The sequence below is a fragment of the Salinispirillum marinum genome (assembly GCF_042650105.1).
Taxonomy (GTDB): Bacteria; Pseudomonadota; Gammaproteobacteria; order Pseudomonadales; family Natronospirillaceae; genus Salinispirillum; species Salinispirillum marinum.
Genome location: NZ_JBHSAL010000001.1, coordinates 451,455 through 509,125, shown reverse-complemented (window position 1 = coordinate 509,125; position 57,671 = coordinate 451,455). Strand labels below are relative to the sequence as shown.

Here is a 57,671-nt window from a genome sequence, read left to right as displayed (position 1 = left end):
ATGCCCACCCGGTCAGTGACCAGGCTAAACCCAACATGACGCCAATGATCATCGGGTTCCGTGCCAGTTGATTGACCAGCATCAGCGGTGACATCTTTGCTTGCCCGGCTTGTAACACAACAATGGCGGTCAGATTGTAAATCAAAGTGATGAACGCCAAATACAGCGAGGCCAAGGGGATTACCGAGGTACCAAACGCATTGACCACCATCGCCAACCCGATGATACCCATATTGCCCCGATAAGCTCCTTGCACAAACACGCCGCGCCGAGAACGATCCGGGGTGAACATGGGCGTAATCCACCACAACAGTACCACCGTAAGTAGCGTAAAAATGGCGGCGAAGCCGATCAGCCCGCCCTGCCAACTGTCGACCACCGAAGAGCGTGCTGTGTTAAGGAACAATAAGGTCGGCAAACACCAAGTAAACACCAAACGGTTGGCATCCTGAATGAAGGCGTCACTCAATCGGTTCGTGCGTTTGAGCGCATTGCCGCCCGCGAGCCAAAGTAAAATAGGCAGGGTAGTCGAGAGCGAAAACAAGAGATTGTCGAGCAAAGACACTACAAACTTCTCCACGCAGAGGGACGTTTCAGGGCGGGTATGCAAACGGCGCAGATTCTAGCACAGACAATGAGATTTGGATCGTTCCACCGTTGGGAAACTGGACGGTGGCAGTTCCAGTTTGCGGTTCGTCTATGCTGGCAGAATGGTCAAGGTTATGGCATTGTCGGCAAGACAGAGAAACAGGAGCTAACATGGCAGTGATCAAAGTTATCGGTCGACCCGCGTCGCTTGGTGGAGCACCGTTGGCGCGTGTACTTCCGCACCGTTCGTGCCGTGCCGTAGGGCCTTTCGTTTTCTTGGATCACTTCGGCCCGGCCGAGCAACAGGATATGCAGGTTGCGCCGCATCCGCATATTGGTTTACACACGCTGACTTGGTTGTTCAGCGGTGAAATTTTGCATCGTGACAGCTTGGGTACAGAAGCCGCCATTCGAACCGGTGAGGTCAACTGGATGACCGCAGGCGCTGGCATTACCCACTCTGAACGTACTCCGAACGGACAGCCACAGGACCTCCATGGGCTGCAATGCTGGGTCGCACAAAGTCGCGCTGATGAACAAGGCGAACCAGGGTTTCAGCATGTGGGTGCTGATGATTTGCCTCGGTTTTCCCGCGACGGCGTGCGCTGGACGGTGGTGGTCGGGCATTGGTTGGAAGAGCATTCGCCGGTGCGGATCAATTGGCCGACCTTCTTTGTTGAAGGTCGAACCGAAGCCAGTGACACCTGGGAGTGGCCGTACCCCGCCATTTGGACCATGGGAATTTACGTCGTCTCAGGTTCATTGACCGTCAGTTATGACGGTAACACGCATCGTGTGGTGGCGGGCGAATTGTTGGTCATTCCACCGCAAGAACAAGGCGTGCCGCAGCCGCATGTGGAAGCCCTGGCGGGCGTGCAATTTGTGTGTTTTGGTGGCGAACCGTTGCCCGAACAGCGTTTTTTTGATTGGAATTTTGTCGCCTCGGATCCAGCGCTGTTGGCCAGCGCCCGTGCCGACTGGATGGCACAGCGGCGCTTTGCCCCGGTGCCGGGAGACCCAGAGCGCATCCCCCATCCCGCCGAGCAGGATCAAGATGCGCCCGGTGTCGCTGAAGGGTGAATCGGCAGCTCGACCTTGGGCGCACGTTGACTCAAAAGAACGCCAGCAAACACCAATGCAATGGCGAACCATTGTTGCAGGTTCATGGTGTCCTGCAGCAAAACCATACCGAAGAACAAAGTAAACACCGGCAGTAAATTGGTGTATCCCGCTGTGACGGTCGCGCTGATATGACTCAAGGCATAGTTATATAAACCGTACGCGCCCAAGGTCACCACAACGCCCAGATAGCCCAAAATAATCCAGGTGCTCAGTGCAACCGTGTCAGGCCAGGGCTGTGTCATGGCCAATGGGAAGAAAAAGGCCGTACCGACAAAGGCTTGCATGGCGGTTAAAAACAACGGGCTGTAACCGCGCGTGAGCTTCTTGACCAACAAGGTGTAGCCCACGGCACTGGCCATGGCAAGAAATTCGAGAAAGTTACCCAGCGCCGGGTTGGGCGCACTGGCACTGATGTCGCTGTTCCATGACATCCAGACCACGCCAATCACCGCAATACCAAAGCCACTCCATTGATAGCGGCTGATCTGCTCGCGCAAGAAATACCACGCTCCGGCTGCGACCATTAGGGGTAGCATGCTGGTGATCATGCCCGCTTGACTGGCGGTGGTGTATTGCAAAGCCATGGCTTCAAAAATGAAATACAAGCAAGGCTCGAAGGCCGCCATGCCCAGCAGCCACTTCCAGTCACCCGCTTGATAACGAACCCCGCTCGCCCACAATTTATAGAGCAACAAAAAGGTGATTGCGCCTATCGCCATCCGAACGAAAATGACCTGCATCGGGTGCATCACGCCCACGGCAATCTTTAACGCAATAAAGGAACTGCCCCAGATGGACATCGCCAATAGAAGTGCCAAATGTGCACGTAACGTCGAGGACATGCTGAACTCTCGGAGAAAATTAGGCGGCGTATTGTCGCAGAAAAATTGAATCTGACCAGCCGCTGAGAAAAATGACCGGATGACGCCTGTCAATTGGCAAGGACATTACCTATTCACGGCATCGTGTCGGCAAGATACGCCTCGATGGCGGCGATGGTTGGCGGGTCCAAAATGCCCAGTTGGGGAGCATCGTAGTAACCCAGTCGATGCAAGTAGGTTTGGGCTTGCCGCAAGGCCATGCGCATACTGGTGCGCCCCAAGTTCTCGGTTACCTGACCGTTCGCATAACCCAGAGTGTCTAATGCCCGGTTGAGCCGCTGCTGCACGTCGTCTTCTGCTAACGTTGCAAGCGCCGATTCAACGGGCTGTGGACGCAAATCATCACACCCGGTTAACAGCAACAGTAAGGTGAGAACGCCAAGCCAAATCATCGGTTGTCGCAGGGCCATATTGACCACCCAAAAAGGCATAGAGATACCCGAAACAGGGTAACAAAAAAGCCGCCCGAAGGCGGCTCAAAGCAGCGCTAGGCGCTTATTATTTAACGCGTTTGATTTCGCCGCTTTCAATTTTCGCCCAGTATTTGTTCACTTCACGTTTCACCACTGGCATCAACAGGTATAGCCCGATGATGTTAGGAATCGCCATGGCGAACAACATGGAATCCGAGAAGTCGATGACGGGACCCAAGCTCATGCTGGCACCAATGACGATGAAGAACAGGAAGATGATGTTATAAACGATCTCCTTGTTTCTACCTTCGCCAAACAGGTAGGTCCAGCTCTTCAAGCCATAATAGGACCAGGCAAACATGGTGGATAACGCAAACAGCACGACCGCAATGGCCAGTACGACAGGAAACCATGGCAACACCGTCGCATAGGCTGCGGAGGTCAATTCCACCCCGGTTAAATCCGTCATCAAGGCACCACTGATAATGATCACCAGTGCGGTCATGGTGCAGATCACGACGGTATCAATGAAGGGCTCCAGCAAAGCCACAAAGCCTTCCGATACGGGTTCGCTGGTTTGTGCAGCCGAGTGAGCAATGGCTGCCGAACCGATACCGGCCTCATTCGAGAACGCGGCTCGACGGAAACCTTGAATCAGCGCACCCAATACGCCGCCTACAACGCCTTCTCCGGTGAAGGCACCGCTGAAGATTTGTCCGATCGCCCAGCCCACCATATCTATGTTGGCTAAAATAATGATCATCCCGGCACCAAAATACAGGGCAGCCATAAACGGGATCAGCTTTTCCGTAACGCGGCCAATGGCTTTAATACCACCAATGATTACGCTACCGACAATCGCCGCCATGATCAGGCCGAAAAGCCAGCCCTTGTCGGCAAAGAAACTCTCAGCCCCGCCGGTAACATTAACAATTTGCGAAAAGGCTTGGTTGGCTTGAAACATATTGCCGCCACCCATAGCACCGCCAATACAGCAAATAGCAAAGGCAACGGCGAAAACCTTGCCCAAACCACCCATGCCGCGTTCTTCGCGTAAGCCTTTTTCCAGGTAGTACATCGGCCCGCCAGATACCCGGCCATCCGGCAGGTGGTTACGGTATTTAACGCCCAGAATACACTCGGTGAACTTTGACGCCATGCCCAGCAGACCTGCCAGAATCATCCAGAAGGTTGCCCCCGCACCACCGATGGACACCGCGACCGCTACCCCGGCAATGTTGCCCAAACCCACGGTGCCCGACAGCGCGGTGGTTAAGGCTTGGAAGTGCGACACTTCACCGGCGTCCGTAGGCTTTGAATAGCGGCCACGCACCAAGTCGATGGCGTGCTTGAAGCCGCGAAACTGAATAAAGCGGAAAAAGAACGTGGCAACCAGACCGCAAATAACCAACCAGCCGACGATGAGAGGAAATTGTACGCCCCCAATGGGTACGGAGTAGAAGATGACATTGACGATGGGTGTTGCGATGGGTTCGAAGACACGGCTTATTGCAGCATCTAAACCCGTTTGTTGGGCGAAACTGCTGACCGACAAAAGCGACAATGTCGTCAGGGCGAGTATTTTTTGAATGAATTTTGGCATGTGAGAATGCTCCAATCTAGAAATGAAAAATCGCTGATCGGCTCTTAGACGTTGCCCCTATGGGACTACGGTCACAGGAACCGGTGAACTTTGCACTAAAGACAACCCCAAGCTGCCCACGAGCACATTCTTCAATTTTGAAGCGCCCTTACGGCCAACAAATATTTGCGCGTTGTCTTGCGTCTTCGCGATTTCACACATCAACTCGGTTGGATTGCCATAACGTACTTCACTGGTCACGGACAAACCGGATTGGCGCAGCTCGGCACAGGTCGGCTCAATGAATTTTTCGGCCGCTGCCACTTCTTCCACTTTGCGAGCATGGCGCTCACGCAGCTCCTCTTTGGACAAAAAGGTGTAAGGGGACCACTCGAGAATGTGCACCAAATGAATGGCGCCGCCCTGGGCATTGGCGCATTTTACCGCGAAATCCAAGGCTCTCTTGCACGAATCTGTGCCGTCGAAGCCGACGATAAAGGTACTTGCCATGATGTTTTCTCCATTTTTGTTGTTATAAACAGCCATAGCACCACTGTGTTACTTCCAAGCAGTGATACACAATTGCAATTAGACCCTAGTCGCAAGTAAAGGCGCTGTAAAGCAAAAAACCGACAGCGCAGCGGAAAAGCTGTTCGATTTGTCAAAAAATCCTGACATTGTGCCGGTCCTCTGGAGCAGCGCAAGCCGTAAGCGCGTTACCGAGCAAAAGGCAGGCGCGTCACGGTGCTGAATCAGGCGGTATTTTATCGGCAAAGATCGTGCAAAAGTGCATCTGAACGACTATGTTAGCCCGTATTGAGCGCTGCTTTCAGGAAACCTTAGGTACATGGTAAGCATGTACGGAGACGCATCACCGAATGAATACAAAACCCCTCTTGGCCATCATTGTGTTTTTAATCTCCGGCGTATCGGGTTCATGGTGGATGGCGCAGTGGTTAAAAGACTCCGAAACCAGGGTGATTGAAGCCTCGTTTGAAAATGATGTGGCGCGGCACACCGCGGCATTGGAACGTGAAATTCTGTTAAATCTCGAGATATTGTTTTCGATCAAAGGCGCGCTGGATGTGCTGCCGGTGCTTACCGAAGAAAGCTTCGACGTGCTGACCCGTGATGTACTGGCGCGTACCTCGGCCATTCAGGCGTTTGCTTGGGCGCCGCGCGTTGTGCATGAGGCGCGTGCGCAGTTTGAACTCGAGCGTCAATCGGATATCCCCGGCTTTGCCATCACCGCGCGGTCGCCGACCGATGCCGTGGTGCCCGCCCCGGTAGCGCCCGAATACTACCCGGTGTATTACATTGAGCCCTTGCGTGACAATCAAGCCGCATTAGGCTTCGATCTGTCCACCGAAGCACGGCGTCGAGCGGCCTTATTGGCGGCCCGTGATCAAGGCGAAATGGTGGCCACGGCAGGCATTCGCCTCGTCCAGGAAACCAGTGATCAGGTTGGATTCTTGGTGTTTACCCCCGTTTATTCCGGGCGGCCTACGGATTTGGCGTCACGGCGGCGTGAACTGATCGGCTTCTTCAACGGCGTTTTCCGTCTGGGCGATATGTTTGCCAGCGCCATTGAAACGACCGATCTGGATACCATGTACCTGCGGTTGGTGGATCGCACCAATGGGCAGAATGAAGTGTTGTTGGAGTCCGGCTCGCTGGACGACGGGCAATATTCTATGACCAATGCCTATCGTCATACCCTCAGCCCGATCGCCGGGCGGCAATGGGAGATCCAGGCAGTGCCCAACAACGCTTATGTGTCCAGCCAACGCAGTTGGGTGCCACAAATGACCTTGGGTGGAGGCCTGATTATCACGCTATTGTTGAGCAGTTACGGGTTGATGGTACTGCGTAAAAACAGCCAATTAAAACGGGCAAAGGATGAACTGGAGCAAATATCACTGACCGACGGCTTAACCGGTGTAGCGAATCGCCGCCATTTTGATCAGCATTTGGACGAGCAATGGCAGTTGTCGGTCCGCGAGCTTGGCGCCATAAGTTTGTTGATCATCGACATTGATCATTTTAAGAATTTTAACGACCAGTTTGGGCATCAGGCGGGCGATGAGTGCTTGATGAAGGTTGCGCGGGCTTTAAACACGGTCATCAAGCGACCCACAGACTTGGTGGCCCGTTACGGTGGCGAGGAATTCGCAGTGATTTTGCCGAACACCACCCGGGCCGATGAACTGGCGGAAGCTTGCCGGGAGCGTGTCGAGGCGTTACGTATTGAAAATCCACGCCATGGTGTGAAGTCGGTGCTGACCGTCAGCGTGGGCGTGTCAACGATGGAGCCTCATCGCGGCAGCGAATTTACGGATCTGATTGCCTCGGCCGATCGCGCACTCTATCGGGCTAAGTCGTCAGGCCGCAATCGCGTCGAGGTGGCCTAAACACCCTCAATATTGTGCGGTTCTGGCCTTGAGAATGTGCGCGAGTTCTTCGTCCGTCAACACCAAGGGATTCGTCTTCATACTGCCACCGCGCGCATTGCTGATCACCCGCCCGGCATCGTCGGCGCGATAACCGAATGAGTCTAAGGTTGGCATGCCTAGGCGGGCTGTCCAGTCGCTGAGTATCTCCACCAAGCTTTCTTGTGCGGCCTTGTCGTCCAAAGTCATATTGCCCGCCAACAAACGACCGACATGCGCGTATTTGGTCAGGGCGGGGCTGTCGGGGTGGCGTTCGTGCAGAGCCGAAATATTCACCCGCGTAGCTTCTGCCACCAGAGTCCCGCAGACTACGCCGTGCGGTATGGGAAAGAAGGCACCTAATGGCGAGGCCAAACCGTGCACGGAGCCCAAACCAACTTGGGCTAACGTGATGCCCGATTGCAACGCAGCATAGGCGAGGTCGGTAAAGCCAGAGTCGGGCTGACCAAGTTCGGTTTCATAGGCCGACCAAAATCCCCGCACGAAGGCTTCCAGTCCAGACCATGCTAAGGCATCGGTGAAGGGGTTAGCCTTAATCGAAACGTAAGATTCCAAGAGTTGCGTAAACGCATCCATGCCATTGGCCGCCAAGAGAAATTTGGGGCAGGCGTGCAGCAGGTCAGGATCGACAATGGCGATCTGGGCAACCAAAGCGTCCGCCCGGAAGGATTTTTTAAAACCCTCGGTACCTTGCACGCTTAACACGGCGTTTTTGGTTGCTTCGCTGCCGGTGCCTGCCGTGGTTGGCACAGCAATAAAGGGCAGCTCTGGGCCGTCATAGGTAAGACCTTGGCCGACGCCTTCCAAGTAGTCCATCACGGAATGGCCGCTGGGTAGCAGACCCGCCACGGCTTTTGCCGCATCCAGTGGACTGCCGCCGCCAATCCCTACTACGGCTTTGACGTTTTGGTTGTGCAGTTCTCGTACCGTCTCATCAACCCAATGCGGAGTAGGTTCACCCTGTACCGAGCGCCATGTCCAGGTGATGCCCACGGTGTTCAATTCTGCCTGCAGAGTGGGCCACGCCGGAGTGTCGATGAATGAGCGCTGGCCGGTAATGATCAGGATGTGTGGCCCGAACGAACGCAATCGTGATGCAAGTTGCCGGATGCTGCCGGAGCCAAAGATGATTTCGGGCAACCGGGAGACCGTGAACGGAGATATAGTCATAGAAACACTCATGGTTGGCGGTGTGTTGGGTGTACAAAGCGCTGTTAATTTATCGCGGCATTATATATAAACAAAGACCTACTTAAGAGCGCTTCAACAGGACGTTTATATGCTGATCAGTAACCTAGAATATATCCCCGGACGCACCGTCACCACCCATTTGGGTCTGGTGCAGGGCAGTACCGTGCGGGCGAAGCACGTTGGGCGTGATATTGCGGCGACGTTAAAGAACATTTTTGGCGGAGAATTGCGCGGTTATACCGAATTGTTGAATGACGCCCGTCAGGAAGCGTTGGCGCGCATGGAAGCACAAGCGCAAGCCTTAGGCGCCAACGCTATTCTGAATGTGCGTTTTTCGACCAGTTCAGTGGCGCAAGGGGCTGCCGAGCTGTATGCCTATGGCACGGCCGTGGTCGTGGAGTCAGTCTGATGCTTTCTTGGTCATTACTGCCCTTATTGGGTCCGCTTGTTTTATTGCTGCTCGGCTTTGTGGTTGGGCGGCGTTTGGAACGTCGGCACTTTATCGACTTGGCGGCGCGCGAACAGGCGTCCGATCTGCCGATGATTATTTTAGCGAAGCGCGGCGCGGAGCGTTGTCAACATGGTGCCTTGGTCACCGGGTCCGTAGTGATTTCGCACGACTATTTCAAGCGCTTTATGGCCGCCCTTCGGATGCTGTTCGGTGGTCGGTTGCACAGCTATGAAACGCTGCTGGAGCGGGCTCGGCGAGAAGCCTTGTTACGTTTGCGCGAAACGGCAGGGCAGTTGGGGGCGACCCATGTTTATAACGTGAAGGTGGAAACGGCCGCCATCAGCGGTCGTGGCGGGCAGAACCGCATAGGTTCATTGGAAGTATTGGTATACGGTACGGCAGTGATCGCTCCATAATTCCATTTGCCGAGCGCGGCTCGGCCTTTTAAACTGACAAGTCAATAATTCTTGTTCGCTGCGGCAGCGGCGAACGCTCACCCTTCAGGATGGATGTATGGCAGCGTTTGGTACCGTTTTTATGCCGGAAATGGCGTTGGCTCGCTTTGATGGTCAAGGCTGGAGTAACCCGGAGATTGTCTCGTCAGATAGCCTGACACTGCACCCCGGCGCGCATGTTTTGCACTACTCAAGCACGTGTTTTGAGGGCTTGAAAGCCTTCCGTCACGCCGATGGCTCGGTCAATATTTTCCGGATTGATCGCAACATCGCACGCTTGGCGCAAAGCAGCGAATTGTTAGCGTTGCCGTCGGTTGATACGGCCATGCTGCAACAGATGATCATTGATGTCGTACGCCGTTTTGCGTCAGACGTACCTGAGCCTCCGGGTTCCATGTACATTCGGCCGACCCACATTGGAACCGAGGCCGCCATCGGCAAGGCGGCAGCGCCCACGGTGGAATCGTTGTTGTATGTGCTGTTGTCGCCTGTTGGTGACTATTTTGCCGGAGGCGATAAAACCCTGCGTTTGCTGCTCGAAGAGAATGGCGCGCGCTGTGCCGCGCATATGGGCATGGTCAAGAGTGGCGGTAATTACGCCAGTGCCTTGCAGCCGATTATGAAAGCACGGGCTTCCGTGCAAGCCGATCAAGTGCTGTTTTGCCCTGGCGGTGATGTTCAGGAGACAGGTGCAGCCAATTTCCTGCTGATCGATGGGAATGAAATCATCACCAAAGCGCTGGACACATCCTTCTTGCATGGCGTAACACGAGATTCCATTCTGACCTTAGCGCGTGACATGGGTATGACGGTATCCGAGCGGGAACTGACGGTGAGTGAACTGCTCGAACGTTCTGCTCGCTCTGGGGCAGAGGCGGCATTGTCAGGCACGGCGGCGGTATTGGCGCCAGTAGGCACCTTGATTCACAACGGACAAGAACATCAAGTAGGCGATGGAAAAGTTGGGCCGAAAACGTTGCAACTGCGCCAAGCCTTAAATGACATTCAATGGGGTAGAGCGGCTGATACACATGGCTGGTTAACCCGCGTTTAAGCACCTTTGTGCTGGGGTAAACCGTGACACCTTTTACGTTTGCCAATCGTTACGCCCAATTGCCGAGTGCTTTTTTTGCTCGGCAATTACCCATCCCGGTGGCCGCCCCCACCCTGATTACGTTCAATTCAGCCTTAGCCGAAGAATTGGGCTATCAAGGCAGTGTGGAAGCTGAACAGCTAGCCCGCTGGTTTTCCGGCAATGAAGTCATACCTGGGGCTGATCCATTGGCGCAAGCCTACGCCGGGCACCAGTTCGGGCATTTTGTCCCGCAACTGGGTGATGGTCGGGCCATTTTATTGGGTGATGTGCTGGACGTCAGAGGGCAAGTGCGGGACCTCCAATTGAAGGGTGCCGGGCGGACGCCCTTTTCGCGTGGTGGTGACGGCCGCGCGCCCATTGGCCCGGTGTTGCGTGAATATCTGCTCAGTGAAGCCATGCATGCCCTGGGTGTGCCCACCACACGAGCTTTAGCCGCCGTGACCACCGGTGAGCGTATTTTTCGTGATGTCTCCGTGCCGGGTGCCATTCTGACCCGCGTAGCGGCGAGTCATATTCGCATCGGCACCTTTCAATTTTTTGCCGCACGAGGCAATAAAACGGCACTGCATGCCTTAACGGAGCATAGCTTAGCCCGTCATTACCCCGATCGTCTTCAAGACCCTGTTCCTACCATGGCGTTATTGGAGGAAGTGGTAAAACGACAGGCGGCACTGGTCGCCCACTGGATGGGTCTCGGGTTTATTCATGGCGTAATGAATACCGACAACATGACCATTTCCGGTGAAACCATCGATTACGGCCCCTGTGCCTTCATGGAAAACTATGCGCCCGACCGTGTATTCAGTTCCATTGACCGTGACGGGCGCTACGCCTACGACCAACAGCCCGGCATTGCGCAATGGAATCTTGCCCGCTTGGCGGAGGCACTCCTAAACGCCGATGAAGATCCCAATACGCACCTAGCCGAAGCCGAACGCATCATCGGGTCATTCAAAACGCACTATGATGCTGCATGGCTGGCGGTGTTTGGTGCGAAACTGGGTTTGACCCATGTCGAGTCGGACGACCGTGTGTTGATCGAACGCTATTTGGCGGAACTGCATCAGTCCGATCAAGATTTTACCCGCGGATTTGCCAGCCTGTTGTCCACGCTTAAACAACTGCCGACGGACGTTTGGGTGTCCGAGGACTGGCTGGCGGATTGGCAGGCACGGTTGGCGCGCGACGGCACAACGCCGGAACAGCAATTTGCCCTGTTGCAGCGCAGTAATCCCGTGGTGATTCCGCGCAACCATTGGGTTGCCACGGTTATCCAGGCGGCCGAAGACCATGCAGATTTCACTCCGTTTAAAGCACTGTTGGCCGCCGTGACCCGACCCTTTGAGCACCCGGACAATTCGGCCTATGAACAACCGGCGCCACCGGAAGAACGCGTTTTTAGAACCTTTTGTGGGACTTGATTAAGCGAGCTTTCCTATATGGAGGTAAGATGAAAAGGATAGTAGGACTTTGTTTGGCTATAGCCTTACTGGGCATGGGTTATTGGGTCACCGGGCTTGGCTATGAGCGGCTAACCCAGTTTCGTCAAATAGAGCGATTGCCCAGCGTGCCGGTGCATGCGGTATTGCCCGGTGAAGTCAACCTGCAAGGGCAGGCGGAACCCATCACCCCCGACCAAGTGCTGGTTACACCAGACACGGAGCGCGAGGTCGTGTACTACCGCTACCACATCGAGCGTGAAGTGGTTGATTCGGACGGCGACCGCCGTTGGCAGACCGTTTCGGACACCATTGAATACACGCCATTTCTCTTACGCGATGCCACCGGTGCGGTGCTGATTGAACCGGATGTTCGTGCCTCCTTGCCACAAACTCATCGCCGGCATGAAGGTGACCGGCGATACACCGAATACAGCATCTTTCCCGGTGCTGACCTCTTTGTGCTCGGTTATGCGGTGCCGCTCAGCGGTCAAGATTCCCTGCAAGTGAGTTTTACCGAGCCCGGCAGTTACACGCCTTTGTTGTCGGCTTACGGCGAGTCGCGCGAGCGCAGCACCATGGCTGCCACGTCGGTTGCTTTTATCCTGCTAGGGGTGGCCGCATTGGCGGCGGGTGTGTTTGCTTTGGTCTGGGTGTTGCAATGGCACAAGACCCTGATGTTCGTGTTCCTGATGGCCTTGGTGGTGTTTGTGACGCTGTTCAGTCGCGGGATGCAAATGGCAAAAGCCGATGTTGAGGATGCGTTGTCACGTTTGCAGGCGCATGAACAACAAGTGCTGCAGCTCCTGCGCGATCAACTGCCCGCCATCGACGCTCGTTTGGATTGGACGCAGTTAGCGCGGCAAGTATCGGACGCGAACGTGCCGGTCGATCGTGCGGATCGCCTAGCAGCGGTGGTTGACCATGTATTATTGCGGCAGGCAAGGGTCGCCGACCTCATTCAATTATGGCCGGAGCGTCGATTTGTGCCCGCAGATATGAGCGCCCCGGAGGTCTCGCCACAGCCGCCAGAGGTATTCCGGCCGACGCGATTGAGCGTTTGGCATACCCTGATGTTTATATTGGGTGGGCTGCTGACGGCAGGGCTTGCATTACCGTTCAGTCTGCGCCGAATCAAACTGAAACGTCTGATGGAGAATTTGCCCACCACCCATGTGGCCGGGGTGGTGTTCGGGCTGAATGAAATACAAGGTCGTGCTGTATTGCCCGACGGCATGACGGCACTCACCGGCCCACTGAGCGGCGAACCCTGTTTGAGTTATCGTTTTACCATAGAAGAACAGCGCAAAAGCGGCAAGAGCACAAAATGGGTCGAAATTTACCGGGACCACACCGAGCAACCGTTCGAGCTTGCGCCCGATGAAGCAGACCCTAAGCAAGGCCGTTTGCGGGTATATCCGAGCCAGGCTGAATTTGTGGTGCAGGACCGTGTGGTCAAGAAACAGGGGAAGCAACGGCATACCGAAATTCGCATTCGACCGGACACGCCGTTGTATGTCCTCGGGCCTGTTGATGTGTCGGAAGAAGGGTCTGCACTCGAGGTCCGCCATGGCGACCAGGATCAACCCTTCATTGTGACCGACTTATCCGAAGGCGAATTGATGGTGCGTAAGGCAGCGCAGGCGTTTGCCGGTTTCTGTGTTGCGCTCATCGGTGGGGTGGCTGTGGCCTTGGGGTTAGCTGGGCAATCAGGGCAGTTTGGCGTCTTGCCCTACCTGTGGTGCGCTGCTGTTCCACTCGTCTATTGGGGCGTTTTGGTGCTGATATTGATGTATAACGATTTGGTCTTCTTGCGCCAACGCATTCAGCTCACCGATGCAAACGTCAACGTCGCACTTAAAAAACGCGCCAACTTGTTGCCCATGCTGGAATCGGTCACGCAAATGTACCTGGCGCACGAAAAGGAACTTCAAGCGCGTATTGTGGCCCTGCGCCAGCAATGGCAGCCGGACGCTTGGACGGCGCAAGCGCGGGCCGAGCTCATTGCCCAAGAACACCAACTGCACGACACCCTGTTAGTGCGTTTTGAAGCCTATCCCGAACTCAAAGCAGACGCGAGTGTTCGCGCGTTAATGCACCAGTTGGCTCGTTTGGAAGACGATATCGCACACATGCGCATCGGCTACACTCAGGCCATCGAACAATACAACACCCGGCGCGGTCAATTACCGGACATTTTGGTGGCGTCCTTGACCGGATTCGCGCCGGCCGATCCGATCAAATTTTAATCATTGGGTGCTGGCTAACGGCCCCCGAGCTGGTTAAACTGTAACCAGCTCAGTGAGGTTCATTGCATGGCCATTAATTTCAGCTCCGCCCCGTCCGTCAGCACCAACTCCGTCTATCCCGGTTTGGTACAGCAAGCTTCTAGCGGCGTGCGCATCAATCAGGCCGCCGACGATGCGGCCGGTGCAGCGATCGTTCAAGGGCTGTCCTCTCAGGTCAATGGGCAGTCGGTGGCGATGCGCAACATTGGCGACGGCCAAAGTTTATTGCAAACCCGTGGCGGTATGGTCAGCCAATTTACGGAGCAGGTTCAGCGTATGCGGGAATTGGCCGTACAAGCCAATAATGGCATTAACAGCCCGGATGAGCGCAACCTGATCAATCGTGAGTTTGAGACACTGCGTGATGGCATCAATGAACAAATAGCCGGTGCTGAATTTAACGGCCGCAAACTCTTTTCGGCCGATCCGTTGTCGTTACAAACCGGGGCCAACCCCAGCGACACCACGGTAGTATCGGGTACAAACCTGACGGACACTCTCGCAGCGCTGGATTTTGGATCGTTGCAGTTGGGCGGTGATGGTGACTTGTCTGCAGTTTTGGACCGGCTGGACGACAGTTTGGCGGCCTTGACCGACACCCAAGTGCAGGATGGTGCTGCCAGCAACCGGCTTGATCAACAAGCCAATCAATTGGTGCAAAGCCGCATAGATAACAGCACGGCGCGCAGCGGGATACAAGATACGGACATTGCGGAACTGGCCAGTCAATTAGCGCAAGATGACGTGCAAAATCGTGCCCAGTTGTTGTTGCAAGGGCAAGCCAACGCCAACAGCAGTAACGTACTACGCTTGCTGAACGCCTAAATCCCGGGGGGTTGGTCGTCTGATCAGGCGTTTGTGCTGCCTCGTTCCTGTTCAATCAAATCGTGGTACAGGTGGTCTACGGACGCTTTCAATGCCGTAGCGTCAGCCAGTGATAAGCTGGAAAGACACCACAGTTGTTGTGGTATTTGCTGTGCTTCAGTATGCATTTTGCGTCCGTCGGTACTGAGCTGAATTAACCACTGACGCTCATCGTGCTCGTCTTTGCGCCGGGCAATCAAGCTCTTCTGTTCCAAGCGTTTCAAAATGGGCGTTAAGGTCCCGGAATCCAGCCGTGTTTCTTCTACCAAGTGCTTGATAGGCACCCCATCCCGCTCCCACAGCGACAACATCACCAGATACTGTGGATAGGTCAAATCCAGTGGTTCCAAGAGCGGACGATAGGCGCGAATCAGGGCGTTGGTGGCACTGTACAGTGCATGGCAAATTTGGTTACGCAGCAACAGCGGCTCCGCAGCGGAAGAAGACATGGCTCGAATGTTTGCTCGATGGTTAATGAGGTATTTATTTTGCGCGCAAGGTATTGACGAGTCAAGTTCAAGCGTCTATTGTTTTGCGCACAAGATAAATCAATGAGGAATATCTAAGATGTGGTTCGTACTGTTAATTTTGGCGCTGGTCGCCGTCGCGTTTATCGCCATCTATACCCAAAATGCCCGCGTGCCGGAATTGGGGCATGAGAATGGTCGTCTGAAACCGCTCAGTAAAGACCCTAACGGCGTCTCAACCCAGACCGATGATCCGGCGAAGCAAGTGCAACCTTGGGCATTCAAAGCCGATCAAAAGTCTACCCTGCAGGCGATCCTGCAAGCCGTTGAACTTTATGGGAAAGCGGAGGTCATAACCCAGCGTGATGACTATCTTTATGTCGTATTCGTCACGCCCTTGATGCGCTACAGAGATGATGCCGAGTTCTACCTGGATGCACAGACACAGCGTGTGCACTTCCGGTCGAAAAGTCGGGCCGGAAAGTCGGATTTAGGGCTCAACCAAAAACGCTTTGCGCGGCTCACAGAACTCTACAATCAGGTTGCAGACACGGCCGCGCAGTGAGCCCGCACACAAGGAACCTTTGGACTATGAAAAACTACGATCTCATTGTAATCGGGTCAGGTGCGGGTGGTTTAACCGCCACCTTCACGGCGCTGGGTTTTGGTAAAAGCGTTTTAGTGATCGAAAAAGATCGACCCGGTGGCGAATGTACGTGGTCAGGTTGTATTCCCAGCAAATCGCTGATTAACCAAGCGAAAGCGGTGCATACGGCACGGAAATTTGCCGATATTCAGGTTGATGGCGCGTCGATTATGGCCAATGTGCGCGCCGTGAGTGAACGCATCTATGAACACGAAACACCGGAAGTGCTGCAGAAAGCCGGTGCTGACTATCTCAATGGCGAGGCGGTTTTTGTCGATGCACACACGCTCGCCGTGGGTGATCAGCGTGTTCGGGGCAAGAAAATTATCCTGGCAACCGGAAGTGCGCCCTTGTTACCGCCCATACCCGGTCTGAGCGAGGTTGCCCCACTGACCAATGAGAACATTTTCCAGCTCGAACAACTGCCCGAATCGTTACTGATCTTGGGTGGCGGTGTGATCAGCATGGAGCTGGCACAAGCCCTGAATCGGTTAGGGGTACGCTGTACCGTGGTTGAGATGTTGCCGGAAGTCTTGGGCCGGGAGGAGCCCGAGTTTGCGGCCCTGATGCGCGAAAAACTGGCGTCTGAAGGCGTGGTGTTCCAGCTCGACACCAAGGCCACGCGGGTAGAAAAAACCGCACAGGGTATCCGCTTGCACACGGTTCGTGGCACACAGGAAAGCACATTAGACGCGGAGCAAATTTTGGTCGCGTTAGGCCGCGCACCGAATATTAAGGGTATGGGCTTGGACACCGTGGGTATTCAGGTCGATAAGGGTGTGGTGGTGAATAAGCACTTGCAAACTTCCTTACCGCACGTATACGCCTGCGGCGATGTGGCAGGACCTTATTTGCTCAGTCACATGGCGAATTACCAAGGCAAAATAGCCGCCATGAACGCGGTGTTGCCGCTACCGGTCAAACGCTCGGTGAATTATCAACACGTCACCTGGGCAACGTTTACCGATCCTGAATTGGCGCGTGCGGGAATGACAGAAACCGAGGCTCGTGCACAGTACGGAGACCGGATACGGGTCTATCACTATGATTTTGCCAAACTCGATCGGGCGCAAACCAAGGCCGGAGATATGGGGCGCATCAAATTGATAACCGACCACCGGGCCCGCGTTTTGGGTGCCCACATTATTGCCGAGCGGGCGGGCGACTTGATTGCCGAGGTGCAGGTGTTGAAAACCCTCGGCATTCCGTTCAGTAAGTTGCAGGGGGTTATCCATCCGTACCCAAGTTATGCCGACGCTTTGCGGCAATTGAGTCAGCAAGTGTTTTTGGACCGAATATTCCAGCATCCGGTGGTAAAGCTGTTTCGTTCCGGAAAATAGAAATTCTTGCGAGCGCCGGTTGGCAGGCATGTCGAAAGACTTGGCATGGGCGGGTCGGTAGTGGGTAATATGTGACCTCTCTGTACGCAAGAGGTGTTTGTGATGTCACGGTTACCCGCAATGAAGGTAGAGCGCGAAAACCCAGGTGGTGACGCAAAGGCCAAAGCCGCCAGTGCTGAACCGGTTGGGACGTTCATTTACGAACGCTGGATCAATCGCAGTGTACTCTTGCTCTTGGGCACCTATGCCGTATTTTTAGGAACCAATATTCTGGGGTTCTTTATGGGCAATTGGGTGCTGGAATCGTTTCTGCCCGATAGTCTGCGCAGTCATTTCTATGTGTATATTGATAGCCTGCAAGACGATGGATTGATGTTAGGCTTAAACATTGGGCCATTTCCTGTCATGGCCGTGCTGGTGTTTGTGTACTTTCTTCCGCTGTGGCGCTACCTGCACCACCCGGATGCCACGGAACTGCAAAAGATCCGGGCGCAACGGCGTATTCTTAATGCCACTTTTGCCATCACCACCTTAACGGTGGTGTCCTGGATTTTGGCGCTCTCCTTAGTGCAAGGTTACATGCAATTCACTTACCCGGAGTTTTCAACAGCGTATCGATTGCGCGCTGTTTTGGTGTTCGGCATGTGCGGCATGTTCTCCAGTTTGCTCAGTTTCAGTGCGTTTGACTATTTGTGCCGCCGTTATTTTATTCCGTGGTTTTTCTCACCGAAAGAATTGGTGCGTATCCGCCCATGGATCATACCGTCGCTCAGCAGACGGCAAGCCGTAGGTTGGCTCGGCGTTAGTCTGTTCCCCATTGTTTTGTTGTTGGTGTATATATCGGGCTTGTCCTCCTGGCCAGACAATGCTTTATTTGTCCTCGGTACCGGGGTGTTTCTGGCGGGCTTGAGTTTTTTGTTGGCTATGCTGTCCAGTAAGACGTTATCGCTGTCGCTGGATGAATTGGTGGGTGCGATCAAACAATTACAGCGGCAAAACTACGCGGTTTCAGTGCCTCTGCGCAGTCAAGATGAAGTCGGGATACTTGCCCAAGGGGTAAATCAGTTGGCACTTTCTATGGCCGCCGAAGCGCAACTGCAACACACCTTAGGGCAGGCGGTCGACCCGCAAGTTCGAGACCATTTGCTGGCGCACCCGGAGGACTGGGGGACACAATCCCTCAACATCGCGGTCCTCTTTTGTGATCTTCGCGGTTTTACGGCCTATTCTGCCGAACGCAGTCCAACCGAAGTGACACAGTTCTTGAACCGTTTTTTCGACATTGCCGGGCCCCTCGTGGCCAAGCAGGGCGGCCATATCAACAAGTATTTGGGTGATGCTTTTATGGCCGTATTTGGTGCGCCCACAGTACTAGAGGATCCGGGTAAACAGGCGTTGCAGGCGGCGCAAGCCATCTGGCATGCCACGCGTGATATGCCGGACGTGCAATTAGCCATGGGAATACATGCTGGGCCTGCCTTGGCTGGGCCGGTGGGCAGCTCGCAGCGCCGCGAGTATTCGGTGATTGGTGATACCGTCAATACCGCCAGTCGCTTGGAGGGCATGGCGAAATCCCATGATGCGGTATTGGTCGTATCTGACGTGGTGTTACCGGATGATTGTCGAGATTTGGCGGAGTGGTCTAACTTGGGCGATGTGACGTTGCGTGGCCGTACACAAGCACTGTCTGCGTGGGTGTGGCAGCCTCAGTAGGCTGGGTAACGGGCTCCTTGGGCAATACTGGCAACTGCTCCTGCGTTGCCAGCATATATGGCTAGGACGGCCGGTATGTAGAGAATGCAGGAGCAATTCTCTGCCCGCCCATCCTTGGGCAATACTGGCAACTGCTCCTGCGTTGCCAGCATACCGCCCATCCTTGGGCATAAAAAAGCGCAGCCCGAAGGCTACGCTTTGATTTGGGGTACCTAAGCAGAATCAGGCGATATCAAAGCGATCCGCATTCATCACCTTATTCCACGCCTTCACGAAGTCCTGAACGAACTTCTCTTTGGCGTCGCTCTGGGCGTATACCTCAGACAGCGCACGCAGTTGCGAATTTGAACCAAAGATCAGGTCAACCCGTGTTGCGGTCCACTTCACAGCGCCGGTTTTCCGGTCACGACCTTCATACGTGTTGTCTGACACAGGCTTCCACTCGGTGCTCATGTCCACAATGTTCAGGAAGAAATCGTTGGTCAATTTGCCTGGAGACTGGGTCAATACACCATGCTTGGCTTGTCCGTAGTTAGCGTCTAATGCCCGTAGGCCGCCGACCAATACGGTCATCTCTGGTGCGCTGAGTTGCAGTTGATGGGCTTTATCCAACAACATTTCCTCATCTGCTACCGTAAAGGCCGCCCGACGATAGTTGCGGAAACCATCGGCTTCCGGTTTCAGGAATTCAAAGGATTCCACATCCGTCTGCTCAGCCGTAGCGTCTGTACGCCCGGGAGTGAACGGTACCTCAACGCTATGGCCAGCATCTTTCGCTGCTTTTTCGATCGCTGCGTTACCACCCAGCACGATCAAGTCAGCAAGCGATACTTTTTTGCTGCCACTATTGAAAGCCGCTTGAATGCCTTCCAACGTTTTCAATACTTTCGCCAGTTGTGCCGGTTGGTTCACTTCCCAATCTTTCTGTGGTGCCAAGCGAATGCGTGCGCCGTTGGCACCACCGCGCATGTCGGAACCACGGAAGGTTGAAGCAGATGACCAAGCCGTGTAGACCAGTTCCTGTACGCTCAAACCAGAAGCCAGAATCTTAGCTTTCAGATCGGCAATGTCTTTCGCGTCTACCAGTGGATGATCCACTGCGGGCACAGGGTCCTGCCAGATCAAATCTTCCGCAGGCACTTCGGGGCCTAAATAGCGAGCTTTTGGACCCATGTCACGGTGCGTCAGTTTGAACCAAGCGCGCGCGAACGCATCGGCGAATTCTTCCGGATTTTTATGGAAGTGTTCGGAGATTTTCCGGTAATCCGGATCTTCGCGCATCGCCATATCGGCAGTGGTCATCATCAAACCAACGCGCTTGGCGGCATCGGCCGCATGTGGGGCATGGTCGTTGTCGGCCAGACCGACGGCTTTCCATTGGTTGGCTCCGGCAGGGCTCTTGGTCAGTTCCCATTCGTAGCCGAACAGAACATCGAAATAGCCCATGTCCCATTTGATGGGGTTGGAAGTCCAGGCGCCTTCAATACCACTGGTAATGGCGTCGCCGCCTTTACCGCTGCCATGGCTGCTCTTCCAGCCAAAGCCCATTTCTTCGATGGGAGCTGCTTCTGGTTCTGGTCCGACCAAGGCCGCATCGCCTGCACCGTGTGCCTTACCAAAGGTGTGACCACCGGCGGTCAGGGCAACGGTTTCATAATCGTTCATCGCCATACGGGCGAAGGTTTCACGAATGTCTTTGGCTGATGCCAGTGGGTCAGGGTGACCATCGGGGCCTTCAGGGTTTACATAGATCAAACCCATCTGCACGGCGGCCAACGGATTTTCTAAGTCCCGCTCACCTGAATAACGGCTGTTGGGTTTGTCGCTGGTTGCCAGCCATTCTTTTTCTGAGCCCCAGTAAATATCTTCTTCTGGCTGATAAATGTCGGCTCGACCACCAGCGAAGCCAAAGGTCTTGAAGCCCATGGTTTCCATGCCGACGTTACCGGCCAGAATCATCAAGTCGGCCCATGACAATTTGTTGCCGTACTTTTGCTTCACCGGCCACAAGAGGCGCCGTGCCTTATCAAGGTTGCCGTTATCCGGCCAACTGTTAACGGGTGCGAAGCGCTGATTGCCCGTACCGGCGCCACCGCGACCATCGGCCGTACGGTACGTACCTGCACTGTGCCAGGCCATACGCACAAACAGTGGTCCATAATGACCGTAGTCCGCTGGCCACCAGTCCTGTGAGTCGGTCATGATGGCGGCCAGATCTTTCTTTACGGCTGCGAGGTCAAGCGACTTGAACGCTTCCGCGTAGTCGAAGTCTTCACCCAGCGGGTTAGACTTAGGCGAATGTTGATGCAGAATGTTTAAATTCAGTTGATTAGGCCACCATTCGTGGTTGGCGGTGCCTACGCTGCCCATGGTAGTGCGAGAGCCATGCATCACGGGGCATTTGCCACCGCTGGCGTCATTTTTTATTGCACTCATGTTTCTCTCCTGTTGCTGCTTTCGTTACCGGCTAGGTGTCGTCACGAAACCGAAATGGACGACAGTAGCCCTCTGAAACCTTAGTGAATATTGGATTCACCATTGAGAGTGTCTTGTCGGTCTGAATACAACATAGCACAGGCTTTCATTGTTTCCAGTAACTAAAGGGTAATGGGTTGATAGATAATAACTATTAATTGACGGGGTATATGATAAAACCTTGATGTACAGGGGTTTCCACGGCAGAGTGTCTTAGTGAAACTCCACATTGAACGCACAATATTTACAGCGAGGTGGGTATGGCAGACAAACAATCTTACGATTTTGTCATCGTAGGGGGCGGTTCTGCGGGCACCGTGCTGGCGAACCGGCTCAGTGCTAACCCATCCCTTCGTGTGTGCTTGCTCGAAGCCGGGCCGACCGACCGAAACCCGCTGATTCGGATCCCGATTGGCATTATCGGGCTCATGCGCAGCCGTTCCGTTAATTGGCGCTTATGGACCGAGCCGCAAGCTCAATTGAATCATCGTCGGCTGTATTGGCCACGCGGTAAAACCTTGGGTGGCAGCAGTGCGATTAACGCGATGTGCTACACGCGAGGCCATCCCAGTGACTATGATCATTGGGCACAGTTGGGCAATGCCGGTTGGGGGTACGCTGAACTGCTGCCGTACTTCAAACGGGCGGAGCATTTCGAACACGGGGCTGATGCGTATCATGGGGTTGGGGGGCCGCTGCATGTGTCGAGTTTGCGACATCACAACCCGTTAAGCGCCGCCTTTATTAGTGCGGCAACAGCGGTGGGCGTACCGCTCAACAACGACTTCAACGGACCTCAACAGGAAGGCGTGGGGCTGTACCATGTCATGCAAAAAAATGGCGCGCGGTGCAGCAATGCGGAAGCCTACCTCCACCCGGTGCGTGACCGCCCCAACTTGCACGTTATGACGGGTGCACGGGTTCAGCGTCTGGTGTTTTCCGGCACGCGCGCCATCGGTGTCGACTGCCTCGTCCAGAGACAGCCCCAGCGGGTAATGGCCGAAGGTGAGGTGATACTGTGTGGAGGTGCCATTCATTCACCGCAATTATTGCAGCTATCAGGGGTTGGCCCGCGTGCGGTACTGGCCGAGCACAGTATCCCGGAAGTTTTGGCGTTGCCCGGCGTAGGCGAAAACTTACAGGACCACTTGGATATCTCAGTGATTCAGCGTGCCAGCACCCCCGTTGGCGTTTCACTTGGGCCTCGGTATTGGTGGCGAGGGTTGCTGGGTGGCGTGCAATACCTAAAACACCGACAAGGTGAGTGGACCAGCAACTTGGCGGAAGCCGGCGGCTTTGCCCGAACGCAACCCAGCCTCAGTCAGCCAGATGTGCAGTTTCATTTTCTACCGGCCATAGAAATTGACCATGGACTGGACTTGCGCCAAACCATTCGTCATTTCGGCTATACCCTGCGTGTCTGCGATTTGCGCCCGCAAAGCCGGGGACGCATTACCTTGCACAGTGCCGACCCCAATGCTGCCCCCTGTATTGATCCGAATTATTTAGCGACCGAGCACGATATGGAGCAAATGGTGCGGGCCGTTAAACTGGGCCGGGAGATTCTCGCGCAAGCTCCGTTCGATCCGCACCGCGGAAAGGCACTATACCCAGGCGCCAAGGTGCAAACCGATTCCCAGTTAAGAGTTTACGTGCGCGCGCATGCCGAGTCGATTTATCACCCCGTGGGCACCTGTAAAATGGGCCGGGACGATATGGCCGTGGTGGATGATCAATTGCGTGTACACGGACTGGAAGGCCTGCGTGTGGTGGACGCCTCCATCATGCCCACGCTCGTCGGAGGCAATACCAATGCCCCGACCACGGCCATTGCGGAGCGCGCAGCGGATTGTATTTTGGGTGCGTGTTAAAGGGGCACGCGCGATGATTTAACACGGCAGGACGGAAAAACTCAGCCCGCTGTTTACCCGCGACCGGATCAACAGCAGTGTGAATGAAACGATCAACACCGTATCCGGTTGGAAACATCGCGCCACCGAACTTGAGGTGCCGAAGTCGTTTATAGCGGAAGAGGTGTCTAATTTGAGGCTGGGTATCTAGTTGCTGCCTGGCCAAACCACTTACATCAGAGTTCCTATACCCAGTAACAGCAGGCCCACTGTGGCTGGTACGGCTTGGATAAAGAGAATCTTCTTGCTGGCCGTAGCAGCACCATAAATACCGGCTACCAATACACAGACCAAGAAGAAGACCTTAACCGACAAACCTGCCTCGCCCAGCATCAACCCCCAGAACAATCCCGCCGCCAGGAAGCCGTTGTACAGCCCTTGGTTAGCCGCCAATGTCTTCGTTTGGGTGGCGAAATCCTGCGATAAACCAAACGCCTTGCGACCTTGCGGCTTGTCCCACAAGAACATCTCCAGCACCAGGATGTAGACATGTAACGCGGCGATGAGCAAAACAACCGTGTTGCTGAGCAAAGTAATCATGGTGTTGGCATCCTTAGTGTTTGGTCTTCAGTAGAATAAAGTAAATATAGGGCAAGAAAAGAAAAATTTCGTGACATTGACCCGGTCCGCGATGCGATCAAACCATCTGGTAACGAACGAATAGCGCTAATCAGCTGCAATACGTTGAAGCTCCCCAAATAATTCAGGTTGCTTGATGTCGCTCTTGGGTTGCGTATTCATGTCGTGCTTCAACATTGGTGTGGCGAATGAGTGCAGATGTTGGTTTGCCAACGTTCTGTCCAACCAATGCGGTATCTCGTTATCCTCAATCATTAACGGCAGTGATTTCGGGTGAATGTGTGCCAGCTTCGGGTGGCCGGGCAGGGTCACGATAGATACACCAAGTTCATAGCCGCCTTCAGGCGTTGGGTAAGCCTTGGCCATGGCGCCGAACAGAATGGGCTCACCGTCTGCACGCTCTATGGCGTAAGGCACTTTCCCCAACCACTCGTAATATCCGCTGGCAGGTATCAACACCCGGAATGATTTCGGGCGGGTGTTGTGTAGGGTTCTTCCCGTCGCCATGACTTTGTCTATGCGGCTGTTAAACGTCGCGTACTCTTGATGCGGCGTAAGCGTACCCTCAACGTCGGATTTCATCAGTAACCACCAGCGCGCAGATTGCAGAATGTATTGTCCCGATTTGTTTTGTACGATCACCAGAACGCGATCCGTTGGTCTAAACACCGTGAATTCTGAACGTCCATCTAAGATGCGGCGCGGGTTAATAATCTCCCGCCCTACCCATTCACCGAGGTCACTCGGTGACTCAAGGCCAAAATAGGCGGCTAGCGTGGGGGACTGCCTGACATAAAAAGCACCGCACATGGAATCACCTGCGAGGGGTTGTATTTCAATGTTACCGATGGAACAAACAAACTATAGCGTAATGAGGGCAAGAATAATTAAGACATTATCGGAGGGGGGAATGGTGGGCCTTGCTGGACTTGAACCAGCGACCTGCCGATTATGAGTCGGATGCTCTAACCAACTGAGCTAAAGGCCCCTAACTTGTTTTCTAACTTGTCTTTTGGCGTTTCACTTGTGTGAGCGGCTTTGTTGCCATCTCGTTCAACTCGGTCATGTACAAATGTACAGTCCATCGTTTCACTCGCTGTCGCCGCGCCCTAGCGCCAAATCTGGTGTTAGGTTATTGCAGTATTGGCTATGCCGAAGAGTTCGCGCAGAGCGCTCCGCTCCTACGGTCATAACCTAGCTTTCGTAGAAGGGCTGCGCTCCAACGGAAGCTGGCACGCATTATAACGGCATGGATTTTCAAGTCTAGCTAATGCCTTGATTTGGCAATAAAAAACCCGGCAAAAGCCGGGTTTATGCCCATGGATGGGCGGTATGCTGGCAACGCAGGAGCAGTTGCCAGTACCAGCCGACTATTCGTCGATGAAGGTGCGCAGGTGATCAGAGCGGCTAGGGTGGCGCAATTTGCGCAACGCTTTGGCTTCAATCTGCCGGATACGTTCACGGGTGACGTCGAACTGTTTGCCCACTTCTTCCAGCGTGTGGTCGGTGTTCATGTCGATCCCGAAACGCATGCGCAATACCTTCGCTTCGCGGGCGGTAAGGCCACTAAGGACTTCACGGGTGGCCTCTTCCAAGCTCTTGTCGGTTGCCGAGTCGGAAGGCGATTCCATGGTGTTGTCTTCAATGAAGTCACCCAAGCTTGAATCTTCGTCATCACCAATGGGTGTTTCCAACGAAATCGGTTCTTTGGCAATTTTCAACACTTTGCGAATCTTGTCTTCTGGCATATCCATGCGTTCTGCCAGTTCTTCCGGTGTCGGTTCACGACCCATCTCTTGCAGCATCTGCCGAGAAATACGGTTCAGTTTGTTGATGGTTTCGATCATGTGCACCGGAATACGGATGGTGCGTGCCTGGTCGGCAATCGAGCGCGTAATGGCCTGCCGAATCCACCAAGTGGCATAGGTTGAAAACTTGTAGCCCCGACGGTATTCGAATTTGTCGACCGCTTTCATCAAGCCGATGTTGCCTTCCTGAATCAAGTCCAAGAATTGCAAGCCACGGTTGGTGTATTTCTTGGCGATGGAGATAACCAGACGTAGGTTAGCTTCGACCATTTCTTTTTTGGCACGACGCGCCCGCGCTTCACCGATGGAGATCCGGCGGTGAATGTCTTTGATTTCAGACAAGGTCAAGCCCGTACTTTTTTCCAAATTGCGGAGTTTGCGTTGCGCCCGTTTCAGTTCAATTTCATGCGCAAACAGTTTCTCGCCAAACTTAGGATGATCAAACAGCTCCTGCAGCCAAGCCTCGTTGACTTCGTTGCCTTGGAAGCCTTTGATGAAGTCACGGCGCGACATGCCAACGCTCGCACCGGTCATGATGTTCATGATGTTGCGTTCTTGTGTCCGTACAACGGTGATGGCGGTGTTCACTTTTTCCATCATGGCGTCGTGTTGACGATTCGCCAGCTTGAATGGCGAGAACACATCACCCAGCAATTTCAAGGCTTCTTGGCCTTCTTTGCTGGTACGGCCATGTTTGCCGATGACCGCTTGCGCGTGCTCGTAAGCCGCACGTAATTCATCAAAACGGGCCCGGGCCATTTCGGGGTCGATGCCGCCGTCACCTGGATCGTCTTCCGTTAAACTCTCGGTGTCGTCGTCATCATCCAGTGAGGTGTCGTCGTCATCGCTGCTGGCAGCGCTGCTGGTATCATCGGCGCTGTCACTGGCGGCGTCGAGCGAGGTGTCATCCGGGTCAAGAAAGCTGCTCAGGATATCGGTCAACCGACCTTCTTCAGTCTGGCTGGCGTCGTACGCTGCACACACCTGTTCAAGGTTGCCGGGAAAGTACGCTAAGGCGTGCATGACTTCACGCAAGCCTTCTTCAATGCGCTTGGCAATAACGATCTCGCCTTCACGCGTTAATAGCTCGACGGTGCCCATTTCACGCATGTACATGCGCACCGGGTCCGTGGTGCGGCCAGCGTCGGATTCTACGGCAACCAGAACGGCGGCGGCTTCTTCCGAAGCGTCGTCGTCGGTGGCGTCGTCGGACATGAAAATGTCGCCGTCATCGGGTGCCGTCTCGACGACGTTAATCCCGATGTCATTGATCATCCTGATGATGTCTTCAACCTGCTCAGGGCTGGCTATCTCTTCGGGCAAATGGTCATTAACCTCAGCGTATGTGAGGTAACCTTGTTCTTTGCCTTTGGCGATCAGTTTCTTGAGACGAGATTGCTGTTGCTGAGAATTTTCAGCCATCCAAATACCTGTAAAGTGTCAAGTGCTCGGGGATTATAAAAAATAGCGGCGCAGTATAGCGATTTACCAAACAGATTTCCACCGCCTATGGCGATTCAGTCCGTCTTTCGGGTTCTTTAATGGTGCCGTTTTTGCTGGATTTCAAGAGTTCGAGGTATCTTTCTTTTTGTTCGCGGGTCATCAGCCGGTGGTCACTGACCCAGAGGGTGCGAAGTTGCTGGTATTCTTCATGTTCTGAGGCTTGATGCGTAAGGTCAAGCATTAGAGCCTGCAAGATATCACGATGAAACGCTTGCGGCTGAGGGTATTGCGTTAATATAGCGAAATATTCGGTGCGAGACAGGGCCTGCAAGATGTCGTCGAACCCGTGTGGCGCGAGCAAATCATGCGCGGCATAGCGATTTTCGGCGCTATGTTGTTGCAATAGCGTCAGCATGCTCTCAACCCACGCGGTGTGATCACCGGCTTTGAAGCGCCGTGTGCCGAGGTCGATGTGCGTGACCAAGGTAGGCCAGCACAACATAAGCGCCATCGCTTTCTGCCATGGTGGCGGCTGCCGGGTTTGTTGTAAATCAACCGGTGTCGGGGCGCGATACTGGCGGCGGGAAAAGGTTTCCTGACCAAAATCGGGCGGTGTAATGTCATCACTCGGGCCGTAAGGCTCTGTCTGATTGGGTGCGGCGTGGTCCTGGAGCGGCGGTGGGCCGTCCCGCATCCAATCCGGCACGTCGTCCGGCGAGCTTTGTGGCTGCAAGGGCGCCATCACCGGTTGGCCGGGTTTGTTGTTCCGGTCAGGGTTTCTGGCGGTTTGCTGGCTGCCTGTTTTATTGCTGTGTTTGGCGGCTTGTAAGGCAGTGTAGTGGTCGAGCTGTTGTTGAATGACGTCATGCGGCAGCTCGGCAATGTCGGCCAAGCGGCGAATGATCATGGCGCGCAACGTGCCGTCCTCTGGCAGGCGATGCAGGTCGGGCAGGGCGATGTGCACGAGGCGCGCTTTGCCTTCCACGCTGGTCATATCGACTTGGTCTTGCCAGTGTTGCAGGATGAACTCGCCCAAACTGGGTGATTGGCTGAGGCGCTGCTCAAATTCTACGACGCCTTCCTTGCGAATCAGGGTGTCCGGGTCTTCGCCGTCGGGCAGAAACAAGAACCGCATGGTACGGCCGTCTTTGGCTTCGCTGAGGGCAACCTCCAAGGCGCGCACCGCGGCTTGTCGTCCGGCGTTGTCGCCGTCGAAGCAAAAAATCACTTCGTTGACCACTTTGAACATTTTATGCAGATGTTCTTCACTGGTGGCTGTGCCCAGTGTGGCGACACCATAGGGCACGCCAAACTGGTGCAGGCTGATGACGTCCATATAGCCTTCCACCACCAAAAAGCGTTCAGGCTTTTGTGGTGCGTGCAGTGCTTCGTACAGGCCGTACAGCTCTTTGCGCTTTTGATAGAGGTCGGTTTCAGGCGAATTGAGGTACTTCGGCTTTTCATCGGTCAGGACGCGACCACCGAAGCCGATGACTTGGCCCCGTTGATTGCGAATGGGAAACATAATGCGGTCACGAAAACGGTCGTATACCTTGCCGTCTTCTTTTTCAATCACCATGCCAGCATCAATCAGCCGCTTGAGCTGCGCGGGGTCTTGCGCACCCGCGGCGGTCATTAGGTTGTCCCAGCCTGGCGGGGCATAACCCAGGCCAAAGTGCTGCGCAATTTGCCCGCTAAGGCCGCGGCCTTTGAGATAACGCACGGCATGATCGCCGCGGGCATGGGCGCGTAATTGGGTGCGATAGAATTCGGCGGCAATGTCGAGCACGCCTTGTAGGGTTTTGCGTTGCTGCCGTTGTTGGTCGGCTTGCGGGTTGTGTTCGCGCGGTACTTCTACCCCGGCCAAACGTGCGAGTTCTTCAATGGCTTCGGGGAATTCCAAACGGTCATGTTCGAGCAAGAACTTCAACGAATTGCCTGCGGCACCACAACCAAAGCAATAGTAGAACTGCTTTTGCGGATTAACCGAAAATGAGGGGGATTTTTCGTTGTGAAACGGACACAGGGCAGAATAGTTTTTTCCGGTGCGCTTCAGCTTCACGCGATGAGAAATGACATCGACAATGTCTACGCGGTCGAGTAAGTCGTCAATGAATGACTGTGGTATACGTCCGGCCATGCTGGATACCCTAGGCTGGCAGAAAAAAGTCGCGCGGTGCTGTGTTCGGTGTAGCGTTGAGTTCAGTTTGGCATAAAGTGCTTCAACCCATGCACGCTTTCACCAGCTTGCTGACCACGGTCATATCGGCACGGCCCTGAACCTGAGGTTTCAGTATAGCCATTACTTTACCCATGTCAGCCATCGACTGTGCACCGGTTTCGGCAACTGCGGATTGAACCATAGCCTGCAACTCTGCTTCGGAAAGCGGTGCGGGCAGAAACTGAGAGATCACCTCCAGTTCGGCTTCTTCAATGTCGACAAGGTCTTGTCGACCTGCAGCACTGAACTGAGCGATGGAATCACGGCGTTGCTTTTGCATTTTATCCAGCAGTGCCAAGATTCGTTCATCGCTCACCTCAATACGCTCGTCCACTTCCACACGCTTAATTTCAGACAACATCAAGCGAACGGTGCCGAGGCGCGCTTTATCTTGCGCCCGCATGGCATCTTTCATCGCCTGTGTCAGTTCTGCTTTTAAGCTCATGTTGGTCTCCGGTGTTCGTGCGTACGCCGCAGCATAACGGAATCATCAGAAGCGTTGCGGCTTCTGAACATCATCCTGAGGCGGTCAAGGCCACAGGAATGGAATACAACAGGGTATGCGTGACGCGTGCTGTTTAATACAGACGGTTCAGACGCTTAGATTCACGCGATACTTTTTTCGCGTGGCGTTTTACTGCAGCAGCAGCTTTACGCTTACGAGCCCAAGTAGGCTTTTCATAGAACTCACGCTTGCGTACGTCTGCCAATACACCGGCTTTTTCGCAAGAACGTTTGAAACGACGTAAGGCTACGTCAAATGGCTCGTTATCTTTTACTTTAACTTGTGGCATGAAAGCTTTGACCTTTTCCGTTAATGGCTTGTTTTCCCGCTTGGCGCACTCAATTTAAAGAGTGTCAATGGTTTGCCAAGATTTGGGAGGCGCGATTTTACGCCGCTGTTGTCTTCTTGTCAAAGTCGGAATACTGGTATTACGACGATGCGGTCAGTATGATGCCTGCCACTGAATGTCTCGTGTAACGAGGTATAACATAACGCATGAATAAGCCGTGCCGTAAATGGCCTGTTAGCCGGAGATAACATGTTGGTGCTGGGTATTGAATCCTCCTGTGATGAAACCGGAGTGGCGCTGTACGATACTGAACTTGGGTTGTTGGGTCATCAGCTGTACAGCCAGGTAAAAATGCACGCGAAATACGGTGGTGTGGTGCCAGAATTGGCCTCGCGTGACCATGTGCGAAGGCTTGTGCCTCTCATTCAAGACGTGTTGCTACAGGCCGGGCGGCAGCGGGAAGATATTAACGGCGTGGCCTATACGGCAGGTCCTGGTTTGTTGGGTGCTCTCATGGTGGGTGCTATGGCGGCGCGCAGTATGGCCTATGCGTGGGGTGTACCCGCGTTGGCGGTGCATCACATGGAAGGGCATTTATTGGCGCCGATGTTGGAAGCGAATCCGCCCGCGTTCCCGTTTGTGGCCTTATTGGTGTCCGGTGGGCATACGCAACTTATTAAAGTTGAAGGCATCGGGCAGTATGAGTTGCTGGGTGAAAGCGTCGACGATGCTGCCGGTGAGGCGTTTGATAAAACCGCCAAGCTCTTGGATTTAGGCTATCCCGGTGGGCCCGTACTGGCTAAATTGGCGGAGCAGGGGGTTGGTGGCCGGTTCACGTTTCCATCCCCGATGGTCGATCGTCCCGGTATGGATTTCTCGTTTAGCGGCTTGAAGACCGCTGTGCGACAGGCCGTGAATGCCATGCCGGAGCCATTGACCGAACAGGATAAGGCCGATATTGCTTTAGCCTTTCAAACCGCCGTGGTGCGCACCTTGGTCATTAAATGTAAGCGGGCTTTGGATGCTACAGGCTATAAAACTTTGGTCATTGCCGGCGGTGTGAGTGCCAACCTGGCGTTACGCAGCGCGCTGGAAGACGCCACGCGCGCGCGTGGTGCGCGAGTGTATTATCCGGCATTATCCTTCTGTACCGATAACGGCGCGATGATTGCGTACGCTGGGGCGCAACGCTTGGTGCAGGGCGAGCATACGAAGCTGCCTGTTACTTTGCGCGCACGGTGGCCATTGACCGAGCTGCCGTCTCCGCCGGTGGTAGCGGATCGATCTCAATAAGTATTAAGGCGTCGAGGGTGCGGTGGGTGTATAGCGATCGTTTAGTCATCAGAAATTTGCAAGTACCAACCTTGATCGGTGTGTTCCCGTTCGAGCGTGAAGCCCTGCAAACTCTGCGTTTGGACATCACCTTGCATACGGACATTTCGCGTGCTGGTGCAACCGACGACTTGGTTCACACCTTAAATTATGCGGCCATCGCCGAGACGGTGGTGGCGTTTGGTGCGCAGGCTACGTTTCAGTTGTTGGAAGCGTTCGCCGAAGCACTGATTCAGTTACTGTTTGCCCGGTTTCCGGTACCCCGGATCGATTTAGTGATCTACAAAGACGGCTGCATTCCCGGTGCGCAAGGCGCTGAATTGCACATTACGCGGGAGCGTTCGCATGGCGAAGACTGAGGTATTGTTGAGCCTAGGATCGAATGTTGATCGAGAGTATCACTTAAAAGCCGCCCTTGATGCGCTTGGGGAGGCCTATGGCCCGTTGGATGTGTCGCCCGTTTATGAGAGTGCGGCGGTGGGGTTTTCGGGCGATGCCTTTTTCAATTTAGCGGTGGCGTTGCAGACCGACGAAAGTCTGAGGGACCTGAACGTGCACTTAAAGCAGATAGAAGATGCCTGTGGGCGAGACCGCAGTCAGCCTAAGTTTTCCGACCGTACGCTGGACATCGATGTTCTCACCTATGGTGATTTGGCCGGAGAAGTCGAAGGCATCAAACTGCCGCGTTATGAAGTGTATAAAAACGCCTATGTACTGAAGCCCCTAGCGGATTTGCGCCCCAACCAGCCGGTGCCGGGAAATCCCGAACAGACATGGCAACGTCTCTGGCTTGCCTTTCCGCACGAAAAGCAGCCCCTCACCGAAGTGAATTTGTAGGTCCGCCGGGCCTGTCGTGCCTCCTCTCGAGCTGTTTTCCTTTCGTTTACTTTTTCGTACCAGACCATGAGCGAGTTAGCGGCGTATACGCGTCGATTTTACAGTGGATCAATGAGGAAATTTTGCTTGTGGCGAATTTTCTTCACCCGCCAATAGCCATCCAGTCTGTCAAACCCTGCCGTAAACCCCCTCGCAGTTTTAATGATTCCACTTACTTTTGAAGAGAGAGACTTGCAATGAAAATGACATTAAAAGCGTTGGTATTCAGTGTGGTTGCTTTGGCGGGTAGTGCTTTCGCGGGTGGCCACAACCATTCAAAAGATATTGTAGATACTGCTGTCGAAGCCGGTGACTTTACAACATTGGTTGCTGCTGTGCAGGCCGCAGGGTTGGTTGAAACCTTGAAAGGCCCTGGCCCGTTCACTGTATTTGCACCTACGGATGATGCCTTTGCTGCGTTGCCTGCCGGTACGGTAGAAGGCTTGTTGCAAAACATTCCTCAGTTGCAGGCGGTTCTGACCTATCACGTGGTGCCCGGTAAAGTAATGGCCGCTGATGTGGTTGGCTTGTCCACCGCCACCACAGTACAAGGTAGCAATATTGATATTGAAGTGCGTAACGGCAATGTGTATGTCGATGGTGCGCAGGTTGTGATGACTGATATCGAAACATCTAACGGTGTGATCCATGTAATCGACGCGGTCATTTTGCCGAACTGATCCACAGCATTTTCCTCAAGCTCGACCTTGTGACCTTTTAGCGGCCCTCGTGGCCGCTTTTTTATGTCCAGGGAATGCCACGTCTCACACCTAGGTCATCCTGCCGGTCGCTGTTATACTGCTCGGCCAAGAAAACACGGTGAGGCGATAACGTGCTGGCGCGATGGTTTTTACACGGCGTTTCAATATTGGTTTTGGTGTTCATGACGGTCGTGGGGGTGCTGTGGTGGAATCATCAACAACCGACCACGATCAATCCCCTCAAGGCAGAGCAGCAAAGCATAACGCTGGCGAATGGACTGCGTTTACATCTGCTTGCGGACCCCGACGCGCCGCATGCGGAAATGGTCGTCGATTGGGCGGCGGGTTATGTATCTGAACCGACCGACCTACCCGGTGTGCATGACCTGTTGTTAGAGGCTTTGTTGCATATTGAATCTGCTGCAGGCCATCGTCACCTTGCCAACCATCTGGCACGTGATCCACTCGGTGACTTAACCGTTACACCCCAAGCCAGCCACACCCGCATTCGATTACAAGCCAGTCCCAGTGTGTTTTTGGCCGAAGTTCAGCGCATGGCGCGCCTGCTCCATAGCCCGGAATTGCCTTTCCCGGTCATCGTCAATGCGCGTCATCAATTGCCTGCCCAGTCACCCGCGTACGACTTTTTGCGCCCCACCGAGCAACGTCTGTTGGACGACTATGTGCTCGATCGGTTTTTAGCACCGGGGCCCGTTGCCCGGTCATTAGACGGTTGGGAAGGCATCAGCGATGAAGGCGTGGCCCGATTGGTTGCGCAACGGGCCAGTGAAAAACTCAGTGCGAACTTGTTTGACATTACATTGCGCGCCCCCCTTGCCATGGCGGATTTACGTGCTGCTCTACCAGAATTTGAAGAACTGCGCGCCGGAACCGCCTTGCCTGATGCTGAACAATATGCGTTCAGTCCGATGCAGGAGCAATTGCGTGAGCCGCAGATTGTACGTGCCCGAGAACTGGATTTAGCGCCCCAAATGCTATTGCTCTACCCGTGGCGACTGGCGACGGAACAGCGCGCAGAAGCCAATGAATTGGTGCGCTGGGCAGAGGCGCACTATGCGGGCGGGCTGGCGGAGCGATTGGTCAGCAACGGTTTGATCACGCACATAGAGGCGCACTACAACGATGAATATTTTGCGCTGCGCTTAACGCCTACGGCGGACGGGCGCGCGAATGAAGCCATTATTTATAGTACGGCATCCCGCTTCCTGGCACAGTTGCAAAATGGTCCAAATGCCAACGAACTGATCCGCCGCATGGCCGGTGACGGCCGGATTGCCGGTGAGCTGGCAATCACGGAATTAAATTTAGACCCCAGTCTGTTTGTTCTGTTGGAGTCTGGCCCCGGTGCCGGCAATTATAACTGGCGCGTAGAGCCGGTCATGCAAGGCTATGCGCAGCGCGCCTTGACACTTTCACTGCCGCAAGTTCGGCCCAGTTATCCCGTAGCCGACATCCCTTTTATACCGAATACTTTTGAGTTGCTGGGTTGGCAGCCGGAGTTGCTGCTGGACAGTGAGGCGTTGACGGTATGGCACTATGCCGACAATCAATTTGATACGGCGCTGGCCAATATGACGGTGCGCGTGCATTTGCCAATAGGGCATCATCCAGAAGTGCAGGCCCGGTGGCAACAATGGGCGGAACAGACGCCCGCTTGGTGGACGGCTACGACGCAGTGGTCCCAGCATGGACAACCGGACAGTGGCCAGGGATTGCGTGTTTCGGTGGATGAACAAGGTATTGTGTGGTCGTTTACGGACACGTGGTCAGTCGTTGAAGCTTGGGCAATTGAGTGGCGCAGTACGCTGGATCGCCTTGCCCCCGAGCTTACGGAGCCTGCAGAGTCTATGGTTGTCGCCCATCGACTCATGCAAGCACGAGCCGAATTAACACCTTTGCAGGTGCCGGAGAGCTTGTCCGAATACCCCTTAACCGTTCTGCTTTCTGGTCGTGTTGATCGCGCGCGTGCCAGCGGATTAGTAACGCCATGGCGGGAAACGGATGTTGTCGCTAGTCCCGCAGAGGTGGCGGCACCTGAACCATTGCCGACACGGCATCAAGTAGCGGAAGTAGAGGTGCCGGGTGATGCGTCGCGTGTCGTGCGAATACTGCAAATTCCACAGAATGATGTCCGCAGTACGGTATTGGCCGAGTGGGCATTGCCATGGTTGCAAGAAACCTTAGAAGGTATCGCCCGGCGTCAGCAGTTTACCGGAACGGTACAGGTGCAACTGGTTCGACCAACCGGAATTCCTGCATTGCAGGTGGAATTGGCAAGCTCGGAACAAGACCCCGCACTGTTGGGGCTGTATTTGAATACGATATGGGCGGAACTCAGGAATGCCGTAGCGCAATTCCCTGTGGCCGTTTTTCAGCAAAGTACGCAGCAGCGTGCGGCACTTTATCGGGCACCTGCTGAATCAATCACCTTGGCGAATCAGTATTTTTGGCAGGACATCAGCGAGCAACGAGCCCACTTTAATGGACGCTTGGAGCGCGCGTTGATCCTGGAAGGCACCAGCATCGAAGGGTGGCAGTATTTTATGCGGCAGTGGTTGTTGGAAGGCGTTGCCCGGCAGTTCACGGTGTACGAAATCGGTGCGCAGTGGCAGGAAGATTATGATCGCAACCGACGTTTACCTGCCGGTTCATCGCTCTGGTGATGCGCATGCGGCATTGGATGTGTCGAGGAGACGCGTCAATGCCGCCGAGCAGAGCTATGGATGAAGCGCGGCGGACGTATTAAATGCCCTCTGGGATCACCGTTGTTTCAGCGTTTAACGGAATGATCATAGACAAGGTAAGCCGTTGCTCAAGCTGGCTTTCAATGCTGACTTGGCCGCCTAAGGTCTCCGTATAACGGGCCACAATCATCATGCCAAGGCCGGGGCCCAAAAGTTCACCATTATTCCCGTAATGCAGTTGGAATTGAGTAAACCACGACTTGGCGTCCTCATCGGTGATACCTTGCCCATGCGCTGCTATGGTGATTTGAATACAATCACCTAAGTCGCCATGGATAAAACTGACCAGTCGACCATCCATGCGTTGTTGCGCCGCGAATGGTGCAAGGCCGATTAAAGCGCGCTGGATCAAGGATTCAAAAATTTTGCGTGACATCACGCCGCGCGCATCCTGATCATCGGTTTCCAGGATAAACTTTTCGCCCAAAACTCCGGAGACCTGAAGCGATCGAATCACACGGCGGCAAGCGTCCACGACGAGGAAGTCGTCCTTTTCGGCGTTGTTGTGCTCCAATTCCAGTTGCAACAATTCCATCAAGTCGGCGGAAATCTGGGTCAGATAATCCAGCTTGCTGGCCATCTGACGGTCCAAGTCCATGGTCGCGGCCGATATTTGCACTTCGGTGGTAATCACATTCAGCACATCGGCCACTTTCAGCATGGCGCGACTCTGATCGTCATGGCTGCGTTGCATATTACGGCGGATCTTCGCGCTGCGGCTCACTTCGTAAGTTAAGCGTTCCTGTTCTAAGTGTGCTTCCTGAATGCGCCGGTTGAGGTTGCCTTGATGTCGAAGCACATCACCAAACTGCATATTCATCGAGAGCAGGAATCCCGCACCCATGACCAGGGTCGCCACCGCCGTTATGGCCAAAATGATCATCAACCAGATGGGCAATAATTGGAGGCTGATGGTCCAGCCAACCACGGCTGCATTCACCAAGGCCACCAGAATAAAGAACATCGGTTGATACATTTTGTGTCGGCGAGACGACGCACTGGTCATAATGTTGCCCTATACCGCTTTAGATTTAATGATGTTGGCCCACTGTGCTGGCCCGGAAATATGCACCGACTCACCCTGCGCATCCACCGCCACCGTCACCGGCATTTCTTCGACCTCGAACTCGTAGATCGCTTCCATACCCAAGTCCTCGAACGCTAGGCATTTCGACGATTTGATGGCTTTCGACACCAGGTACGCTGCCCCGCCTACGGCCATTAGATAGACCGCCGAATGCTTTTTGATGGCATCGAGTCCGGCCGGGCCACGTTCCGCTTTGCCTATCATGCCCAGCAATCCGGTTTTATCCAAGACGGTTTCGGTAAATTTGTCCATTCGGGTCGCGGTTGTTGGACCTGCCGGGCCGACGACTTCGTCACCGATGGGGTCAACCGGGCCAACGTAGTATATGAAGCGATTGCGCAGATCAACCGGCAAAGACTCACCTTTGTTGATCATATCGACCATGCGCTTGTGCGCCGCGTCGCGGCCGGTCAGCATTTTGCCGGATAACAACAAGGTTTCGCCGGTTTTCCAGGTCTTCACCTCTTCTGGCGTAACGGTGTCCAGATTTACCCGACGCGCGTTCGGGCCCGCTTCCCAAGTAATTTCCGGCCAGTCGGACAGTTTTGGCGGTTCCAGTTCCGCCGGGCCGGAGCCATCCAAAACGAAATGCGTATGCCGCGTCGCCGCACAGTTGGGGATAATAGCAACCGGCTTATTGGCGGCGTGGGTTGGATAGTCTTTCACCTTGACATCCAGCACCGTGGTCAAGCCGCCCAAGCCTTGCGCGCCAATGCCCAATTGGTTGATTTTATCAAACAGCTCCAAACGCAGTGTTTCGCTGCGATTACTGGCACCGCGGGCCTGCAAGTCTTGAATATCAATGGGCTCCAACAGGGCTTCTTTGGCCAGCATCATCGCTTTCTCGGCCGTACCACCGATACCAATACCGATCATCCCTGGCGGGCACCAGCCAGCGCCCATTTTTGGAATTTGTTCCAGCACCCAATCCACGACTGAATCGGAGGGGTTGAGCATGGCGAACTTGGACTTAGCTTCACTGCCACCGCCTTTAGCGGCCACATGAACATCAACGGTATCACCGGGTACTAACCGGGTATGAATGATGGCGGGTGTGTTGTCCTTGGTATTACGACGGGCGCCGTCGGGGTCATCCAAAATGGATGCGCGGAGAATATTGTCCGGGTGCAGATAAGCCCGCCGTACCCCTTCGTTCACCATGTCTTCCACGCTCATGGTGGCGTCGGCCCACTGCACATTCATACCAATGTTTAAAAATACGGTGACGATACCGGTGTCCTGACAAATCGGGCGGTGACCTTGAGCACACATCCGGCTGTTGATCAGGATCTGTGCCATAGCGTCCTTAGCTGCGGGTGATTCTTCGCGCTCATACGCTTCGTTTACCGCCTTGATAAAATCTACCGGGTGATAGTACGAAATGAATTGCAGGGCATCGGCAACGCTGTCAATTAGGTCGGCCTGACGTATTGTGGTCATGCTAGGCTCCGAGTCGTTATAGTCTAGGTAGGGTTTTGTGCGGCACATTCTACACCATGAAGGGCCTAGAACCAGCCTTAAACGCCGCGAGTCAACGCGGTCAACCGGGCTTCCTGTTCGGTTAGAAAGTCATCCACAGCCTGCAATACGGCGTTTTCCGGGTGCTCGGATTGTAACGCGCGCACGCGTTGCCGAGCGCCTTCGATGTTTAAGGCACTGCCAACATCCGTTTGGGTCAGGGCTGCGCTGAGATACTGTTCCCAAGTCCTCTGCCAGTTGTCAGGTAACTTCGGTAAAACATCGCCCCGGTGTCGTGCTACGAAGCGTTGCACCAAGGCTTGCAAACGCTGGTCTTTGGGCATGGGCAAATGTGGCCATTCTGCGGCTGGTGTGCCGTATACGGCCCCAGCCATATCACGATCACGGTCGTTGATGAATCCGTCGTACAGGGCTTGTTCGGCATCCGCAGGTTGGTGTTCCCGGTGCATGGCGGTGTGTAGATTAGGCAATACGGTGGCGAGTGGTGGTAAATTCGCCAAGTGGCGCTCGAACACGCGTCGATCAATGCCGTGTCGAGCCGCAACCTCATCGGTGAACAAGCTGATGGGCCCTGCCATCGGACATTTGTTTACATGCACCGATTTAATCGCTAATCGTGGCGTTTCGCCCAGCTCGGCACTGGGGGTATAGAGTCGGTAACGCATTTCATCGGCTGAAAGTTCAGCCAGCTCGGCCGGGTCCGAGCGTAAGTCAAAGCACAGGATTTCATTTTTGTTGGTAGGGTGAAAGTCCAACGGCACCAGCACCGTTATGCAACCTTGGCTTGCCGGTATCATGCCTGAGACATGCACAAAGGGCTGATGCCGTAACACAGGAATTTGGCTTTTCACGAAGGTTTTATCCCGGCATTGGAGGGCCCAAGAAAAAAGCTTCGGTTGGGTGCGCTTAATTAACTGTGCCATACCAATGGTGGCGCGCACATCGGACAGGGCATCGTGGGCTTGCGTATGTTCCAGCCCATTCGCCTGACTAAGTTCTTCGAGGCGAAAGCTGGGGCTGCCGTCTTCCTTGCGGGGCCAGTTAATGCCGTCCGGGCGCAAAGCGTAGGTAAACCGCACGACATCCAGTAAGTCCCAGCGGCTGTTGCCTTGCCGCCACTCGCGGTCATAAACGGGTAATAAATTGCGATAAAATAGAAAGCGGCTCACTTCGTCGTCAAAGCGAATGGAGTTAAACCCGGCGCTGCAGGTATTGGGTTGACTCATGGCATGCAAAATACGTTGTGCAAATTCGGGTTCCGGCATGCCGTGTTCTTGGCAGTATTGTGGGGTGAGGCCCGTAATCAAGCACGCGTCCGGAGATGGGACCAAGTCCGGCAGCGGCTGACAAAGCCAGTTCATCGGCTCGCCGATGATGTTTAATTCCGCATCGGTACGTAACGCGGCAAATTGGCTGGGTTTGTCCTGCCGTGGGTGTTGACCGAAGGTTTCAAAGTCGTACCAAAGAAAGCTGGATGCAGACATAGTGTAGCGGTTCGTTACCGTTTAATGGCACACTAACCCGCCGATCGGTGGGTGTAAACATTAAGAGGGTTTTGTTGTGCTGAAAAAGCTGTTTAAGCGCCAGGAAGTCATGACGGTTGAGCAAGTCCGAGCGTTGTCGACGCACGCCGACCGTGCTCGACTGGAACAACTGGCACGCCAAGCTGACCCGGATGTGCGTGCCGCTGCATTGGCGCATTTGGGGGATGTCGATTTTGCACTGCAAGCCTTTGCGCACCCGAATCCGATCATTTCCGAGGCGGCTCGCGCCATTCTTATTGATGCCTTACTACACCACCGAATGGATGATGGAAAACTGGCCAGTCTCACGGTAGAGCAACGTTTTGGTTTGCTGTTTGAAAGCCAGCCAGAGCGAGCAACACAGTGGTTGACCGAGCAGCCCGAGGCCGTGGTGTTGCAGTTGGCGTTGCAGGCCGCGCGAGCCCCTGAACGTCATCTGGCCGCGGCCTTTTTGCAAGATGAAGAAGCCTTGCAGCAAGTGCAAAGAGCGGCAAAAGGGCACGACAACGGCCTGTATAAAATTGTGAAGGCCCGTTTGGCAGAAGCCCGCGCCGAGCGGCGCGCCCTCGAAGAACGGCAAGCCCAGTTGGCGCGCCTGCAAGAAAATTTGCAGCGCTTGGTGCACAGTCCCTATGACCCCTTGTTAGAGGGTAAGTTTCTACATCAGCAACAACAATTGGCGGAATTAGAGCCGAATACTGATGAACAGGCCATTTTTGACCCCATCATTCAGCAAGTTCAAACACGCATAGAAAACGAGCAAGCGGCTGAGGCGTTGGCACAGCAAGCGGCGGATGAACAGCAGAACGCTACGCAAGAGGCGCTGCGGGTATTGGCCGACACCACCACAATGATGCGTCGCCAGTTGGCCCTGTATTTAGAAGATGGCCGCTTATTGCCCGACGATTGGGCCACCAGCCAAACGTGGCTGGAAAAAGCACGACAAGCGCACCGGGCCGCTATAGAACGGCTGCAAGTAGCACCCGCGATGAATGCCGATGTGCAGAAAACCAGTCAATGGGTAGAACAAACGTTGCAGCGCTTACACGATATGACCGCCCGCTGGGGTGGCATGAGTGCAGCGCTGGCGTCCGCTGAAGATGATGATGCCGCGGCCCTAGCGGCATTGCGTGCACTGCTGGAGCCCCTGCAAAAACACCAGCAAGAGCCCGGCGAGTGGCCCGAAAGTGTCACCCAAGTGGCGGCGAAATTAGGTACGGTGGCTGCTTTGCAGGCCGAACATCACGAAGCGGAAGTGCAAGCGGTGCGCAAGGTGCGTGGGCTGTTGCGGCGTGGTCGCGGAGCCATTCGTGCGGGACATTTACGGCAAGCACGGGGCATTTGGCACAGCGTAGAAGAAGCCTTGATAGAGGTGCCGACGGGTCATGATGCCTTGCATCAAGAGGTGGCTGATTTCTTGGCGGAATTAGAGCAGCTCGGTGACTGGCAATCGTTTGCGGTATTGCCAAAGAAGCAGGCCCTGATTGAGCAAATGCAGGCCCTGATCGAGCGTTCCATGCACCCGAAGGATAAAGCGGATGCGGTGCAACAATTGCAAAATGAATGGCGCGCTTTGTCGCGCGGTGATGGTGGGCAACACCAAACCTTGTGGGAACAATTCCATGCGTTGGCGGATGAAGCCTTTGCCCCGTGCAAAGAATATTTCGCCGAACAAGACAAACTGATGGCACTCAACGCCAGCAAGCGTTGTGAGCTGATTGGTCAATTGACGCAGTACGCAGAAACCAATGACTGGCATAACCCGGATTGGGCCGAAGTAGAAAAAGTATTGCGTTTGGCAGGCCGGGACTGGCGTCACTACACACCGGTAAAACCACAGGATTTCAGAACAACCGAGCGCGATTACCGTGAAATAGTTGAGCGTATTCGTAAGCAGTTAGACCTCGAATTTGAGCGCAACAAGTCCGAGCGTGAGCAGATCATCGCCGCCGCTGAAGCCCTGCGCGAAGAACCCGATTTACGCCGTGCGACGGAAGAGCTAAAGCGCTTGCAGCAGGCATGGAAAAACGCCGGGCGGACTCATCGACAAGATGATCGTCGCCTTTGGCTGAGTTTTCGAAGTATTTGTGATGAGGTATTCGAGCGTCGGAATGTCCAGCAAAACGCTGCCTCAGCCCGTATGGAACACCATGTACGTGCCGCAGAAGAGCTGATTAAGCGGGTGGAACAAGCGGCGCAAGGGGATGAAAAAACGGTCGCCATCGCGCTTCAGCAGTTGTCAGAATGGGAAGCGGAATTTGCGAATTGTGCACCGCTACCCAAAGCGCAGGCACCCGGGCTGAAAGCTCAATTTACGCAAGCGGTGGATGCCTTGAAACATGCGCGGCAACGGCGTCGTCAAACGGCTGAAATTGCCCGTTGGGATGCCTTGTTCGAGCGTTTGGCCGAGTTGGCTGAGTCCGAGCATCACGCGTGGCAGGGTAAAGAGGTAACGGTCAACACCGAGCAGCGCACGGCATGGACCGACGTGGCCGACCTGCCTAAGGTTGCGGCACGGATATTGCCCCGTGTGCAAGCCTTACACACAAGTGACGCTGCGCATGCTAATGCAGAGAGCAACCTGCATCTGCATCATCGACACTGTGTATTGATGGAGATTTTAGTAGGTATCAGCAGCCCGGAAAGCGATACGGCTCTTAGGATGGAGATTCAGGTCGAGCGCCTAGCGGAGGGGATGGGTCAGCATAATACCGAACAGGCCATGCAAGATGCGTTGGAACAATGGTTGCTGTTACCCGGCTATTGCCCGCCCGACCATTATCAAGACTTTCATGAGCGCATTCGCCGCGCGGTGCTGCATTATTTTTTTAAATAAATCATAAATTTAGCGGATTCCTTGCGACGTGTTTCTGAACTAGGAGCAGGGTTTTCGTTGTTTGCATGCTTGGGATGACAAGGTTGAATTATTAATTCATTCAAAAGAAATTATTGACAAGCGAAGCCTGCTCCGTATGATCAAAACCTGTTGATGCCGGAATCGACTGAATCTTCTCAGCAGTTTGCTAGGAGTTCTTAGGCGACCAATCAGCTCACAATAATAAATACCTACAAATGAAGTAGTTAAAAATAAATACAATATCGCAACCGGAGGAAGACCATGACGAGGCTCAAAACAGGCGTCGCAACTCTAATCGCAGGTACCCTTTTTTCAGGGGCTGCTCTAGCCAATGACCACACCGCCAGTGCATGTCTAATCACTAAAACGGACACCAATCCATTCTTTGTAAAAATGCGCGAAGGGGCAGAAGCAAAAGCGCAAGAACTGGGTATGCAGCTCAGATCCTATGCTGGCCGCATCGATGGCGACCATGAAACTCAGGTGCAAGCGATTGAAACCTGCATTGCTGATGGCGCAGACGGTATCTTGCTGACGGCGTCTGACACTTCATCCATCGTCTCGGCAGTAGAGCAGGCACGTGATGCGGGGCTGCTGGTGATCGCCTTGGATACACCGCTGGATCCTGCCAATGCAGCCGATGCGACATTCGCAACTGACAACTTCCGGGCCGGTGAATTAATTGGTGCTTGGGCGGCCGCTCGGCTCGGCAATGACGCCCGGAACGCGCGCATCGGTCTGTTGAACATTAACGTCAGTCAGCCTTCTGTGGGCGTGCTGCGAAATCAAGGCTTCTTGACCGGTTTCGGTATTGATGTCGGCAATCCCAATCGCTGGGGCGATGAAACCGATTCGCGGATTGTGGGCCACGATGTGTCCGATGGTAACGAAGAAGGCGGCCGTCGCGCGATGGAAAACCTCTTGGCACAGGACCCAATGATCAACGTGGTATACACCATCAACGAGCCAGCCGCTGCGGGCGCCTATCAGGCTTTACGGGCCATTAACCGTGAAAATGACGTGTTGATTGTGTCGGTTGACGGCAGTTGCTCGGGCGTGGCTGACATTCAGGATGGCGTCATCGGGGCGACAGCACAACAGTATCCGTTGTCGATGGCCTCCTTGGGTATGGAAGCAATTAAGCGTTGGGCGGAAGATGGCGTGAAACCGGATCCAACACCGGGTAAAGACTTCTTCGATACCGGTGTTTCACTGGTTACCGATGATGCGGCTTCAGGGGTAGAGTCTATTTCTGTTCGTGAAGGTTTAAATCGCTGCTGGGGCTAACGCCACCGAACCTGCCAAGCCTGCTAGGCTTGGTAGGTCTGCACGGCCCGGCTTGCAATGACAAGGCGGGCTGTTTTAGACCCCCACAGTTGAACAGACGACGTTTTCCGCCTTGAGGATTACCATGACTGATAGAAACAATTCATTTGAGAAGATTGCACCCGAACCCACGGCGGATATTGCTTTGCCCGCTTTTGCGCCAGCATCTACCGGCTTCCTGTCTCGACTGCAACACCTGTTGCATTCTAACCCGTCCATGGTGCCGTTGATTGTCCTGCTAATGTCGGTCGGTGTGTTTGGTTTGGTCTTGGGCGAGCGGTTCTTTTCACCTTTTGCGCTGACATTGATTCTGCAGCAGGTTCAGATCGTCGGCATCATCGCTGCCGCGCAGAGCCTGATTATTTTGACGAAGGGCATTGACTTGTCGGTGGGGGCCATCATGGTACTGTCGTCGGTCGTTATGGGTCAGTTTACGTTCCGTTATGGGATACCGGTTCCTATCAGTATTATCTGCGGTCTGATCTGTGGTATGGCGTGTGGTGCGGTCAGTGGCCTGTTGGTGTCGCGCATGAAATTACCACCTTTTATTGTCACCTTAGGCATGTGGCAAATCGTGTTGGCCACCAACTTCCTGTATTCCGGCAATGAAACCATTCGTGCGCAAATCATTGAAACAGAAGCCCCCTTACTGCAATTCTTTGGTACCAAATTCAGTATCGGTGGAGCGGTTTTCACCTTTGGCGTCATATTCATGGTGCTCCTTATCGTTGGCTTGGCCTATGCACTAAAACACACGGCATGGGGGCGCCATGTCTATGCTGTGGGTGATGATATTGATGCGGCCGAGTTGTCGGGTGTTAAAACGGGGCGTGTGTTGCTGTCTGTTTACATGTTGTCCGGGCTGATTTGTGCGTTTGCCGGTTGGGCCTTGATTGGGCGTATTGGTTCGGTTTCGCCTACCGCCGGTCAGTTGTCCAATATCGAGTCCATTACGGCGGTAGTGATTGGCGGAATCTCGCTGTTCGGTGGTCGGGGATCCATTATGGGGGCGTTGTATGGCGCGTTGATTGTGGGTGTCTTTACCCTTGGACTGCGGTTATTGGGGGCCGATGCGCAGTGGACGTATCTTCTGATTGGCGTCTTGATCATCTGTGCGGTTGCGGTGGACCAATGGATTAGAAGGGTATCAGTATAATGAAAAACGTATCCCCTATTTTGGAAGCAAAGAATCTGGTCAAGTCTTTCGGTCGTGTGATGGCGTTGGATCATTGTGATTTTGACCTGTTGCCTGGCGAAATCTTAGCCGTTATTGGTGATAACGGGGCAGGGAAATCGACGCTAATTAAAACGTTATCCGGTGCCATCACACCGGATTCCGGTGAGCTGTTCTTAGCCGGGCAAAAAATACAGTTCGGCTCACCCATAGATGCCCGAAAACAGGGCATAGAGACCGTGTATCAACAACTCGCGATGTCACCGGCCTTGTCGATCGCCGACAATATGTTTATGGGGCGGGAGTTGCGGCGGCCGGGCTTTATGGGGCAGGTGTTGCGTCAGCTCGACCGGCCGGCGATGGAAAAATTTGCCCGGGAGAAATTAAACGAATTGGGTTTAATGACCATTCAAAATATTCGTCAGCCGGTGGAGACTTTGTCGGGTGGGCAGCGCCAAGGTGTTGCCGTGGCCCGTGCGGCGGCTTTTGGTTCGCGCGTTATTATTCTGGATGAACCGACGGCGGCCTTAGGTGTTAAGGAGAGCCGCCGGGTTCTGGAACTCATTGTCGAAGTCAAAGCGCGCGGTATTCCGATCGTACTGATCAGCCACAACATGCCCCATGTTTTTGAAGTAGCGGATCGAGTGCATATTCACCGCTTAGGTAAGCGGTTGTGCGTCATTGATCCCAAAGACTATACGATGAGCGATGCGGTGGCTTTGATGACGGGCGCAAAAGAACCTGATACAGAACGTTCGGCGGCGTGAACATGATGAGTGTTAATGCAAAAGTCGCCAAGGTCGTGCAGCTTGTTGAGTCGCGTCTGATACCGGGACAACGTCTTATGCTGGCGATAGCCGGGCCGCCGGGGTCCGGTAAATCAACTTTGGCCGACGTGGTTGTTCATCATTTGAATTCGCGGCAGGATCCAGCCTATGCCGCGGCGCTGCTGCCCATGGACGGGTTTCATTTGGACAATCACATACTGCGTGAGTACGGGTTGCTGAATCGCAAAGGTGCACCAAATACCTTTGATGCACCCGGTTTGTTGTCCCTGCTGAAGCAGGTGAGGCAGCAAACGGGAACACTGTATTATCCGTTGTTTGATCGTGAACAAGATCGCTCCTTGCCGAAAGCGGGGACGTTACGGAGGGATATTCCCATTGTCATTGTGGAAGGGAACTACCTTTTGTTGGATGCGCCGGTATGGCGAGAGATCAGCCAGTGCTTTGATGCCACCGTATTTTTGCATACTCCCCTTCCGGTATTAAAGGAGCGTTTATTGAATCGATGGATAGGGTTCGGTTTCTCGGCACAGGATGCGGAGCTTAAAGCTCAAGACAATGATTTACTTAACGCAGAATTGGTGATTCAAGACAGCATCCATGCTGACCTAACGCTGGACTAAACATGCCTACTAGGATTTAAAGATGGTCGATGGGGTTTCGCGCAGCAAGGTGTTTTGGTCGATCATGTATTCTGTGGAAATTTGATAGGCTGCGGCGCCTACCGCACGCGCCAGGCTGCCAAAGTTACCGGGCATTATTCCAGGGCGCACAACCCCTTGTTGATCCAATTGATCAAGGCGTTGATTGATTTCCTTCACGAGGCGTTTGCGGATGATATCTGGGAATGCGCCATCGAGGACCACCACCTCAAAATCAATCACCGCAAGCGCAGAAATGATGGCGTGCGCCAAGCTCCGGCCTGAACGCTGTATCCATTGCGTGAGTTCCGGCTCAAGCGCATCCCAATCGCAGTCTTCCGTATAGATGGTCATGGCAAGTTCCGGGTCGCGCGCGGCGACCATGTGTTCCAAAACGACCAGGGACGCATGATCTACCAAGCGATCGCCGCCTGGCTCGTCTGGAATTCTCAGCGGGCCAAAGCCCCCCGCACTGCCTCGTCGTCCCGGAAATACACTGCCGTTCAATACCAAGCCGCCGCCAATGAAGGTGCCCACAAAGAAGTAAACAAAGTCTTGGGAGTCGTGCGGTGGACCAAACACCAATTCACCGCGACAAGCCGCAGTGCCGTCATTTTCAATTTTAATGGGCCATGGATATTGACTCATCAATGTTTTCTTCACATCGAAAGAGCGCCACGCCGCCATGTCCTCCACTGGCGCACCGAAGTCGTCGGTCCAGCTCCAGAGTTCAAACGGCGTTGCGATGTTCAATGCAGCGATATCATTTTCGGTTTTACCGGCCGAGGCCAGCAACGGAGGCAGATTCTCGGCAAGAAACTTCAAGGTGTTATCAGGGGTTGGGTAAAGGTGCGCTTCGGTTTTGCTGACCAGAACCTTGCCGACGAAATTCACCACCACTAAATCGAACGAACGTCGCCCAATTTTAAACCCGATGTAGTGTCGAGCGTCGGGGTTCAGCATCATGGGCACCGAGGGTTGGCCAATGCGGCCTCTGTTTGGCGAGCCACGCAGCAAAAGACCTTCTTCTTCCAGTGCGCGAAAAATAACGGAAATGGCGTTGGCCGAGAGTCCGGTTATGCGCGTGGCTTCCGCTTTGGTCAGGCGCTCGTGAACGCGCAACAAGTGCAACACCAAGCGTTCGTTGATACCTCGGACAGTGGTTAAATTGGAGCCTTTTAACGGTTGGAAACGCATCAAATGCCTGCTATTGCAAATGGGGTGTAACGCCGAACATTTCAGCGTGGCTGTAACCGGGTGTCAAGTTTACCTTATGTTGGCGGGCATGAGGTGATTTCTGTTCAGGCTTCGGTTTAAAAGGATGGACCACAAAAGCGTGGATAGAATTATTTTCCAAATAAATTCAAAGGGTTATTGACAAGATGCAGAGTCGACATTAGTATACGCCCACATTGCAGCGCGGCACTGAGATTCAGAGCCAAGCACCCACCAGAAGGGGCAAAACAGTTTGATGCGGGATGGAGCAGTCTGGTAGCTCGTCGGGCTCATAACCCGAAGGTCGTTGGTTCAAATCCAGCTCCCGCTACCAATTAGAGAACCCGATATGCGAAAGCGTATCGGGTTTTTTGTTGCGTATGAGTATTGGCCGTAAGGAAGGTCGGGCTCGGCTCTTAATAACCGCAGGAAGGTCGTTGGTTTAGAAGCGAAGATAAAAATCTCGCAGTAGGGCTCGGTACTCCGCGCTGTACGCATGGGTGGCATCTTTGATGGTTAAGGTCGTAACGTCGGTGGCACAGGCCTGGCGCACTAAACTGACCATCCAACGATGCGCGGTTTTGTCTGGCGTTGATTGCACTGCACAGTGGCGTCGTACATGCCAACCTAAGGGTTCCGCTAAAGCAATGAGCTGTTGCGCACTCGAAACAGGCAAGATAAAACTGAATTGCCCGTTAGGTGTCAGCCACTCCGTCACTCGTTTAATCATTGCGTGGAAAGGCAAGCTGTCGGCATGACGGGCCTGTTGCCGAGCGGCTTTCGGTGAACCCAAGCTGTCGCTGAAAAACGGTGGGTTAGAGATAATCATGTCATAGCGACTGGGGGCTTGCCACGAGAGCACGTCGCCTTGCAGGAACGCTATGCGCTCCTGCCATGGACTCTGTGCCGCATTGTCTGCGGCTTGTTGGGTGGCGTCTTGATCAAGCTCTATACCGGTGATGGCAACGGAACCCGAGGTACGTTGCGCCACCATCAAGCTCAGAATCCCACTGCCTGCACCGATATCCAGCACCGCGCCGAGTTCGGGCACTTCAGCCCATGCACCAAGGAGCAAGGCGTCCGTACCCACTTTCATTGCACAACGGTCATGCTGAACGGTAAATTGTTTGCAGTGGAACGGTGGTGTTGCAGTGGTCACATCAATTCAAGAACTCATTGCGCGTGGTGGCATTGGTCTTGAATATACCACCCAACGCAGTGGTTTCCGTGGTTGAGTTGGCGTCCATAATGCCGCGCGATTTCACGCAATAGTGTGTGGCTTCTATGCTCACAGCAACATTGTCGGTTTCAAGCAGCGTTTGCAAGGCGACCAACACTTGCTGCGTTAACCGTTCTTGCACTTGCGGGCGCTGGGCAAAAAAACGCACGATGCGGTTAATTTTTGACAGGCCAATGACTTTGTCGGCGGGGATGTAGGCAACTCTCGCCCGTCCGTCGATGGTCACAAAGTGGTGTTCGCAGGTGCTGATGACGCTGATGTCCTTCACCTTCACCATTTCCTCGACACCCATTTTGTTCTCAATCAACGACATCTTGGGGAAGTTGGCGTAATCCAGCCCAGCGAAAATTTCATCAACGTACATCTTGGCGATGCGATGGGGCGTCTCGGCCAAACTGTCGTCGTTCAAGTCTAAACCTAAGGTGCTTACCACTTCAGTCATTAAGCCACGAATGCGCTCATATTTTGCATCCCGGTCCAGTTGATTAGGTAGTAGGGGCGTCTCAAGACCTCGTTCAATGAGCGTATCACGAACTTTCTGGGCTTCATTTGACATCATAAGATCACCGCATGGCGTTTGTTTTGTCTGAATACGATACAACATCAGGCGCTGGATTACCGAATGATGACATAAATCTGTCGTAGAAAAGTTTCTGCTTTGGCCTGGAATGGACTATATTGTCAACGTACGGCGAGCCATGGGTGCGCCGTAAAACGACAAACAAAAACAAAAACGACGTAAAAAGCCATTTTCATTCTCTAACGCTGCTGAAATCTTTATTGTTTCTTAATCGGTTAAGATGGCTGAAATGGTCCTTCGTTGGTGTTGACTCAAGTGGAGTGTACGTTATGAAAATGACCGTAGTACGGCGTACGGGTCTCGGTTTTCTCTTGTTGTTGGTTTTAATGACGGTGATCGGCGTGGCTGCACTGCGCAGCCAGCAAACCATGCAACGCAGTATGTCGGAAATTACGGGTGACGTGTTGCCCCAACTGCAGTCAGGCTATGCCTTGATGATTACGGCGCAGAACATCAACAAAGCCGTGGCCCAACACGCCAGCGAACAAAACGTTGAGCTGTTGACGGTTTATGAGGCGGAGTTTGCACGCGAAGTCGAGCAATATGGTTTATTACTGGATACGCTCGTGGCCCAGACCGACGGCATGGATGCACTGCAAAATGAATTGAATCAAGCCAATGGTCTGCTGCAATCGCTGATTGAGCTTGGTGAACGGCAGCTGGCCATTCGTTCTGAACTGTTGGCTGCGGATGACGCCTACTTTGCCGAAGTTCAAGGCGAAGCTTCACGGTGGTTAGCCTTTCCGAATGAAATGCGGGTGGTCGATCGGGTCATGGAAGTTCTAAGCCAGCAAACGACGCGAGAAGCCAGCGCAATAGGCGCAGATACGCAATATGTGCGTGACAAGATTGACCTGGTACGTACCGAAGTGACAAACAGCAATACCATGACCTCGGTACAGGAACTGATTGAGCTGCGTGAGTTTTTACAGGGCGAACTGCAAAATACTCAAGTCAGGATTGAGCGGCTAGAAGATTCCAATACCGTATTGTTTGACCGGCTTGGGCGCTTCGTCACGGTATTGGACCGTGCGGTTAACGCTGACGATGGTACCTTAGCCCTCAACATCCAACGCCTGCAGTTGCAGGCCGAGTCCAACCGCTTGCAAGCCGCCATTGCCAACGACATTAACGGTGGCGTGGCCGCACTGCAGCGCCTGAGCGATCAAATTGCCGAGCGCTCGAATGCGCTGCAAAGTGAGTTAGCGAGCGATGCCCAGCAAGCGCAGGTGGCTATCGTCGGTACCTACGCAGTCTCACTGTTGTTGGCACTGTTCATTGTCTTTGGTCTCATTCGCAGCATACGCAAACCGCTGAATCAAATCGTCACCGTGTTGAAAGAGATTTCGGCGGGTGATTTGAGCCACCAAGTCCGCTTGAAAGGGCAGGACGAGTTCACCGCCATTGGCGATGGCATCAATAATCTCTTGCGTCATTTGCGGGATATTTTGCAAGGCATTGGGCAAACCTCGGCGGAAGTGAACGCGGTAACGCAACAGGTGATGACGACCACGGCGTCCAGTCGCCAAAAACTGCGCGAGCAAAAAGAGCAAACCGACCTGGTGGCGACGGCAGTAACCGAGATGGAGTCCGCCACGCAAGAAGTAGCGAACAGTGCTAGCGGTACCTTGGCGGAGGTGGATCGAGTAAATAAAGAAGCGCGTGATGGCCAGCACAACATGGACATCAGCTTACAAGCTATTCAGACCTTGGAAGGTAATTTGCAAAAAGCCAGTGGCGTCATCGATGCGCTGAATAAGGAATCCGAAAACATCGGCAACATTTTGGCGGTGATCAAAGGCATTGCCGAACAAACGAACTTGTTGGCACTGAATGCAGCGATCGAAGCGGCGCGCGCGGGTGAGCAGGGCAGAGGTTTTGCCGTTGTTGCCGATGAAGTGCGAGACCTGGCGAGCAAAACGCAAAAGTCGACCGAAGAAATCTATCAAATGATTGAAGCCTTGCAGTCACGTTCGCAAGAGGCCGTTGGTTTGATGTCGCAGAACCGTGAACAGTCGCAGGTGGTGGTCAGTGAATCGGAGAAAACCGGACAGTCCATCGGCGAAATACTGGGTTCATTGGCGCGCATGTCGGAAATGATTCATCACATCGCCAATGCGGTCAATGAACAGAAAGTGGTGGCGGGTGAAGTGGCCAATAATACGGTGGTGATTGCGGATATGGCGGATCAGGTTGTTAACAATGCGTCGAGGAATGCCGATACGTTCGAGCAACTGGCGGCATTAACACACGAACAAGAAGCCTTAGTCGGTCGTTTTAAGTTTTAACCCCGAGTAAGTACGTCACAAAAAAGCCCAAGATGATTCTTGGGCTTTTTTATTGCCGGTAAACTATTCGGCGAACGGCCCTCTGACCAAGCGCACGGGATAGCCAAAGTGTTTGTAGGCATAATAGACCGAGCCTGAATAGAACGACACACTCCATGCCGAGTAGTCGGGGTTACGCAACGGTGTGCTGCTCCAATACCACGTGGGTTCTGTGTTCACGAAGGGGCCGACCATGATGGTTGGACGTTGGTAGTTGCCTGCACAGGTGGTGAAGTTCTCTGGCATACCCAATCGGGCTGGCTGCCCGGTGGAGCAATAAACCAAGGCGCGCAATTCAGTAACGGTGGGTACACGCCAGTCGTCAAAACCCGCTAGGTCAGAATTGATGGACGCTAGTTCATCCCATTGTAGGGTCGTGGCATCGCCCGAACATTGCTCTGCATCCGCGTTCCATTGCTGGCCTAGGCTGCAACGCTGCCACATCAAACCGGTTTCCAAATCCTGCGCGATGTGGCCTTCCTGGGCTACCGTAAAACGCTCTTCAGGGCTCAGGCGACGGGGCGCTGTGGTCGGTTGTGCAGACGGTGTGACGGTACTTGAAGCTGGTGCAGTGGGGGTGCTGGCCCGAGCCGGCAGTGGCGGCGGGTCAGGTAATTCGACCGGATAACCTTTACGGACCCAGCGGACATGACTGGGCAGATCAATGCGCTTGGATAAGGATGTGCCGCTGGAAAAATTAACATACCATCCGGCAAAGCCTTGAGCGTCGGCGTTGCTGGCCGACCAATAATGCCCTTCTATGGTGTCCGGGAATGCTTGGGCGAGAATGGTGGGAGAGCTGTAATCACCGATACAGGACACCCCATTTTCCATCGGGTCAAAGCGCACCGGTTGATTGGTGGAGCAGTACACCAATGAACGCAATTCGGCTATGTTCGGTACCTGCCAGCCGGTAGGGCGACGCATAGCCTGAGCTTCGGCCCATGTCATGCTGGATGGTGTGCCCAAGCAACGCTGTTGTTGCGTGTTCCATGTTTGCCCAACGCTGCACCGCATCCACTCCAATTCGGTAACCAAGTCATAAATAATGCTGCCATTTTCTAAGGGAACATAGCGTTCAGATAGCGTGCCAGCCGGTAGCCGGTGGCGATCGGCCAAAACGCCGCTACTGAGCAACAAGGCAACCATTAGCGATAACCCATGGGACAGCACAGTATTGCGAGTGGTCATGCTTACCTCAAAATCCAAATTCAGACGATTATAGACGCTATGGCTCTTTGTCGGCCATGGGTAGGGAAAACTGAGCACATTTTGTCATGCGTGCCACATGGTGGCCATTCCATTAATACGATAATTGGCCGTTCGCATGGAGTGGAGTATAGTGTGCCGCCTGTCCGGTCGGTTGACTGGATGGCCAAGTTTATTGAACCACTACAGGCATTAGGTATTCGTTTGGATCAGGATCATCAACCCATTCCGCAAGCTCAGCAAAGCACCTTAGTACGCACGTTCACCGAGTGGAAAACGCTGGCTTTATTGGGCGCGCCTATCTTGGTTGCGCAGTTGGCACAAATGGCCAATGGCGTGATTGATACCATCATGGCCGGTAATTACAGTGCCAGTGATTTGGCGGGCGTGGGCATTGGGAGCAGCTTGTGGTCGCCGCTGTTTCTGTTCTTCATGGGGTTATTGAGTGCTCTCCAGCCGATGATTTCCGGTCATCGCGGGGCTCGCCAGTCAGAACACATCATGCCCATGACCTGGCAGGGAATCTATGTTGCCTTGGGCTGTGCAGTGTTAATGATCGGGTTGCTGTTTAATGTGAAGCCCGTGTTGGTGTTGTTGCAAATGGACCTGCAAACGGCCTCCATTACCGAGGGCTATCTGCGCTCGTTTTCTCTGGGCGTGCCGGCGTTGTTGCTGTTGGTCGCTTTGCGCGGCCTGACCGACGGTTTGGGCCACACCCGCACCTTTATGGCGTTTTCCCTGCTGGGCACGGCGGTTAATTTGCCACTGAACTATGTTTTGATTTACGGCAAATTTGGCTTGCCCGCCATGGGCGGCGTAGGCTGTGGTTGGGCTACCGCGATATCGCAGTGGGTATCCTTGTTGGCGCTGCTGTTATATCTCAATCGCAGTAAGCTTTATGCCCAATTCCATTTGTTGCGGGATTGGGCGAAACCCAGCCGGACATCCATTGGGCGCTTGCTGCGGCTTGGGGTGCCCATCGGTTTTACGATATTTGTTGAAGCCAGCATGTTTGCCGTGATCGCCTTGTTTTTGGCCCCGCTGGGGGCTGTGGTGGTGGCGGGACATCAAATCGTTTTAAACGTCGTGTCGTTGTTGTTTATGGTACCGCTCAGTTTGGGCATGGCGTTGACCTTGCGCATCAGTTTTTTAGTGGGTGCTAAGGCACCGGACACAGCCCGTTTGTTGGGGCGCAGTGCGATTGTTCTGGCACTTGGGATCGCCTTGGTTTACGCGCCGCTGCTCTTCTTTTCACGCGATCTCTTGGCGAGTCTGTATACGCAAGATACGGCCGTGCGGCAGGTTGCCACCCAATTGCTGGTGTTTGGTGCGGTCTTCCAAATTGCGGACGTGGTGCAGGTTACGGCGATCAGCGCTTTGCGCGGTTATCGTGATACGCGCATTCCGATGTTTATTATGCTGTTGTCGTTCTGGGCGATCTGCTTGCCCTTGGGGTATGTGCTCACCTTTACCCCATGGCTGACCGATGCACCGATTGGCGCGCCAGGGTTTTGGATTGGTCTGACGGCGGGTTTAACCACCGCCAGTATCCTGCTAACGACTCGACTGTTGCGCTTTCAAGCACGCTGAGCGCGGAGCCCGATCAGCGACGCCAGGTTTCTACCGTTCCTAAGCCGTAGATACTGACCCATTCACTGAGCTGAGCCGGTGTACGGGTCCGCTTCTCCAGCGTTTCCTGAGTATAAGGGTTCAAATAAGTGCCGGTCGGTAACTTAGGTTCTGCCGGACGCGCCTTAGCCTTTTCTTTATGCCCTTCGCTGATAACCCGCGCGTAATAACTCTTCAAATGTTGGTGAATACCTTCATCTTCGTTACTGCGTGATTTAATCCAGCGTTCAATACGTTTTTCCAAGCGCCGAAATATCTCTTCAACGGGGATATCTAACGCTTTGCAAGCATCTTCCATGTCGGTAATAATTTTTTGCGTACGCTCTTCTTTTTCTGCAATTGCAGTACGCGCTTCTTCCAAGCGTTTTAATTCCGAACGGTACATGTCCAGCTTCTGATCTAAGGCAGAAATACTCACACGGGCCTCGTTAAATACAAGTTAAGTGAAAGGGAGTGGCAATTAAAAACGAAACGATAGCGCAAGATAAGAATGATGGCTAGTAGGCTTTTCGAGACGGCAACGAAAACGATGTTTGATCTCTATCACCTATTACCATAACAATGTGTGTTAGCATTTATTGATATTAAAGGTTCTGAGCAGAAATCATGAGTTTACCGTTACCCCAAGCGCTATGGCACCACTTGGCCGAGGAAGATGTGTTGGCGGAAGTGCGCAGCCATCATCACCGCGGTTTAAGTACCGAGGATGTGGCAGAGCGACAACGCTTGTTTGGATTTAACCGTATCTCAACACAAAAAACCACATCAGCCATTAAGCGCTTTTTGCTGCAACTTCATAATCCGCTGATTTATATTTTACTGTTGTCTACCGCAGTTACTTTCCTATTACGTGAATATATCGATTCGGTGGTCATTTTTTCCGTCGTGTTGGTGAATGCGATGATTGGCTATCTGCAAGAATCCAAGGCAGAGCAAGCCTTAAATTCATTACGACAAATGTTGTCTGCCAATGCGGTGGTGGTGCGTAACGGTAAAAAGCACACCGTACCGGCCGATGAACTCGTACCCGGCGATATTGTATTGTTGGCGTCTGGCGACAAAGTGCCAGCGGATGTGCGGTTGATTGAAAATCGAAATCTTCAGGTGGATGAATCTGCGCTGACCGGAGAATCGGTCGCGGTACAAAAACAACGCGTCAGTCTAGCCAAAGACACCGTGCTGGCCGACCGCATTAATATGGCTTTTGCCAGTACACTGGTGACATATGGTCAAGCCACTGGCGTTGTTATAGCAACCGGTGATCAAACGGAAACGGGTAAGATCGCGCGCTTAATCAACAACGCCGTGACGCTTGAAACGCCTTTGACGAAGAAGATTCAGGCCTTCAGCAAAATTTTGTTATGGGTGATTCTCACCCTCGCGGCACTCACCTTTGCAGTTGGGTTGGCCCGTGGACAATATTGGGTGGATACCTTTATCGCGGCGGTGGCCTTATCTGTGGCCGCTATACCTGAGGGTTTGCCCGCGGTAGTGACCATAACACTGGCGATTGGGGTAAGGCGCATGGCACGACGTCATGCCATTGTGCGCAAATTGCCCGCTGTCGAAACCCTTGGCTCAACCACCATTATTTGTTCCGACAAAACAGGCACCCTTACGGAAAACCAAATGACGGTGCAGTACCTGTACGCGGGCGGGCAAACCTATCGTGTGAGCGGGTCTGGCTATCAGCCGGAAGGCGATATTCGTGACGCCGATGGCAAGGTCGTGAAGCCGCTGCCCGAGGCGCTGCAAGCCCTATTGAGCGGTGGTGTGCTTTGCAATGACTCGCAGTGGACACAGCATGAGGGTATTTGGGATATACAGGGTGACCCGACCGAAGGGGCTATGTTGGTGGCGGCGGTAAAGGGCGGCTTGTCGTTGCAGGATTGTGTCCAACGGATGCCCCGAGTGGATGTGCTACCCTTTGAGTCTGACCAGCAATATATGGCAACAAGGCACCTTGATGTAGAGTCTAAGGATGAACATCGCGTTGTTTTTAAAGGTTCGGTTGAGCGCATTTTGCAGCGGTGCACCCAAGCCATGGCGCCCGATGGAATCACACAACCGTTGTCCGCAGATCAGGTATTGGCGCAAGTAGAAGCCTTGGCGACCCAGGGCCTGCGTGTCTTGGCGGTTGCGCACGCGCGTATTGCTGCCGATGCGCCAACCCTGGTGGATTTAATGGCCACCGACACGCTGCCAGACCTGACCTTTGTCGGCTTGCAAGCCATGATCGACCCGCCCCGTGCAGAAGCCATACGTGCCGTTCATGCCTGCCAGCAAGCGGGCATTCAAGTGAAGATGATCACCGGTGATCATACGTTGACCGCGAAAGCCATCGCCGAGCAAATGGGTATCGCCCGTCACTCATACGTTCAAGCAGACGTTCAAGAACACCGTGTATTGACCGGGCAACAATTGTCCGCCCTGAGCGACCATGAACTTTTACAAGAAGTGGAACAGGTGGCGGTCTTTGCGCGGGTAGCCCCCGAACAAAAGTTAAAACTGGTGACCGCACTGCAAGCCAAACGGCATGTCGTGGCGATGACTGGCGACGGGGTGAATGATGCCCCCGCCCTCAAACAAGCGGATATTGGAATCGCCATGGGTAAGGGCGGTACCGAAGTGGCGAAAGAAGCGGCGGCCATGGTGTTGACGGATGATAACTTTGCCACCATAGCCGGTGCCGTCGAAGAAGGACGTAAC

General features: G+C 53.9%; 46 protein-coding genes, 2 tRNA genes and 1 pseudogene (2 of these 49 cut by a window edge). 26 read left to right on the top strand and 23 right to left on the bottom strand.

Annotated features, from left to right (window positions below; all coding sequences use genetic code 11):
* Window positions 1–565: the 5' portion of an AEC family transporter gene (locus tag ACFOSD_RS02480; RefSeq protein WP_380693934.1), read on the bottom strand. 380 nt of this gene lie to the left of the window's left edge; only the first 565 of its 945 coding nucleotides appear in the window; its start codon is at window positions 563–565; the stop codon falls past the left edge of the window.
* A gap of 194 nt (window positions 566–759) precedes the next feature.
* Here ACFOSD_RS02480 and ACFOSD_RS02475 point away from each other — a divergent pair, with 194 nt between their 5' ends.
* Complete coding sequence (locus ACFOSD_RS02475; RefSeq protein WP_380693936.1) at window positions 760–1,668, top strand: pirin family protein; 909 nt, start codon at window positions 760–762, stop codon at window positions 1,666–1,668.
* Here the strand turns inward: ACFOSD_RS02475 and ACFOSD_RS02470 are convergent.
* The 4 genes from ACFOSD_RS02470 to ACFOSD_RS02455 form a co-directional block, all read right to left on the bottom strand.
* Window positions 1,638–2,552, bottom strand: a complete 915-nt coding sequence (locus ACFOSD_RS02470; protein ID WP_380693938.1) for a DMT family transporter — start codon at window positions 2,550–2,552, stop codon at window positions 1,638–1,640. The genes ACFOSD_RS02475 and ACFOSD_RS02470 overlap by 31 nt on opposite strands.
* Before the next feature lie 113 nt (window positions 2,553–2,665).
* Window positions 2,666–3,001, bottom strand: coding sequence for a peptidoglycan-binding domain-containing protein (locus ACFOSD_RS02465; RefSeq protein WP_380693941.1), 336 nt, complete (start codon window positions 2,999–3,001; stop codon window positions 2,666–2,668).
* Window positions 3,002–3,089: 88 nt separating this feature from the next.
* Window positions 3,090–4,607, bottom strand: coding sequence for an alanine/glycine:cation symporter family protein (locus ACFOSD_RS02460; RefSeq protein ID WP_380693945.1), 1,518 nt, complete (start codon window positions 4,605–4,607; stop codon window positions 3,090–3,092).
* Window positions 4,608–4,664: 57 nt separating this feature from the next.
* The gene (locus ACFOSD_RS02455) at window positions 4,665–5,096 is read right to left on the bottom strand and encodes a universal stress protein (protein WP_380693948.1); all 432 of its coding nucleotides are present in this window, start codon (window positions 5,094–5,096) and stop codon (window positions 4,665–4,667) included.
* A gap of 368 nt (window positions 5,097–5,464) precedes the next feature.
* On the opposite strand from ACFOSD_RS02455, the gene ACFOSD_RS02450 reads away from it, so the two are divergent.
* The gene (locus ACFOSD_RS02450; RefSeq protein ID WP_380693950.1) at window positions 5,465–6,997 is read left to right on the top strand and encodes a CHASE domain-containing protein; all 1,533 of its coding nucleotides are present in this window, start codon (window positions 5,465–5,467) and stop codon (window positions 6,995–6,997) included.
* 6 nt (window positions 6,998–7,003) lie between these two features.
* Here ACFOSD_RS02450 and ACFOSD_RS02445 read toward each other — a convergent pair whose 3' ends face one another.
* Window positions 7,004–8,206, bottom strand: a complete 1,203-nt coding sequence (locus tag ACFOSD_RS02445) for an iron-containing alcohol dehydrogenase (RefSeq protein WP_380693952.1) — start codon at window positions 8,204–8,206, stop codon at window positions 7,004–7,006.
* 109 nt (window positions 8,207–8,315) lie between these two features.
* Between ACFOSD_RS02445 and ACFOSD_RS02440 the strand changes: the two genes are divergently transcribed.
* From ACFOSD_RS02440 to ACFOSD_RS02415, 6 genes are all read left to right on the top strand, one after another.
* Window positions 8,316–8,636, top strand: coding sequence for a YbjQ family protein (locus ACFOSD_RS02440; RefSeq protein WP_380693955.1), 321 nt, complete (start codon window positions 8,316–8,318; stop codon window positions 8,634–8,636).
* A complete protein-coding gene (locus tag ACFOSD_RS02435; RefSeq protein WP_380693957.1) occupies window positions 8,636–9,094 on the top strand; it encodes a YbjQ family protein in 459 nt (152 codons plus the stop codon). The genes ACFOSD_RS02440 and ACFOSD_RS02435 overlap by 1 nt, the downstream gene beginning before the upstream one ends.
* Before the next feature lie 97 nt (window positions 9,095–9,191).
* A complete protein-coding gene (locus ACFOSD_RS02430; protein WP_380693960.1) occupies window positions 9,192–10,187 on the top strand; it encodes a branched-chain amino acid aminotransferase in 996 nt (331 codons plus the stop codon).
* 23 nt (window positions 10,188–10,210) lie between these two features.
* Window positions 10,211–11,650, top strand: coding sequence for a protein adenylyltransferase SelO (locus tag ACFOSD_RS02425; RefSeq protein ID WP_380693963.1), 1,440 nt, complete (start codon window positions 10,211–10,213; stop codon window positions 11,648–11,650).
* 29 nt (window positions 11,651–11,679) lie between these two features.
* Entirely contained in the window at window positions 11,680–13,917 is a 2,238-nt protein-coding gene (locus tag ACFOSD_RS02420) for a LemA family protein (protein ID WP_380693965.1), read from the top strand.
* 66 nt (window positions 13,918–13,983) lie between these two features.
* Window positions 13,984–14,781 (top strand): flagellin, encoded by a 798-nt coding sequence (locus ACFOSD_RS02415; protein ID WP_380693968.1) that lies wholly within the window; start codon window positions 13,984–13,986, stop codon window positions 14,779–14,781.
* 23 nt (window positions 14,782–14,804) lie between these two features.
* On the opposite strand, the gene ACFOSD_RS02410 is transcribed toward ACFOSD_RS02415, so the two are convergent.
* Complete coding sequence (locus ACFOSD_RS02410) at window positions 14,805–15,269, bottom strand: MarR family winged helix-turn-helix transcriptional regulator (RefSeq protein ID WP_380693970.1); 465 nt, start codon at window positions 15,267–15,269, stop codon at window positions 14,805–14,807.
* A 118-nt stretch (window positions 15,270–15,387) separates the two neighbouring features.
* On the opposite strand from ACFOSD_RS02410, the gene ACFOSD_RS02405 reads away from it, so the two are divergent.
* From ACFOSD_RS02405 to ACFOSD_RS02395, 3 genes are all read left to right on the top strand, one after another.
* On the top strand, window positions 15,388–15,852 hold the full coding sequence (locus tag ACFOSD_RS02405) for a DUF1499 domain-containing protein (protein WP_380693973.1): 465 nt from the start codon (window positions 15,388–15,390) through the stop codon (window positions 15,850–15,852).
* Window positions 15,853–15,878: 26 nt separating this feature from the next.
* Entirely contained in the window at window positions 15,879–17,273 is a 1,395-nt protein-coding gene (locus tag ACFOSD_RS02400; RefSeq protein ID WP_380693975.1) for a dihydrolipoyl dehydrogenase family protein, read from the top strand.
* A 102-nt stretch (window positions 17,274–17,375) separates the two neighbouring features.
* Window positions 17,376–18,986: an adenylate/guanylate cyclase domain-containing protein gene (locus ACFOSD_RS02395; protein WP_380693977.1), complete on the top strand. Its 1,611-nt coding sequence runs from the start codon at window positions 17,376–17,378 to the stop codon at window positions 18,984–18,986.
* A 222-nt stretch (window positions 18,987–19,208) separates the two neighbouring features.
* Here the strand turns inward: ACFOSD_RS02395 and katG are convergent, their stop codons facing one another.
* Entirely contained in the window at window positions 19,209–21,422 is a 2,214-nt protein-coding gene (katG, locus tag ACFOSD_RS02390) for a catalase/peroxidase HPI (protein ID WP_380693979.1), read from the bottom strand.
* Window positions 21,423–21,721: 299 nt separating this feature from the next.
* Here katG and ACFOSD_RS02385 point away from each other — a divergent pair, with 299 nt between their 5' ends.
* Window positions 21,722–23,332, top strand: a complete 1,611-nt coding sequence (locus ACFOSD_RS02385) for a GMC family oxidoreductase (protein ID WP_380693982.1) — start codon at window positions 21,722–21,724, stop codon at window positions 23,330–23,332.
* 210 nt (window positions 23,333–23,542) lie between these two features.
* Here the strand turns inward: ACFOSD_RS02385 and ACFOSD_RS02380 are convergent, their stop codons facing one another.
* From ACFOSD_RS02380 to rpsU, 7 genes are all read right to left on the bottom strand, one after another.
* A complete protein-coding gene (locus ACFOSD_RS02380) occupies window positions 23,543–23,911 on the bottom strand; it encodes a DUF1304 domain-containing protein (protein WP_380693984.1) in 369 nt (122 codons plus the stop codon).
* Window positions 23,912–24,037: 126 nt separating this feature from the next.
* Window positions 24,038–24,760 carry an SOS response-associated peptidase family protein gene (locus ACFOSD_RS02375; protein WP_380693987.1) on the bottom strand — a complete coding sequence of 241 codons (723 nt, stop codon included), beginning with the start codon at window positions 24,758–24,760 and terminating at the stop codon, window positions 24,038–24,040.
* A 101-nt stretch (window positions 24,761–24,861) separates the two neighbouring features.
* Window positions 24,862–24,938 (bottom strand) — tRNA-Ile (locus tag ACFOSD_RS02370).
* A 382-nt stretch (window positions 24,939–25,320) separates the two neighbouring features.
* The gene (gene rpoD, locus ACFOSD_RS02365) at window positions 25,321–27,180 is read right to left on the bottom strand and encodes an RNA polymerase sigma factor RpoD (protein ID WP_380693990.1); all 1,860 of its coding nucleotides are present in this window, start codon (window positions 27,178–27,180) and stop codon (window positions 25,321–25,323) included.
* Window positions 27,181–27,265: 85 nt separating this feature from the next.
* Window positions 27,266–29,341, bottom strand: coding sequence for a DNA primase (dnaG, locus tag ACFOSD_RS02360; protein WP_380693993.1), 2,076 nt, complete (start codon window positions 29,339–29,341; stop codon window positions 27,266–27,268).
* Window positions 29,342–29,423: 82 nt separating this feature from the next.
* On the bottom strand, window positions 29,424–29,867 hold the full coding sequence (locus tag ACFOSD_RS02355) for a GatB/YqeY domain-containing protein (protein ID WP_380693996.1): 444 nt from the start codon (window positions 29,865–29,867) through the stop codon (window positions 29,424–29,426).
* Between the two features lie 133 nt (window positions 29,868–30,000).
* The gene (gene rpsU / locus ACFOSD_RS02350) at window positions 30,001–30,216 is read right to left on the bottom strand and encodes a 30S ribosomal protein S21 (RefSeq protein ID WP_304994882.1); all 216 of its coding nucleotides are present in this window, start codon (window positions 30,214–30,216) and stop codon (window positions 30,001–30,003) included.
* 249 nt (window positions 30,217–30,465) lie between these two features.
* On the opposite strand from rpsU, the gene tsaD reads away from it, so the two are divergent.
* The 5 genes and pseudogenes from tsaD to ACFOSD_RS02325 all read left to right on the top strand — a co-directional run bounded on the left by tsaD (window position 30,466) and on the right by ACFOSD_RS02325 (window position 35,809).
* Complete coding sequence (tsaD, locus tag ACFOSD_RS02345; RefSeq protein WP_380694000.1) at window positions 30,466–31,509, top strand: tRNA (adenosine(37)-N6)-threonylcarbamoyltransferase complex transferase subunit TsaD; 1,044 nt, start codon at window positions 30,466–30,468, stop codon at window positions 31,507–31,509.
* Window positions 31,455–31,832: pseudogene (locus ACFOSD_RS02340) on the top strand (dihydroneopterin aldolase); the annotation flags it as partial. The gene tsaD and the pseudogene ACFOSD_RS02340, both read left to right, overlap by 55 nt.
* Before the next feature lie 61 nt (window positions 31,833–31,893).
* A complete protein-coding gene (folK, locus tag ACFOSD_RS02335) occupies window positions 31,894–32,385 on the top strand; it encodes a 2-amino-4-hydroxy-6-hydroxymethyldihydropteridine diphosphokinase (protein ID WP_380694002.1) in 492 nt (163 codons plus the stop codon).
* A gap of 236 nt (window positions 32,386–32,621) precedes the next feature.
* Window positions 32,622–33,104 (top strand): fasciclin domain-containing protein, encoded by a 483-nt coding sequence (locus ACFOSD_RS02330; RefSeq protein ID WP_380694005.1) that lies wholly within the window; start codon window positions 32,622–32,624, stop codon window positions 33,102–33,104.
* 152 nt (window positions 33,105–33,256) lie between these two features.
* Entirely contained in the window at window positions 33,257–35,809 is a 2,553-nt protein-coding gene (locus tag ACFOSD_RS02325) for a hypothetical protein (protein WP_380694008.1), read from the top strand.
* A gap of 79 nt (window positions 35,810–35,888) precedes the next feature.
* On the opposite strand, the gene ACFOSD_RS02320 is transcribed toward ACFOSD_RS02325, so the two are convergent.
* The 3 genes from ACFOSD_RS02320 to sbcB all read right to left on the bottom strand — a co-directional run bounded on the left by ACFOSD_RS02320 (window position 35,889) and on the right by sbcB (window position 39,940).
* Complete coding sequence (locus ACFOSD_RS02320; protein ID WP_380694010.1) at window positions 35,889–36,896, bottom strand: ATP-binding protein; 1,008 nt, start codon at window positions 36,894–36,896, stop codon at window positions 35,889–35,891.
* Window positions 36,897–36,905: 9 nt separating this feature from the next.
* Window positions 36,906–38,417: a fumarate hydratase gene (locus ACFOSD_RS02315; protein WP_380694012.1), complete on the bottom strand. Its 1,512-nt coding sequence runs from the start codon at window positions 38,415–38,417 to the stop codon at window positions 36,906–36,908.
* Window positions 38,418–38,494: 77 nt separating this feature from the next.
* Window positions 38,495–39,940 carry an exodeoxyribonuclease I gene (sbcB, locus tag ACFOSD_RS02310; protein ID WP_380694014.1) on the bottom strand — a complete coding sequence of 482 codons (1,446 nt, stop codon included), beginning with the start codon at window positions 39,938–39,940 and terminating at the stop codon, window positions 38,495–38,497.
* 76 nt (window positions 39,941–40,016) lie between these two features.
* Between sbcB and ACFOSD_RS02305 the strand changes: the two genes are divergently transcribed.
* From ACFOSD_RS02305 to ACFOSD_RS02285, 5 genes are all read left to right on the top strand, one after another.
* A complete protein-coding gene (locus tag ACFOSD_RS02305; RefSeq protein WP_380694016.1) occupies window positions 40,017–42,815 on the top strand; it encodes a DUF349 domain-containing protein in 2,799 nt (932 codons plus the stop codon).
* A gap of 282 nt (window positions 42,816–43,097) precedes the next feature.
* Complete coding sequence (locus ACFOSD_RS02300; RefSeq protein ID WP_380694018.1) at window positions 43,098–44,123, top strand: sugar ABC transporter substrate-binding protein; 1,026 nt, start codon at window positions 43,098–43,100, stop codon at window positions 44,121–44,123.
* Between the two features lie 124 nt (window positions 44,124–44,247).
* Window positions 44,248–45,318: an ABC transporter permease gene (locus ACFOSD_RS02295; RefSeq protein ID WP_380694021.1), complete on the top strand. Its 1,071-nt coding sequence runs from the start codon at window positions 44,248–44,250 to the stop codon at window positions 45,316–45,318.
* Window positions 45,318–46,103: an ATP-binding cassette domain-containing protein gene (locus ACFOSD_RS02290; protein WP_380694024.1), complete on the top strand. Its 786-nt coding sequence runs from the start codon at window positions 45,318–45,320 to the stop codon at window positions 46,101–46,103. The genes ACFOSD_RS02295 and ACFOSD_RS02290 overlap by 1 nt, the downstream gene beginning before the upstream one ends.
* A 2-nt stretch (window positions 46,104–46,105) precedes the next feature.
* Window positions 46,106–46,744 (top strand): uridine kinase, encoded by a 639-nt coding sequence (locus ACFOSD_RS02285; protein WP_380694026.1) that lies wholly within the window; start codon window positions 46,106–46,108, stop codon window positions 46,742–46,744.
* Between the two features lie 9 nt (window positions 46,745–46,753).
* Here ACFOSD_RS02285 and ACFOSD_RS02280 read toward each other — a convergent pair whose 3' ends face one another.
* On the bottom strand, window positions 46,754–47,959 hold the full coding sequence (locus tag ACFOSD_RS02280; protein WP_380694027.1) for an ROK family transcriptional regulator: 1,206 nt from the start codon (window positions 47,957–47,959) through the stop codon (window positions 46,754–46,756).
* A gap of 275 nt (window positions 47,960–48,234) precedes the next feature.
* Between ACFOSD_RS02280 and ACFOSD_RS02275 the strand changes: the two genes are divergently transcribed.
* Window positions 48,235–48,311 (top strand) — tRNA-Met (locus ACFOSD_RS02275).
* 108 nt (window positions 48,312–48,419) lie between these two features.
* On the opposite strand, the gene ACFOSD_RS02270 is transcribed toward ACFOSD_RS02275, so the two are convergent.
* Window positions 48,420–49,136, bottom strand: coding sequence for a tRNA1(Val) (adenine(37)-N6)-methyltransferase (locus ACFOSD_RS02270; RefSeq protein ID WP_380694029.1), 717 nt, complete (start codon window positions 49,134–49,136; stop codon window positions 48,420–48,422).
* Between the two features lies 1 nt (window position 49,137).
* The gene (gene folE / locus ACFOSD_RS02265) at window positions 49,138–49,776 is read right to left on the bottom strand and encodes a GTP cyclohydrolase I FolE (RefSeq protein ID WP_380694031.1); all 639 of its coding nucleotides are present in this window, start codon (window positions 49,774–49,776) and stop codon (window positions 49,138–49,140) included.
* A 290-nt stretch (window positions 49,777–50,066) separates the two neighbouring features.
* On the opposite strand from folE, the gene ACFOSD_RS02260 reads away from it, so the two are divergent.
* Window positions 50,067–52,085, top strand: coding sequence for a methyl-accepting chemotaxis protein (locus ACFOSD_RS02260; protein ID WP_380694035.1), 2,019 nt, complete (start codon window positions 50,067–50,069; stop codon window positions 52,083–52,085).
* A 63-nt stretch (window positions 52,086–52,148) separates the two neighbouring features.
* On the opposite strand, the gene ACFOSD_RS02255 is transcribed toward ACFOSD_RS02260, so the two are convergent.
* Complete coding sequence (locus ACFOSD_RS02255; RefSeq protein ID WP_380694036.1) at window positions 52,149–53,315, bottom strand: Lcl C-terminal domain-containing protein; 1,167 nt, start codon at window positions 53,313–53,315, stop codon at window positions 52,149–52,151.
* A 180-nt stretch (window positions 53,316–53,495) separates the two neighbouring features.
* Between ACFOSD_RS02255 and ACFOSD_RS02250 the strand changes: the two genes are divergently transcribed.
* Window positions 53,496–54,923 carry an MATE family efflux transporter gene (locus ACFOSD_RS02250; RefSeq protein WP_380694039.1) on the top strand — a complete coding sequence of 476 codons (1,428 nt, stop codon included), beginning with the start codon at window positions 53,496–53,498 and terminating at the stop codon, window positions 54,921–54,923.
* A gap of 13 nt (window positions 54,924–54,936) precedes the next feature.
* On the opposite strand, the gene ACFOSD_RS02245 is transcribed toward ACFOSD_RS02250, so the two are convergent.
* A complete protein-coding gene (locus ACFOSD_RS02245; RefSeq protein ID WP_380694041.1) occupies window positions 54,937–55,380 on the bottom strand; it encodes a hypothetical protein in 444 nt (147 codons plus the stop codon).
* A gap of 188 nt (window positions 55,381–55,568) precedes the next feature.
* On the opposite strand from ACFOSD_RS02245, the gene ACFOSD_RS02240 reads away from it, so the two are divergent.
* Window positions 55,569–57,671, top strand: the 5' portion of a protein-coding gene (locus ACFOSD_RS02240; RefSeq protein ID WP_380694043.1) for a cation-translocating P-type ATPase. It continues 636 nt past the right edge of the window; only the first 2,103 of its 2,739 coding nucleotides appear in the window; the start codon lies at window positions 55,569–55,571; the stop codon falls past the right edge of the window.

Excerpts from the sequence above, each read along its gene's own strand:
- ACFOSD_RS02475 (WP_380693936.1), top strand. The coding sequence starts at position 760 with ATGGCAGTGATCAAAGTTATCGGTCGACCCGCGTCGCTTGGTGGAGCA.
- ACFOSD_RS02470 (WP_380693938.1), bottom strand. The coding sequence starts at position 2,552 with ATGTCCTCGACGTTACGTGCACATTTGGCACTTCTATTGGCGATGTCC.
- ACFOSD_RS02465 (WP_380693941.1), bottom strand. The coding sequence starts at position 3,001 with ATGGCCCTGCGACAACCGATGATTTGGCTTGGCGTTCTCACCTTACTG.
- ACFOSD_RS02460 (WP_380693945.1), bottom strand. The coding sequence starts at position 4,607 with ATGCCAAAATTCATTCAAAAAATACTCGCCCTGACGACATTGTCGCTT.
- ACFOSD_RS02455 (WP_380693948.1), bottom strand. The coding sequence starts at position 5,096 with ATGGCAAGTACCTTTATCGTCGGCTTCGACGGCACAGATTCGTGCAAG.
- ACFOSD_RS02450 (WP_380693950.1), top strand. The coding sequence starts at position 5,465 with ATGAATACAAAACCCCTCTTGGCCATCATTGTGTTTTTAATCTCCGGC.
- ACFOSD_RS02445 (WP_380693952.1), bottom strand. The coding sequence starts at position 8,206 with ATGACTATATCTCCGTTCACGGTCTCCCGGTTGCCCGAAATCATCTTT.
- ACFOSD_RS02440 (WP_380693955.1), top strand. The coding sequence starts at position 8,316 with ATGCTGATCAGTAACCTAGAATATATCCCCGGACGCACCGTCACCACC.
- ACFOSD_RS02435 (WP_380693957.1), top strand. The coding sequence starts at position 8,636 with ATGCTTTCTTGGTCATTACTGCCCTTATTGGGTCCGCTTGTTTTATTG.
- ACFOSD_RS02430 (WP_380693960.1), top strand. The coding sequence starts at position 9,192 with ATGGCAGCGTTTGGTACCGTTTTTATGCCGGAAATGGCGTTGGCTCGC.
- ACFOSD_RS02420 (WP_380693965.1), top strand. The coding sequence starts at position 11,680 with ATGAAAAGGATAGTAGGACTTTGTTTGGCTATAGCCTTACTGGGCATG.
- ACFOSD_RS02415 (WP_380693968.1), top strand. The coding sequence starts at position 13,984 with ATGGCCATTAATTTCAGCTCCGCCCCGTCCGTCAGCACCAACTCCGTC.
- ACFOSD_RS02410 (WP_380693970.1), bottom strand. The coding sequence starts at position 15,269 with ATGTCTTCTTCCGCTGCGGAGCCGCTGTTGCTGCGTAACCAAATTTGC.
- ACFOSD_RS02405 (WP_380693973.1), top strand. The coding sequence starts at position 15,388 with ATGTGGTTCGTACTGTTAATTTTGGCGCTGGTCGCCGTCGCGTTTATC.
- ACFOSD_RS02400 (WP_380693975.1), top strand. The coding sequence starts at position 15,879 with ATGAAAAACTACGATCTCATTGTAATCGGGTCAGGTGCGGGTGGTTTA.
- ACFOSD_RS02395 (WP_380693977.1), top strand. The coding sequence starts at position 17,376 with ATGTCACGGTTACCCGCAATGAAGGTAGAGCGCGAAAACCCAGGTGGT.
- katG (WP_380693979.1), bottom strand. The coding sequence starts at position 21,422 with ATGAGTGCAATAAAAAATGACGCCAGCGGTGGCAAATGCCCCGTGATG.
- ACFOSD_RS02385 (WP_380693982.1), top strand. The coding sequence starts at position 21,722 with ATGGCAGACAAACAATCTTACGATTTTGTCATCGTAGGGGGCGGTTCT.
- ACFOSD_RS02380 (WP_380693984.1), bottom strand. The coding sequence starts at position 23,911 with ATGATTACTTTGCTCAGCAACACGGTTGTTTTGCTCATCGCCGCGTTA.
- ACFOSD_RS02375 (WP_380693987.1), bottom strand. The coding sequence starts at position 24,760 with ATGTGCGGTGCTTTTTATGTCAGGCAGTCCCCCACGCTAGCCGCCTAT.
- rpoD (WP_380693990.1), bottom strand. The coding sequence starts at position 27,180 with ATGGCTGAAAATTCTCAGCAACAGCAATCTCGTCTCAAGAAACTGATC.
- dnaG (WP_380693993.1), bottom strand. The coding sequence starts at position 29,341 with ATGGCCGGACGTATACCACAGTCATTCATTGACGACTTACTCGACCGC.
- ACFOSD_RS02355 (WP_380693996.1), bottom strand. The coding sequence starts at position 29,867 with ATGAGCTTAAAAGCAGAACTGACACAGGCGATGAAAGATGCCATGCGG.
- rpsU (WP_304994882.1), bottom strand. The coding sequence starts at position 30,216 with ATGCCACAAGTTAAAGTAAAAGATAACGAGCCATTTGACGTAGCCTTA.
- tsaD (WP_380694000.1), top strand. The coding sequence starts at position 30,466 with ATGTTGGTGCTGGGTATTGAATCCTCCTGTGATGAAACCGGAGTGGCG.
- folK (WP_380694002.1), top strand. The coding sequence starts at position 31,894 with ATGGCGAAGACTGAGGTATTGTTGAGCCTAGGATCGAATGTTGATCGA.
- ACFOSD_RS02330 (WP_380694005.1), top strand. The coding sequence starts at position 32,622 with ATGAAAATGACATTAAAAGCGTTGGTATTCAGTGTGGTTGCTTTGGCG.
- ACFOSD_RS02320 (WP_380694010.1), bottom strand. The coding sequence starts at position 36,896 with ATGACCAGTGCGTCGTCTCGCCGACACAAAATGTATCAACCGATGTTC.
- ACFOSD_RS02315 (WP_380694012.1), bottom strand. The coding sequence starts at position 38,417 with ATGACCACAATACGTCAGGCCGACCTAATTGACAGCGTTGCCGATGCC.
- sbcB (WP_380694014.1), bottom strand. The coding sequence starts at position 39,940 with ATGTCTGCATCCAGCTTTCTTTGGTACGACTTTGAAACCTTCGGTCAA.
- ACFOSD_RS02300 (WP_380694018.1), top strand. The coding sequence starts at position 43,098 with ATGACGAGGCTCAAAACAGGCGTCGCAACTCTAATCGCAGGTACCCTT.
- ACFOSD_RS02295 (WP_380694021.1), top strand. The coding sequence starts at position 44,248 with ATGACTGATAGAAACAATTCATTTGAGAAGATTGCACCCGAACCCACG.
- ACFOSD_RS02290 (WP_380694024.1), top strand. The coding sequence starts at position 45,318 with ATGAAAAACGTATCCCCTATTTTGGAAGCAAAGAATCTGGTCAAGTCT.
- ACFOSD_RS02285 (WP_380694026.1), top strand. The coding sequence starts at position 46,106 with ATGATGAGTGTTAATGCAAAAGTCGCCAAGGTCGTGCAGCTTGTTGAG.
- ACFOSD_RS02280 (WP_380694027.1), bottom strand. The coding sequence starts at position 47,959 with ATGCGTTTCCAACCGTTAAAAGGCTCCAATTTAACCACTGTCCGAGGT.
- folE (WP_380694031.1), bottom strand. The coding sequence starts at position 49,776 with ATGATGTCAAATGAAGCCCAGAAAGTTCGTGATACGCTCATTGAACGA.
- ACFOSD_RS02260 (WP_380694035.1), top strand. The coding sequence starts at position 50,067 with ATGAAAATGACCGTAGTACGGCGTACGGGTCTCGGTTTTCTCTTGTTG.
- ACFOSD_RS02255 (WP_380694036.1), bottom strand. The coding sequence starts at position 53,315 with ATGACCACTCGCAATACTGTGCTGTCCCATGGGTTATCGCTAATGGTT.
- ACFOSD_RS02250 (WP_380694039.1), top strand. The coding sequence starts at position 53,496 with ATGGCCAAGTTTATTGAACCACTACAGGCATTAGGTATTCGTTTGGAT.